Source organism: Rhodococcus tibetensis (assembly GCF_024438035.1).
GTDB classification, from domain to species: Bacteria; Actinomycetota; Actinomycetes; order Mycobacteriales; family Mycobacteriaceae; genus Rhodococcus_F; species Rhodococcus_F tibetensis.
Window position 1 is genome coordinate 57672 of sequence record NZ_JANFQF010000003.1, and the last position, 57671, is coordinate 115342.

A 57671-nucleotide genomic window follows, 5' to 3' on the forward strand; every position below is an offset into this window, starting at 1 on the left:
GCCGGGATCTGAGCGACGCCGCTCACGCCGCCGCGGGCGGTGTGGCCGAAGTCGATACTCGGCCCGCGGTGGCAGCCCTCGGTCGGCCCGTGCCGCCCGGAATGCCCACCGCACCGGCTGACACGACGGATTCGCCGGGGGCCGAGGGTGTGGTCGAGAAGGACGCCGCACCGGGAGAGGGTGGTCGGCCGCCGCGGTGGCGTCGGCGATCGGTGCTCATGGCAACGCTGCTTGCAGTGATGGTCGCGGCGGTGGCGGCAGCCGTGTACATCCTGTGGCCGACGTCCCCGAGGGGCAGTGCACAGACTGTGCTGCCGTTCAGCGATCTCGACGAACCGTACGGGGTGGCAGTCGACGGTGACGGGAACGTCTACGTCAGCGATTACGCACGCAACCAGGTGGTGATGTACGAACCGGGATCTGACACCCAGAGGACTCTGCCTTTCACCGGGCTCTCCCGTCCGATGGGCATCGCGGTGAGCGCCGAGGACACTGTTTACGTCGCGGACTCGGCGAACAACCGCATCGTCGCCCTCGCGCCAGGTACCTCAACACAATGGGACCTCCCGTTCACCGGCTTGAACGTGCCGATCGCGGTGGCGGTGCGCGGCTACGGGGACCTCTATGCGGCCGATGTCCTCAACAACCGTGTGGTGGTGCTGCCGCACGCCTCGACCACCCCGACGGTGGTTCCGTTTCCTGTCGTGATCGGCCCGTACGCGGTGGCGGTCAACGATCGGGGCGATGTGTATGTGACCACGGCGAACAGCGCCGTCAGTGTGCTGAGCGCCGCCACGAACACCGTGTCGATTCTGCCGTTCGACGACGTCGAGGGGGCAGACGGCATCGCGCTCGGCCCCGAGGGCGAGGTGTATGTCGCCGATAACGGGCACAACCAGGTCCTGATGCTGCCGACCGGGTCCGAAGAACAGACCGTCCTGCCGTTCACCGGGCTCAGCTCGCCGGTGGGCATCGCGCTCGGGCCACACCGTGAGGTGTATGTCGTCGACGTCGAGAACAAGCGCGTCGTCATGCTGCCCTCGCAGAAATGATCCTTCCTTGCCCATTTCTGTTTCTGGGCAAGGAAATTTGTCTTTCTGCTGCGGTCCCCGCGCGGATCCAAACGGGTCGAAACCGGGCCGTAGGTCTTCCTGGGAGTCAGCACGCTGCTCGGTGGGGTCGGCCGCCGCGATCCCGGTTCCGCCGGCGTTTTCCCCGCAATGGACAGGGAGCTCCGTATTGTCGACGGTGGCGGTCGACGCGGATCGCTGTTGGTTCACGGCAAGGAGTCGACGATGTTGCTGCGCATCCCCGGGGTGTATCCGCCGCAGGAAGATACTTGGCTTCTCGCAGACGTTCTCGACCGTCACGATGTCGGGCCTGGAATGAAAGTTCTCGACTTGTGTACCGGCACGGGCGTACTCGCGCTGCGAGCAGCGCAGGCCGGCGCCGATTCCGTGACGGCGGTCGATGTCTCGCGCAGGGCACTGCTCACCGCGTGGACCAACGCGAGGCTCCGCGGCCACCGCATTCGGGTGGTGCGCAGCGACCTCGTGGCAGAGGTGCGCGACGAACGGTTCGACCTCGTGGTGACGAACCCGCCGTATGTGCCGGCCGTCGACGACACACTGCCCGACACCGGCATCGCCCGGGCCTGGGACGCGGGCAAGGACGGGCGCGCCCTTCTCGATCGGATCTGCGTCGAGGGCCCCGATGTACTCGGCGACCGCGGCACACTGCTTCTCGCGCAATCCGCGCTGAGCGGCGTGGAGAAGACGCAGACGATGCTCGAGGAACAGGGCCTGTCGGTCGATGTCGTGGCCCGCACCGAAATCCCGTTCGGGCGGGTCCTCGCCGCGCGGCGTGCCCTGTTCGAGTCCAGGGGTCTCATCGCGGCCGGGCAGCGCAACGAGGAACTGGTGGTCATCCGGGCCGTGCGGTAACCGCGGACCGAGTCCGCGGCGGTGCTCGGTCACCTCGTCGAGGCCGTTGTGGTAGCCGGGTGTGCTCGCCTCACCGTTCCTGTGGGTGCACCCCTGTGCGGGAATGGTGACACGACAATCCTTCAGGTCCTGAACAGGGGAGGGCCCGTGCGGCGAGGAAAGTCTTGACACCGAAGTACCCTTCCTCCTGCCGGAGTACGCAGGCCCCGGGCGCCGGAATTCCTACCGGTCGGTACCGTGTTGGGGGCCACCTCGCGCCGTCGGTCGGTTGAATATTGCACTCCCTGGGTACGCTGCCGGAAGTCGAAGAAACCGACGACAGACGTGGAGTGCAGATGGCCGAGGTCGGCGAGGTTAGGCAAATGAAAACGAGATCGGGTGTGCCCGTGGTTCTCCGTGTAGCGGCGGAGTTCGAACAGTTGCCCGTGGTGCGTGCGGTTGCAGAAACCCTCGCCGTCCTCGGGGACTTCACCCTCGACGACGTGGCCGATGTCAAACTCGCAGTCGACGAGGTGTGCTCGGAATTGATCGCCGCGGCGCAGCCGAGTTCCGAGTTGACGTGTTCGTTCGCGGTGGCGGAGAACGCTTTGCACGTCACTATCGGTGGGTTCCTCACCCGGGCGGGTGTGCCCAACCGGGAGAGCTTCGGCTGGCACGTACTGGAAACGTTGATGGACACGGTGTCGGTGGCCGAGGGGACAGGTGATGCGGCGACCGGTGTGCGCAATGTCACCGTCGACCTCGTCAAACACCGGGGCACCCTCTAGTGTCGCCCGTCTCGGAACGCAGCGAGCGGCGCCGTCCCGGCAGAGACGATTACAAGGACGTGGCGCCGACGCTTGCGCGTCTCGGGGCGCTCGAGGGGTCGTCCGTCGAGGCGTCCAGATTGCGCGACGAGGTCATCACGCGGTGCCTGCCGCTTGCCGATCACATCGCCCGCCGGTTCGGTGGCCGCGGTGAGGCACACGAGGACCTGTTGCAGGTCGCCCGCCTCGGTTTGGTGAAGGCGGTCGACCGTTTCGACCCGGACCGCGGTTACGACTTCGTCTCGTACGCCGTGCCCACGATCATGGGGGAGGTGCGGCGCTACTTCCGCGACGTCGGGTGGTCCATGCGTGTGCCCCGCCGGATGCAGGAGATGCACGCCCTGATCACCAAAGCGGTCGACGAATTGTCCCAGGATCTGGGTCGCGCCCCGTCCGCCAGTGAAATCGCGGCCGAGCTGGACCTGGACGTACGTGAGGTGTCGGAGGGGCTACTCGCGAAGAACGCGTATCAAACCTTGTCGATGGATGCGACCATGGGTGACGATCCTGATGATCTTCCGCTCGCCGAGACGCTCGGCGAGGAGGACCCCGAGCTGGCCAATGTGGAAAGTCATGCGGCCGTGCGGCCGGCGCTCGAGAAGTTGCCCCCGCTCGAGCGCCGCGTGCTGATGTTGCGGTTCTTCGGGTCGATGACACAGACCGAGATCGCACAGCGGGTGGGCGTCTCGCAGATGCAGGTGTCCCGGATCCTCGCCCGGACGCTGGCCGGTCTACGGGAGCAGTTGGGGGAGGGCTGAAGCTCGACCCTAACCCCCGAGGGACGCCACCGTCGATTCGAGTTCGGCGGCGTGAAATTCGAGGTCACTCTCGCTGTACTCCCGGTCCTTCGGAAGCTGATCCCGCAGTTCGTCCCGCGTGACGATGACGAACGGCTGGGCCTCGCCCTCGAGTTCCATGGAGCCGACGACCCTGGGAGTGCCGCCGACGAGAATCAGGGCGGCGTCGGGCAGTGACGAGTCGAGCAGGTCGGTCAAAAGTTTCACCGTCACGTGGGTGTTCATAGTCGCCTTCCTCCGTTTGGACAATCGTTCCCACCCCCTGCATACCCGGCGGCTCCGGCGACGAATCTCCCGTTTCCGGACAGGTAGATGAGGGAACGCTCCGGCGTATGGGCAAGAACATTTTCATTCTCGGCCTGACTGACCTTCAACGCGAAGAACTCAGCACCGTCCGCAATGCGGAATCATTCCGATTTCACGGTGTGCTCGACTACCAGACCCTAGTTGCCGCGGACGAGTACGTGTTCGACGATCTGCTCACCACGTGTCGAACAGAACTCGACGCGTTTCCGGGAACGGTGGACGCGATCATCGCGCACTGGGATTTCCCCACGAGCGTCCTGGCACCCATCCTGGCCGCCGAGCGAGGAATTCCGTCACCTCCGCTGCACAGCGTGCTCGCTTGCGAGCACAAGTACTGGAGTCGGCTCGCGCAGCAGGAATCCGTCCCCGACAGCGTGCCTCGGTTCGCCTCCTTCGACCCGTTCGACGACAACGCCCTCGACTCCATCGGTCTCGACTTCCCGTTTTGGGTGAAGCCGGTGAAGTCGCATTCCTCCCAACTCGGGTTCGAAATCGGTGATGCGGAGGCATTCCGGGAGGCGGTTGCGGAAATACGCGAGAGGATCGGGCTCGTCGGTGATGCGTTCGACGAAGCGCTCCGGCGAGTGGACCTCCCGCGGGCGGTGCAGGGGGTGTCGGGCACGACGTGCCTCGCCGAACAGGTCGTCACCGGAACCCAGGCAGCCCCGGAGGGCACGATGTTCCACGGTGAGTTCTCCGTGCACGGTGTCTTCGACATGCACAAGGATGCCGCCGGACACAGTTTCGACCGGCTGGACTATCCGGCGAGCACGGTGCCACCCGTGGTGCAGCAACGAATGATCGACACCACCGAGCGGTATATGCGGCACGTCGGATTCGACAACGGCTGCTTCAACTCCGAGTTCATGTGGGACGAAAAGGAGGACAGGCTCTGGTTGATCGAGGTGAACACCCGAATCTCCCAGTCGCACAGTGACTTGTTCGCCAAGGTGGACGGTATTTCGAATCATGAGGTGGCCATCGACATCGCCCTCGGTACGCGACCGCGCATGCGGCGGCGGCAAGGCAGATATGGGGTCGCCGCGAAGTGCATCATCCCGCATTACGAGGACGGCATCGTGACGAAGGTACCGAGCAGCGAGGACATTGCCCGCGTGCAAAAGGCGGTGCCCGACACGAAAATCCTCATCGATGTCCGGCGTGGTGACCGGTTGGCGGACCTGCCGAATCAGAACGCCTATCGCTACGTCCTCGGGTCCATGTACATCGGCGCCGACGACACCGCCCAACTCGAGAAACACGTCGACCGGGCCCTCGCCGGTCTGCCGTTCGAGTTCGAGCCGGTCCCTGACCAGCACTGAGAGGACGGTCTTTTCATGCAGACGGTCACCGCGTTCCCCCGTGAAGTCCGCGTCATCGAGAACACGTTTGTCACCATGACGGACGGGACCCGGCTCGCCGCGCGCATGTGGTTGCCGGCCGGTGCGGACACCGACCCAGTTCCGGCCGTGCTCGAATACTTGCCGTACCGCAAACGCGACTCCACCCGTGGACGTGACGCCCTGAATCACCCTTACATCGCCGGACACGGGTACGCCTGTGTGCGCGTCGACATGCGCGGCAGCGGCGACTCCGACGGCGTCCTGCAGGACGAGTACCTCCCCGCCGAACACGACGACGCCTACGAGGTAATCGCCTGGCTGGCCGAACAACCGTGGTGCGATGGAAACGTGGGGATGATGGGTATCTCGTGGGGCGGATTCAACAGCCTGCAGGTCGCCTCGCAGCGCCCACCCGCCCTCAAGGCGATCATCAGCGCATCGGCCACCGAGGACCTCTACGTCGACAACATGCACTACATGGGCGGGTGCCTGCTCTCCGACAACCTGTCTGAGGCCACCGTGATGTTCGCCTTCAACAGCTTGCCCCCGGACCCGGCGATCGTCGGAGACACCTGGCGCGAGATGTGGCTGGAGCGACTCCGGGGCAGTGGACTGTGGATCGAGAACTGGCTCGAACATCAGCACCGCGACGACTACTGGAAACGAGCCTCCGTCAACGAGGACTACAGCGCTGTGCGTTGCCCGGTTCTCGCGGTCGGCGGCTGGGCGGACGGGTACACCAACGCGATCTTCCGCCTGATGGAAAACCTCGACGTCCCGCGTAAGGGGCTGATCGGGCCGTGGGGCCACAAATACCCCCATCTCGGCGTGCCCGGTCCGGCGATCGACTTCCTCACCGAAGTCGTCCGCTGGTGGGATCACTGGCTCAAGGGGATCGACAACGGAGTCATGGACGAGCCGATGGTGCGGGCGTGGATGCAGAACAGCGTGGAACCGAACCCCACCTACGCGCAGCGGCCGGGCCGTTGGGTCGCCGAACCGTCCTGGCCGTCCCCGAACCTCGAGCAGCGCCGGTACACCTTCGGCCGGCACATTCTCACGGAGACCCGCGCGGCCGCCCGGGAGGACGACGAACCTCGCCCCCTGTTCCTCCAGTCGCCGATGAGCGTGGGCATGTTCGCCGGTAAGTGGGCGTCGTATGCGGCCACCCCCGACCTGCCGTCGGATCAGCGCGAGGAGGACGGCGGCGCGCTCGTATTCGAAACCGAGTCGCTCGACGAGACGCTCGAAATTCTGGGTTTGCCGGAGGTCGACATCGAGGTGTCGTCGGACACCCCGGTCGCGATGCTCGCCGCCCGCCTCTCCGATGTGGCACCGAACGGTGAGGCCACCCGGGCCACTTACGGTGTTCTGAACCTCACGCATCGGGACGGCAGCGAACATCCGACCCCTCTCACGGTGGGACGGAAATACCGGATCCGGTTGCAGCTCAATGGCGCAGCCCAAGTGTTTCCGGCCGGGCACCGAGTGCGGCTGTCACTGTCCACTTCGTATTTTCCGTTGGCGTGGCCACCACCGGAACCGGTGACCCTGACCGTGTCCACCGGCGGAACACTCACCCTGCCCGTCCGCCCGCCCCGCGACGAGGACGACGCCCGGTTGCGCGATCTCGGGCAACCGCGGGCCGCCGAGAAGCTGGCGGTGACCCGGCTCCGTCAGGGCGAGCACCACTGGCGCACGATCCGCGACCTCGAGAGCAGCACCTCGACGCTCGAGATCGTCGACGACCAGGGATCGTTCCGCATCGATGAGATCGGGACCGTCGTCAGCAGGGCCACGCGGGAGTGGTTCAGCTTCCGCGGCAACGACGTCAACTCCGCGCGCGGGGAAACGCAGACCGTGCGCCGATACGAGCGCGACGATTGGCGGACCGAGGTCCGCACACGCACGATCCTGACGTCGACGGCCACGGAGTTCGTGATCACCGCGGAACTCGACGCCTACGAACTCGACGCCGCGCACGGAGACCGGCGGGTCCATTCGCAGAACTGGCACCGACGGATCCCGCGTCAGCTGGTGTGACGGTGCGGCCTCACAAGCCGCCAAGGGGGCTGAGACGCGCTGTTTCGGTGACCAGCAGCCCCGGAGGAGGGGCCGTGCGGCGGACTCTGCCTGCCGTCGCCGATCCAGTGACCGTTCTCGCCGGTAGTGACAACCGGCGGGTTCGCTGACCCGGGCGGGCGCCGCGTCCACTGTGGGTATCGGTGGGCAGGCCCGCATCCGCGGTCGAGTAAAGTCATCTCGACGGTAGAGACAGCTGCTGCGTTCGTTCAGTGGGTGTCCCGTTCGGTTACACCCGGGATTTGAGGTGTATCCGAGAATGGTCGAGACTGCAGGTGAGTTCCCCGGGTCGATGCCCCATGCCCTCGACAGCGCCGCAGTCGCGGCTCAATTAGGTTCATTGGCAACGGCTTTGGATGAGTTCAACAGGAACTCTGGGTCTGACGTGGAGATGGACCGTCTCCTGAGACGTGTCTGCGAGCGAGTGGTCGATGCGATCGGTGACGCCGATATGGCGGGAATATCACTCGAGCGGGACGCAGAGGTGGTCACCGTCGCCTCGACTGATGAAGCGGTACGCACCATCAACCCCCGGCACCTGCCGCAGCACTCGTCACCCGGTCCAATCGGCGGGGCCTCCGCCGGGCGCGTGGCAACCAGGAAGGTCGTGCGGTTCCGGCTCGTCGACGCGGCGGTGCGGTGGCCCTCCCTGGCCAAGGACCTCGAGCAGACCGGGATGCGCAGTGTCCTGTCGGCAGCCCTCACGGTCGACGAGAGCGTGGCTGGCACCCTCGATCTCTACGGCCGCGGAGACCACGGCTTCAGCGACCTCGACGCCGTCGTCCTGCTCGTATACACCACGGCCATCGAGGGGCTCCTCGAGAGCGCACGCCGCGTGACCCTGGCCAGAAACGAGGTCACCGGCCTGACGAAGGCGATGGAGTCGCGCGCCGTCATCGAGCAGGCCAAGGGAATCGTGATGGCACTACAAGGCGTCTCCGCCGATCAAGCCTTCGAGATCCTCGTGGTGCAGTCCCAGCAGGAACATCTCAAACTCGCGGAGGTGGCGCGTCGTATCGTCGAATCGGTGACCACTCCGGTCGGATGAGATCACCGCTGCACCCACCGTGACTGCGTCGCGTCGTATTCGATCAATCCGAGAGTCTCGAACGCGTCCAGCCATCCGCGCATCGGCCACCACCCCCACCTCCGGTGGAACAGGTGGGCGTTGGCCAGAATGTCGCACAAGTGTTCGACGGGCGGATCGGACACCGGATGGTGCTGGTGGAACGCGTCCGCGCCGCCCACCCACCGCAGACCGATCCCGGTCTCGGCCGCGGAACACGCGAAATCAGTGTCCTCGCCCCCGTATCCGCTGTACTCGGTGCAGAAGCCGCCGATGTGGTGCCAGGTCTCGCGGCTCACGGCAAACGACAGGGACCAGAAGAGGGTGAAGTCGGTTCCGGTCAGGACTGTTCCGTCTTCGGGTGCCGGGCGGGCGGGATGCGGGTTCCGCAGCTCGGCGAGCCGGTCGAGGTCGTAGCCACCCGGTCCGAGCGGTGGCAGGTACGTGACCGGCCCGCACAGTAGAGCGGCGTGGTTGCGCGGATGGTCGGCAGCCACTCGATACCTTCGGAGAAGCGCCGGACCGGCGAGGCAGTCGACGTCGAGGAAGACGATCAGATCCGCCCCGGCCGACAGGGCAGCGTCGGCGCCGAGATTGCGGGCCGCGGCGAGGGGGAGAGGTCCTTGGTCGTATTCGCACCACACACTGCGGGCGTCACCACATTCCGACACCACCTCGGTGGTCCTGCGGTCGCCGATCGCGACGACGACGTGATCGTCCACACGGTCCGTCATCTGCCCGACGGAACGCAGATGCTCCCGAAGGTGACGTTCGCGCTGGGCGGCGATCGTCACAACCGCCGTCTTCATCGCAGTCCCTCCGCACGCTTGGCCACACTGTCGATGACCGCGGCGGCGCGTGCTGCAGCACCGGAGGTCTGCCACCGAACCCAACGTTCGCCGCCCAGCGCGAGCGCGCGGTCGACGAGTCGCGGCCACTGCGACGTCTCCGGCCAGCGGGGTATCGACACGGCGAGCCCCGCCTTGCCGAGTGCCCGTGCGGTCCCCACCTGCTCGTCGAATGGTCGCGGTTGGCCGATGATGATCGCCGGGCGACGCGCAGCGGCGATGTCGGCCACCGCATTCTGCCCGGCGTGCGAGACGACCACGTCGCATCCGCACAACGGCGGCCACGGATCCTCCGCCCACGGCGCCCCCGGGAGACCGAGCGCCTGCCACCGGTAGTTCCGGTGCTCGTGTGCACAGTGCCGGACGTCGTCCATCGTCAGCGACGTTCCGCCCGCGCCGCTGAGTACGAGGATGCGGGTCCGTTCGGACTGTTCGGGTGGGGTGACCGAACGTTCCTCGAATCGGCTGATTCCGCCCACGAAGGTGGTCTTGTGGGCGAATTCGCGCAACCACTCCGGGTCGTACAGAGCTTGCGGCCATGCGGCGATGATGTGGTCGGCCAGTTGATAACCGAGATGGTGCGGCGCGTCGGTGCGTTCGCCGGGCATGGCGATCACCACGACCGGGACACCGAGTAACCGCACGAGGGCCGCGATCTCGACCGACACGTCCACCACCACCAGATCGGGGCGGGTCGAGTCGATCCAGGAGACGATCCTCGCCATCCGTGTCCGCAGCCCGGTGTCGTGTGTGGGCGCCCAGTGCAACGCGCCGTCTGCGGTGGGGTTGACGGGGTCGCCGCCGCGGTCGTCACGGGCCAGCGAAATGCTATCGGCGAAACGCGCCGCAGGGGGTGGGGGTGCCGAGGACAGGGTGGTGACCGGCGAGTGCAACTGCGCGGAGATACTCGATGCCCGCATCCGGTGACCATGGCCGTGATGGTGAATGTAGTAGCCGATCACGGTGCAGCCTTCCCCTGAGCCCGGGACCGGGTGTGGCCCCGGGTCAGTCGGCGGTAAAGGGCGACGTACGTGTCGACCATTCGGCGCTCGGAGCAGCGTTCCCTCGCGTGGGCGCGCGCCGCCGTACGCGACAGCCCGACGACGGCGGGAATCGCCCGGACAAGGGCATCGGCATCACCGGCTGCCACCAGCCTTCCGCAGGCGGGGGTGAGCACCTCGGGGATGCCGCCGCGTGCGAACGCCGCCACCGGCGTTCCACACGCCAACGATTCCGCGACCACCAGCCCGTACGGCTCGTCCCACAGAGGAGTCACCAGTGTCGCGGCGGCGCCGCCGATCGCCGCCGCCAGTTCCCGCTGTCCCAGATGCCCCAGGTAGGTGACCTCCGGTCCCAGTTCGGGCCGGATCATCCGCTCGAAATACTCGACATCACTGATCGGTCCCGCGAGCACGATCGGGAATCCGGCACGCCGTGCGGCGTCCACGGCGACATGCGCACCCTTTTCGGGCACGAGCCGGCCGAACCAGATGAGGTGCGGTCCACCGCGCCCTTCGGGCCAACTGCCCAGGTCGACGCCGTTCGGCACCACCTGGATGTCGTCGACGGCGTGCCGCCACGCGGCTGCAGTGTGTCTGCTCACCGCCACGAAATGCGCCCCGGCGCCCAAGCGCACCGCGATCGCCGACTCCAGCCAAGGAGTGGGCGGGGTGTGCAGTGTCGACAACACGGGTACGGGAACGGCGGAGGCCATGGCGACCGGAAGGTAGTGCAGGCTGTGGTTGTGCACCACGTCGAACGACTCGGCGAGCGGGCCGGACAGGTCGAGCATCAATTGCAGGTAGGCGTGATGCTCCTGCATGAACCACATCGACGGCATCGAAACGTCCTGCTGCGCAGCCTGGCTGATACCCAGGCTACGTACCTGCAGGTGAGCGCACCCCAGTGCGCGGTCCGAGCCCGGGCCCGCGAACAAGGTGACGTGATGACCGTCGTCGCTCAGGGTGCGGGCGAGACACCAGACGTGAGATTCGAGGCCACCGGGGAACGGCTGGCGGATAGGGTAGCGACTCGATGCGATGAGGGCGATCCGAAGCGAGGCTGCGGTCACGGCAACCCCCGCCAGGAGAGCGCCCGCTCGTAGAGGTCGTAGTGCGCCCGTGCCAGGTAACGCCGCTCCTGCTCGCGTTCACCCCAGGTGGCCCGCGTGTTCGACCGACCGCGCAGGCTCCGAATGCAGCGCTCGAGCGACGCGGCGTCGAAGAAGTCCTCGTCGAAATCGTAGGTCCCGCAGTTCTTCTGCTGGGCATAGAAACCGCACGACGGCGCGGCCACCGCGGTGCCGAGGTCATAGCAGGCCTCGAGCCAGCCGGAGTGGGTGCCGAAACGATACGGCAGCACGGACACCGACAGGGACGACAGATAATCCCACAACTCCTCGTCGGAGAAGTACGGGTGAACCCGCAGGTCGGCGCACTCGGAATCGGCATAGCCCAACAGCCGGGCTCCGGCGTCCGGGGCGTACCAATGGTTGTCCGGGTCGAAAATCTCGTCGTGGACGTCGATCTGCAGTCGCGCCCCGTCCAACGCCGACACGGTCCGGACGAGGGTGTCGAGCACCGGGAACGGATCCATGTTCGCTCGCAGGCTCTTGACGTGGACACCGACGACGAAACACCCTGGATCGGACCGGGGTTGTTGGACGAGGGCCCGCTCGACGACGTGCGGATGGGGAAGCACGGTAGGGGTCCGGGCCCAGTTCGACTCGATCACCGCGGCCGCACCGGGGGTGAGGGTGACCAGTTCGGTGGCGGCGGGCACCAGCACGTCCAAAGCTTCGAGATGGGGCTCGGGGTCCGGATGATGCGGGTTACGCAGATCGTGGACCGTGTACACCAACGGTTTCCGCCAGGACGAGAGTTCGTGCACGATGTCCTTCATCAACGCCGGGTCGATGGCGTCGAAGCCGAAATGGATGTGAAAGACGTCGAAACTCCGATGGTTCTCGCTGATCCACTCGGGGTCGAGCATCAACGGGGGCCACCACCCACCGGGTACCGTGCGTCCGTCTGCCGGCACGGGATCAGGGAGACGAACAACGCGGTCGGGGCCGTCCGGATCCGCGAGATGGCGAACGTACACGTGAGACGCCGGTACTGAGGCGACCCGAATCACTATCTACTCCTTCGTCCGTGGGCGAGCCGTCATCACGGTTCGGCGCCGTGTCGGCGCGGGGGGATCATGGTGGCGAGAGCGCACCCAGGAACGACTCGGCCCATCGATGCACATCGTGCTCGACAACCTGCTCGTGCAGTCTCGTCATGCGCCGCCGCCCCTGGTCGGGGTCCTGCTCGAGGGCTTCGATGATCGTGTTCTTCATGCCGTCCAGGTCGTGTGGGTTGACCAGGTAGGCGCCGCGCAGTTCCGCGGCGGCTCCCGCGAACTCGCTGAGCACCAGCGCACCGCCGAAGTCGGTGCGGCAAGCCGCATACTCCTTGGCCACCAAATTCATTCCGTCCCGCATCGGCGTAACGAGCATGACGTCCGCGGCCAGGTAGAGCGCGATCAGCTCGCGGCGGTCCACTGGCTGATAGAGGTAATGCACTACGGGCTTGCCGATCTGCCCGTGATCGCCGTTGATGTGGCTGACCTGTTCTTCGATAGCGCTGCGCATCTTCACGTAGTGCTCGACGCGTTCGCGGCTCGGCGTCGCCAGTTGCACCATCACGGTGTCGGACGGATCGAGACGACCCTCGTCGAGAAGTTCACCGAGGGCTTCGAGTCGCAAATCGATGCCCTTGGTGTAGTCGAGGCGGTCCACCCCGAGCAGAACCCTCCGCGGGTTCCCCAGCTCGCGGCGGATCTCGGCGGCCCGCGCGACGACGGCCGGAGCCGTCGCCTCGTCGATCAGTTGCCGGGCGTCGACGGAGATAGGGAAGGCACCCACTCGCACGACCCGGTCCTCGAGCCGCACCTCGCCGAGCGCGCTGCGGACCCCGACCCCCGCCGTCGTGGTATCCAGCCCGAGCAGCCTGCTGGCGAGAAAGAGGAAGTTGTTGGCGCCGCCGGGGAGATGGAACCCGATCAGATCCGCCCCGAGCAGGCCCTGCACGATCTCCTTGCGCCAGGGCAACTGCATGAACAATTCGACCGGCGGGAACGGGATGTGCAGGAAGAAACCGATGGTCAGGTCGGGACGCATCTCACGCAGCAGTCGCGGTACGAGCTGCAATTGGTAATCCTGCACCCACACCGTCGCACCCTCGGCCGCCGTCCGGGCCGCCTCCTCGGCGAAGTGACGGTTGACGTCCACATAGGTATGCCACCAGCCTCTGTCGAACACCGGCGCGACCAGCACGTCATGGTAGAGCGGCCAGAGGGTGGCGTTCGAGAATCCCTCGTAGTAGTGCGTCACCTCGCCCGAACTGAGCTCGACGGGATACAGATGCAATTTCCCCGACACGATAGGTTCGACCTTGGTGTCGGGGACGCCAGGCCAGCCCACCCACGAGCCGCTGTGCCGGTCGAGGATCGGCTCGAGGGCCGTGACCAGTCCTCCCGGGCTCCGCTTCCATCGGGTGGTGCCGTCGTCGAGTGTCTCGAGGTCTACGGGGAGCCGGTTCGCCACGACGACGAAATCGGATGTTCCGTGCGGCGCTTCGTCGTTCACGCAGAGATCCCGTGGGTCGGGAGCCCCTCTGCGACAAGTCTGCACGCCTCGTCGAGGGAGGTCGAATACGGCACTACCGCATCCATCTTCATTGCAGTCAGGGGCCGGCGCACCGCCGTGTTTCCGGTGACCGCCCAGGGCAGCCCGAGCCTACGCGCGCGGCCGGCGATGATCTCGAGTACCGAAAGAGCTGACGCGCAGAAGAACTGGACATGCGACAGGTCCAGGACGAACGGCCGTCGTTCGTTGACCGCCTCGTCCAGGTGACTGCCGAAGAGGGGAACGGTAGTGACGTCGATGTCACCGGAGATACGGACGACGAGGATGCCGGCGGCGGAAGGGGTGCAATCGAAAGTGAGCTTGCCGTGCTCGGGTTCGGTGTCCCAGCTGAAAAGCATGGTGTTTTCTGTGGAATCGCGGTGTCCCGAATGTGCACTGAGAACAGATTTCATAACGGACTCCTCACGGTCGTAGCGACGAGGGAGACAGGCACGGGAACGGTGTGCGAACCCAGCCCGTCCTTTGCGGCTGGGGGCTCAACCGTGCAGGACACTGACGTTACCCCATCCTGTCAACTTCGGCCTCACCTCCTCACGGACGTGGAGCAGGTTTCCGTGATCTCGGCGCGGTGCATAGGTTCCGGGCGGCCGGGTAACCGGGAGAAATGGAGCTCATTGCACTCGTGATACTTGTTGCCGTCGTATTGTTCGTCGTCGCACGTCAGCGTGCGAAGAAGCGGAACCAGGGCTGAAGATTTCTTGAACTCGCCGCACAGGCGGGACGGGCCGGTCGCTACGTTGACGTCATCAATCGAGACTGGCTGTGGTGATGTCATGCTCCGCCCCCAGCTGTGCGGACCAGTCGGTACTATTTCGATCTTCCTCGCAGATATCACGAATGTCACCCATGGTTTGCTGCTCTACTCCCGGCTCAGGTTCCTTACCGAGTTACGCTTGGATCAGTGGGCCGCAGCGAACATCGAATCGTTCGCGCACAGTGTCCAGGGTCTGCCGGAGGTGCTCGCGTCCGCGGCGGTGGGTGAGCATGAACCGCGTTGTTCCGATCATGCGGCGTGGCGGCGGGTACCAGCGATCGAGATCGAGTCCGCAATCGAGGAACACTTTGTTCGGGACGGTGTCGACGATGAGGCTGAGGTTGTGCATGGCTAGCGATGCGAGCGTGTACGGAAATGCCGCATTCGACTTCTTCCGTAGATCTGGCGCGTCGAGTTCATATAGTGGGACGTCCCTGATCTTGTCCAAGAACAGTAGGTGGGTCAAGAAGTAACCCACGTACGACGTCAGATGGAGTGTGGCAGAGCGCGGTTGCACCGAGATGACCGCACCGCTGGCGGAAACATAGGGCTCGTAGGGGTGGTCCCCGCGCAGCATGTATCCGGTGCAGTTCACTATCCAGCTGCCCGGTTGAATCGTCTTCGCTGATCCGCTGCGGAACACCAAGTCGGTCTCGCCGTTGCGGTCGACGGCATCAACGACGTGATCCATGATCACCTCGTTCAGGCCGGCGGCAATCCTGTTATTCTCTGCTTCGGACAGCAATCCCAGCAGGTAGTTGCTTGCAGTGGGGGTCAACCAGGTGCCGTACGTAGCGCGTAACCAGGTCGCGACATCGGTCTCGTTGGTCCCGTCGAAGCGCCGACCCAGTTCCATGAAGATGCCGGTCACCAGTGTGCCGCCCCACCATCGTCGGCCGCCAGCAGGGAACAAGCGGTCGCGGTTCGCAAAAAACGTGCCTGAACCTGCCACTAGGTTCACTTCCCGACCGGGGTATTCCGTGACCAGCGCGTGAGCGGTATCCATCGCGGTCTTTCCGCCACCCACGATCCACACAGGGTCGTCGCTCGCCCGCATCTCGTCCCCGCGCATGTCGCAGTAGTCCGGTGACACCGACACGACACGTGCGCTGGAGATCTCGAGTGGGCGGTTGGGCACTACATCGAATCCGCTGGCTTTGATCAGTCGCTTCGCCTCGACAACCATGAGTCGGCCGTCCGACGACCTGCAGGTGAGGCGCACGATCCCGTCGGCCTCGTCATGTGACTCGAGCGCCCAGCCGAAGTACTCGTCCACGTGCACTCGTTGCTTGACAACGTCGAGGCAGTGTTCGAAGTGGGTGAGCACCTCGTCCTTTGTTGCCAGGTAGGAGCGATCCTGGCCGAGAGTCCACTTGATGTTGCCGGCGGTGAACAGTTCATGCGGTTGGTGCAGTCGTACATATTCATAGGTGTCGACCCACATGCCGCCGGGACGATCGCGGCGATCGACCAGGACGATTTTCTGCGAGCGAGACAAGTACCGACTGGCGACGAATAGGGCATTGACTCCGGCGATGCCAGCTCCGACGATGCAGACGTCGCACCGCTCTACCCGGACGGACGTCTCGGCTGACGTATCTGTCACCGCAAACTCCTGAGGAGACTCTTTAGTTACCAGTGAGACCGGGCTGTGGTGATGTCATGCTCCGCCTCGTCTTGGTTGCGACCAGTTGGTCTATATCGATCTTCCTCGCAGCCCGCACGAATGTCACCGACGGTTTGCTGCACTAAGCGCACGTCCGGAGCGATCTGCCCTCGTCCAAAGGCGATCGGCCACTCGGACGATACGGATCTTTGCGGTATGTGCTCGATCGACGGACGACTTCCGAACTCTGACCGAGAACCCGCCAGCGAGGCCAGGATCAGGGACCGTCCGCGGATAGTGCGCAGGGTTCGTCCCATTCCCGTGTACTGCTTGTTCAATCCTCCGACGGCGCGCGTCGAGGCGCACCGGTACCGCAAGCACCTCGGACGCTGCGGCGACTGCACGCCACAGCGAGCGCCGTCGCCGCTCGTTGACGACCTACCCATCACCGCCACCGATCGTCTGTCGGTTCCAGCCTGCGAGTCAATCGACCGTACGGGGCGTCACCGCAGCAACGGGGCGCGTCGCGCGAACGGGTTTGGCCCGCGCTGTCCGGGGCATAGCTAGAACAGTGGGTCCGTAGAGGACCCACGCTTCAGCGTTGTCGAGGAGGAATCATGGGTACCGAACCAGGCGAGCAGCTTCAGGAAGAGCCGCAAGCTGCACGGGGTCCCGCGGGCTCACGCGACTCGGGTCCGGACGAAGCCGGGGCCGGTCCGTCGGACCGCAAGTCGGGATCACTGGACCAGGAGGAAGTGGCCACGACGGGAGAGGCGGGCACCGACCCCGGCCGGGAACACGTCGCCGGTCCCGCAGGCGGCTCCACACCGCCGGGGAACGCCCAGGCGGCGACACCTCCGTACGACGGCCGCACCACAAGCACCGCCGAGGGCCGTCCGGAGCACGACGAGCACGTCGACGCGAACCGGCTCCAGGACAAGGACCCCGACGACACCGCCCGCGGAGCGGTAGCCTCGCCGTCAGAGGAAAAGCCGGCGGCGGATACCGAGCAGACGGAGTCGAGCGACGAGGGAGTGGGACCTGCGCACGAAACTGGTGTCGGTAAGGGCGAAGACAAGAAGTGAGCCGGGCCGCCGCCCCTACGGACGGCGAAGCTTCTTCTTGTGGGAGCTGTCACAGAAGGGCGCAATGCCGGTTCTTCCACACCGGCACAGCGCCACCGTGGCCCGGTTCGACGGTAACGGGTTACCGTCGGTATCGAACAATTGCGCCGAACCGCGGACGAGAAGTGGCCCATCCGGACACACCGTGATGGTCACGTCGGATCCGTCGGTTCCCGTTGTGAAATTGGAGTCCATATGACCACCCTGCACTCTCGGTCGTTGTCGGAGACAGTGGCCCCGTCCGGAACCTCGATGCCTTTTCCGGCGTCGCGCGGTCCCGTGAGTGAGCTCTTGTTCTCCATTCTGCGCGGAGACGTCGTAGACAGCGAATCGTTGGTGACGGCGGCGCGTTCCCTCGCAGATTCTTCCGCGGACACGACGGAGGACGGGCGTCCGGGCATCCTGTACGACGAGGACGCCCAGATCTGCCTCACGGCCCTCTACGAACTGCATCTGCAAGGCATTGCGGGCGTCGGAGACGACTGGGAGTGGAATACCGATCTGCTGGCGGCGCGAGAAGCCCTCGAGGTTCCGTTCGAGGCGGCGATCCGCGTCGTCGCGAACCCTCCGACCGGTTCGACGGATGTGGTGGCGGAACTGTGGAAGATGACGGCACCCACCGCAGGGCCCGGACTGTCCACCTTCATGGCACGCGACGCCGACCTCGACCAGTTCCGTGAACTGCTCGTCCACCGCTCGCTGAACCAGCTACGCGAAGCTGACGTGCACACGCTCGGTATCCCGCGACTCGCCGGCGCACCGAAGGCGGCGCTGGTCGAGGTGCAATCCGACGAGTACGGCGGCGGCCGCCCCGAACGCATGCATTCTGCGTTGTTCGCCACCACCATGCGGGAACTCAGGCTCTCCGACAAATACGCCCACTACATCGACGCAGTTCCCGCGATCACACTCGCCTCCTTGAATGCGCTGTCGCTCTTCGGCCTTCACCGCCGCCGTCTGGGCGCACTGGTCGGGCATCTCTGTGCCGTCGAAACCACCTCGGCGCTGCCGAGTAAGAAATACAGCGCCGGGCTGACCCGACTCGGATTCGGCAAGGCCGCCACCTTGTTCTTCGACGAGCACGTCGAAGCCGACTCCGTGCACGAACAGATAGTCTGCCGCGACCTCGCGGGAGGCCTGGTGTCCGCGCGCCCATCGACGGGCGATGACATTCTGCTGGGCGCCGCCGCGTGCCTCGCCTTCGACGACCTCGTCGGAGAGCACGTCACCCAGTGCTGGGACCAGGGCCGCAGCTCGCTGCGACAGGCGATCGAGTAGACCCCGAATCGCCGCTCAGGTGCCGGATGCGGCGACGGCGGTCTCGAGGTCACTGAGCGAGGTCTCGAGATGGGTGATGATGCGCTGCAGATGGGGGACCGCGTGACGGTCGCCCACCACGCCGACGTCGAGTTGCCCGGCCCTGCTGGTGAGCGTGATGCTGAGCGCCTGACCGCCGAGGATCGTCGGCACCGGATACACGGCGTCCAAACGGGAACCGTTCCAGTACCGGGGCCTCGACGGTCCCGGCATGTACGAAATCATGACGTTGAACGGCGGCGGGGTGTCGTCGACGAACCTGCGTACCGGTTCGAGCAGTATCGGACTGATCGCGAGCGCGCTCATCAGCTGAAACTGATTGTGGCTGAGAGCACCGAACACTCGGTGCGTGTGCTCGACGGAGTCACTGATGCGCGCGAGACGCGCCGCTGGATTGCGTTCATCGGTGGCCAGCCCCACGACCATCGCACCCACGCCGTGGTCCCGGCCGCGCGGCCCGATAGCCGGACCACCGAGGTCGAGCGGCACCGGCAGCATCGCCGTCAGGGGTGCATCCGGTAACGCGTAGTTCTCGAGCAGATAGCTGCGGAGCGCGCCCGAACACATCGCCAGAACCACCGTGTCGATGTTGGTGCGGGCGGCCGCTGCGACAGCCAACAGTCGCCGGATCGGCCACGAGCGTGCTGCCAGCCTCCGGGCCCGACCGACCGGCACGTTGAGCATGGTGGGGGGCGACTGCAGGGGGAGTGTCAGGTGGTGCTCGCGGAGGCCGTCGACGGTCGCTTTCGCGGCCGCGGGCACCACCCCCACCAGGCTGCTGGCGGCCCGCCAGCCCGCACGTACGGCCGCCACCGGGAAGAGCGACGTGCGCTGCGACGCCCCCACGACACCTGGTGTCCACGGCGCCGAACAGTTCCGGTCGTCGGGCTCACTCGACAAAGCATGGTGGAGCAACCGCAAACCTGCCGGACCGTCCATCAGCGACAGATGAATTTTCGAGTACACGGCGGTTCGCCCGTCGGCGAGCCCTTCGATGACATGTATTTCCCACATCGGATGCTGCGGATCGAGCGGTATCCCGTGCATCTGGGACACCAGGGACAGCAAATCGTCCATCCGCCCGCGTCCCGGCACCGCGGTGTGCCGCACGTGATAGCCCAGATCCAATCGATCATCGACCGACCACCACGGGTAACCGACTCCTCGCAGCGGACGAACTGCCCGCTTGCGAAATAACTCGGACGCCTCCTCCTGGGCCGTCAACGCCTCGAACATCGTCCGGGCGTAGTCGGCGCCGCGCTCGGCGGGCGGCTCGAACAGTTCGAGCGCCCCCACGTGCAGCGGATGGGACGGGGTCTCGAACAGGACGAACAGCGCCTCCATGGGGCTCATCACCAACATCCGCACCCCCGTTCGGGCGACCACGAGCTGCACTTGCGCGTCGACTTCACCATCGAGTGCGATCCGGGCTCGTCCGAATCGGCCGGCAGAGCCCCACACCACGGAAGTAAGGAGACCACGAAAACCGCTTCGGCACGCCCTTTTCGGCGTCGCTGACCCGAGAGTCGGACCCACCGCACGCTGCGTCCCGCCTGCGATCACCCGCATACGAGTCCAAAGCCAACGATGATTCGACTTTCACCGCGACGGGTATGCAGTCAAGACGCCGCAGTAATACCCGGGTACGACTTCGGCCAGGTCTTGTCGGTTGAGCCTACAGCCGACGAGGCCGTGCTTCGGCACGACACCGATTCTCGGTGTCGGCGATCAGGGGCGCTTCACTACCCGATCGCGGCGCCCGCGCGTCTCTGCGCCGATCCGCGGACACCGGTCGCGAACCACCAACGATTCGCCCTGTGCCGCACTGATGTCCGATGCATCACTGCCCGACTGTACGGGCGTCGACCGCCAGTAGCCGTCGATCAGCTCGAGTGCGCGGTCCGAACACACCGCCGGCGGTGGCGTGCGCCCGATGCCGAGTCCGTCGATCACGACGACGCTGGCGCGACCGACCCCCTCGACACCGAGCGACCAACCGAAATGCCGGTTCCACACCAGAACCGCGTTCCGCCCCGGCAGGTAGCGCAACCGCAACGGCAGGACGAGAACTACGTCAATGCTCTCGGAGGCCCACCAATCGATCGAGTCGGCATGAACGCACCGGGCTACCGCATGGATGTAATCCTGAACGGTTCGCTGGTCGGCAACGCCGGTTCCACTCTTCATCGTTCACCGCCTCAGCTGTAGAGAAACGGCATACCCTTGCCGGTTGCGGTTGAAACTTCACCCGCGGCCGGGAGTATTCGTCGGGTGCTCACCGGCGCAGTTGGGTAGCCTCGCGACATGCCTTACTTGGAGCGGTCGGAGGACGTGTTCGTCTTGAACCTGGGCGAGCGGGGCAGTCGCGACAGCGAAAATGCCTTCCACCCGGATTGGCTCGTTCAGGTCGCGGAGTTACTGGATGAGGTCGAAAGCCACGACGGTCCCGCCGCGCTCGTCACCACCGCTGCCGGGAAGTTCTACTCCACCGGTCTCGACACCACGTGGGTCGTCCAGAACACAGACAAGCTGAATGCCTACATCGATCGCGTGCAGGAACTGTTCGCCCGGATACTCACGTTTCCACTGCCCACGGTCGCAGCCCTATCCGGGCACACGTTCGGCGGCGGCGCCATCCTGGCCACCGCGCACGATCACCGGATCATGCGCGAAGACCGCGGCTACTTCTGCCTGCCCGGGATCAGCATCGGCGCCAGTTATGCGCCCGGCAGTATCGCGCTCCTCGCGGCACGACTCCCCGCGCCCGCAGCGCATACCGGCCTGGTCACGGGTCGCCGCTACGGCGGTACCGCAGCGCTCGCCGCAGGCCTCGTCGACGACGTCGCCGGCGAGCACGACGTCCTCGCCCGAGCAGTCGAGCACGCCGGGGGACTGGCCTCCACCCGCGGCCGCACCCTGGGCGAAATCAAGACCACCCTCTACGCCGACGTCGTCGCGTCCCTGCGCACGCCCGTGCGAAATCTCGAGACACAGGAAGCACTCAGCGCAGACTGACTCCCGGACTCTCAGGCAGGCGCAGGGTGCGCAGAGACGAAGTCGTGGATGATGTTCACAACCTCACCGGGCGCTTCCAGATGCGGATAGTGGCCGACACCGTCGAGGACTGCGAGTCGACTGCCCGGCAAGGCCTCGTGCGCCGCGTACGCATGGGCGACGGGAATGATCCCGTCCGAGTCGCCCCAGATCAACTGGGTGGGCCGGTCGGCGTTGAGATAGAGACGGCTCAGTGCACTGACAGCTTGACCCCGGTAGTCGACAACGGCGCGCAGGGTCCGCAGGAAAGCCTGCCGCGTGTCCGGATCGGACAGAGATGCGTAGGCCTGCCACATCTCGTCACCTCGCACCGACCGCAGACCCGCCGCCCCAAGCCACGAGCGCACCTTGTTCCCGGCGTCCCGCACGACTCCCGGCGCAATCAACGGTAGAAGGAACTCGGCCCCGGGCGCAGCCAGCACTCGGAGGGTCCAATTCACATCTGGTCCCAATCCACCGCTACCGATGAGCACCAATCGATTACACAGTTCCGGGTGCTGGTAGGAGAACTGCATCGCCACACCGCCACCGAGCGATTGCCCGACGACAGTCACCCGTTCGATGTCGAGTTCGTGCAGCAGGTCGCGCAACCACGCAGCGAAGGCGCCGAGGGAGTAATCACCGCGTGGCTTGGCGGAACTGCCGTGGCCCGGCAGGTCCGGCGCCAGAACCTGATACCGCCGTGAGAGCTGGGGGATTACCGCCCGCCAGGTGTCGGAGCTACCGGCCATACCGTGAATCAGGAGGAGCGTTTCACCCGCACCAATGAGGTGATAGGCAGCTTCGTCCCCGTGCAGTTCAATGCGTTGAACGGGGGACATACCGCTCGACCTTCCTTTCGAATGGCGCCGAACGTCGAATGGTACCCATCCTCGGCGAGCCCGCAAGACCTACGGCAGATACAGGTTGGTGAAGTCGTTGTCACCGAAAGGTTCACCGGCGGTCAGGCCGAGCGCCTCCGCCCAGAAGTTGGTTGCGCGCCGGACGTCACGAGCCCCGATGACCGTGGTCCCGAATATCAGCATGCGCCAAATCTATGTCGATCTTCGATGTCGTGTGCATACCTTCGCCGGGCTGGATGACCCCAGCCCCTAAACACCATTACGTCACCGTGACGAAACGAGACCGGGTGGCTGGACGCTCGATCAGCGGGGTAGCGGCGCGTCTGGCCGAATCCGGATTGCGTTCGGGTGATGCAACCCGGACTGTCCCACATGCCGAGAATTCGCCTCAACTGCATATTATCCAACGGCATGAATCAATCCGGAATGGTCGGCCACTCGGATTTGATCGGGCGACACATGTCGTCGCACATCGCGTCTCCGCCGGAACAACCGGTGCGACGTCGATCGGTGGATGTCTCCAGGGAAAAGTCGCCACGGGCATACCCGCGGACGCCATCGGGCGCCCTGTGCATTATTTTCCCAGGTGGGCAAAACGCCGATAATCGACATTATGTCAACTAGCGCGCGGGCGAGGCACCCCCGGCGTCCGTTGTCCGTAGTTCGTCCCCGTCGGCCCCCGTCCGGCTCACTGCGGGTTCACCGACGAATGGTGGTTGGCGATCAGCCACTTTCCGTCTTCGTACCGATACACCCACGTCACCCTGGCTGCCACATCTTGGCCATTGGCATTGATGACCCAGCGACCCACGTTGTACGCGAGGTTGCAATCCGAGTATTTGACGCTTTCCTCCATGCGGATCTTGGGATCGGCTTTGATCAGGTTGGCGAAATACTCCGTTATCTCCCCCGGAGTATTTGCGATGGGCACCGACAGCGTCGGTAGCAGCACCGCGTCCGACCGGTACAACTCGGCCACCTTGCTCGCGTCGCCGGTGCTCAGCGCGTCATTCCAACTTTCGAAGAGCGCATCCAGCTCGCTGTCGGTCGCGCGGACGCAATCGCCCTCGCCGCCAGCGGGATTGTCCGCCGAGCACGCCGCGATCGACATTGCCAACGCGAGTACTGCGAAGCCTGAGCCGAACGCTGTGGTCGTCATACCAGCCTCCGCGAAGAAATGCAAGGGAACTCAGCCGCCAACCGATAGAGCCTAACTCCGGGGCCACTGCCTGCAGATGCAGAACTCCCACAATGGAATGCCGCAAGCATGAGTCGCTGCGACCGATAGCCGTCAACAGATGCTGACGGTGGTGCGATGGCCTTGGTCCTGAACTGGTCGACCTCGTTCTATCGCAATGTCGCAGTGGGGTTCGGAACAGCCGGTTTCCGATGACGCCTCCGGTACCACGCGTGGGCGGATTGTTTGCTTATCCCGAGAACACGTCCGATTTCGGACCAACTGGCTCCGTCAGCCAATGCGCGCCTGACAACGTCGAATCGTGCGTTGTGCAGCTCATTTTCGAGGTGGATGCTGATCGCCAGGGCGTCGAGATGACTGGGCGCCGGCGATCGCGACTGAGCCCGTTCTGCGAGTTCCCTCCGCCGCGCAGCAGTTTCCTCGTCGCCCCGTTCGGCCGCCGCCACGGCTGCTTCGCTCATGTTGTGCACACTGCCGTAATGAACCCACAGCGCAGAGAGCCCCTCGACTCCCCTGACGCCCTGCTGATCGCCGCTTTCCACGCCGTCAGCTTAAGCTGACGGCGTCGTCGGCGGTGCGATCGACTCAGGTCAGGCCGCTCGTGGCGGGAGACGGCATTTGCGATACCGGAGGGTGGCCGACCAGCACCCTGCGGTGCCTATTTCCTGTGTCGGGGATGGCGCAAGCTTCTAGTAACGGCACACAGGTCGCCAACAATCAAGGAGCAGCATGATCCGAACCACGACAGCCCGCGCCACCGTTGCCGCCCTCGCCGCGCTCGCGATCTCACTGACCGGCGCCGCCGGATTCGCCTCCGCCAAGCCTGCCTCGCCCGGATCCGGGCCCAGCACCGTCTCCCCCAGCCAGAACGTCGAAATCCCCGGCCAGTGGGTGTGTTTCCCGGATGGCGTCTGCATCTGGGTTTCTTCGAAGTAGGGTGTCGACCGCGTCTCGAGGGGCCGGTCCCGTCGCCCGAACGACATGCAGAGAAAAAGCCGCCGACACCATGGTGTCGGCGGCTTCTCGGGTGACGGTGCCCGCCAGTGCGCCTCTCGGCAAGTGGTCGCTCGCAGCGACAATATTGATGTGGTACCCGGGGCATTGGGTCGAACACCGTCGGCTTCGTCAACCCCGCCGGTCCCCCACGTATTCCCGCACTCCTGCACACGCGAAGGTGTGAGGCCGACCACCACGCGGTCAACCCCGCCGAGCCGAGCGCTGCTGCTCACCGAGTCGGCATAGTCCTGCGCGACGGCGGTCACCGCAGGATTACAGCAACTCGGTGAGCTATGAGGATGCATGATCGAGGGGTGTTATTTCATCTCTGCGCCACGTGCGGCGTCGAACAGGACCCCACAACGCCCCTTCCCGACGAATGCGCAATCTGTGCGGACGAACGCCAGTACATCCCGCTGGGTGGTCAGGAGTGGACGACCGCCGAGGACCTCACCCGTTCCGGTCACCGCATTGTCGAGCGCGAACTCGAACCCGGGCTGCGCGGACTGTCGGTGGAACCGAAGGTCGCGATCGGCCAGCAGTCACTGGTGCTGAGCACCCCGGCCGGATCGCTGCTGTGGGATCCGATCGGCCATATCGACCCGTCCGCGGTCGAGGCTGTGGCCGCCCACGGGCCCGTACTCGCGGTCGCGGCCAGTCATCCGCACATGTTCGGCGTCCAAACCCAGTGGTCGGAGGCACTCGGGAATGTTCCGATCCTCGTGGCCGACCCAGATCGTGCATGGCTGGCGCGCACCGACGGCCCGATCGAGTTCTGGTCCGGCACCCACGATGTCGCGCCGGGGCTGACGTTGCATCAGATCGGTGGGCACTTCCCGGGTAGTGCCGTGGCGCATTGGCGCGACGGCGCGGACGGGAAGGGTGTTCTACTCACGGGGGACGGTGTCTTCCCCAATCCGGATCGCCGCACGGTGTCGTTTCTACGCTCGTATCCCAACCGACTGCCACTCTCGGCCGCCGTTGTCAGGAGGATCGTCGACCAGCTGTCCCAGCTCGAATTCGACCGCATCATCGGCAATTTCGACAATTCGATCGACACCGATGGTCGGGCGGCGCTCGAGTACTCGGCGTCCCGCCACTGTGCCTGGGTGAATGGCGAGTTCGACGACCTGACGTGACCGCTCCTCATGACGTCGGAGGTAATGGCCGCGACCACCGCGCCACCCTAGGCTGGCCTGCATGACGACCCTGAACGATCGGCATACTTCGCACGTCGGCATCCACTTGCGAACGTGGCGGGAACGCCGCCGGTTGAGTCAGCTGGAGCTGGCGAATCGGGCAGAGGTCTCGGCGCGGCACGTCAGCTTCATGGAGACCGGGCGATCCAATCCGACGCGGGCGATGCTGCTGCGGCTGAGCGAGCATCTGGACATTCCCCTGCGCGAGCGGAACGAACTGCTGCTCGCGGGCGGATTCGCCCCGGAGTTCCCCGAGCACCGCCTGTCGGATGTGTCGATGGCGTCGATTGCGGACGCGATCGAGAAGATTCTCACCGCGCATTCGCCGTATCCGGCGGTGGTGGTGGACCGGCACTGGAACATGGTCGACGCCAATGACGCGGCGGCGATCTTGACGGACGGCTGTGCGCCGTCGTTGCTGGAACCGCCGGTCAACGTGCTGCGCCTCAGTCTCCATCGGGCGGGATGGCGCCGCGCATCGTGGATCTGGCCCAGTGACGCGGGCATCTTCTGCATCGGCACGCACACCAGATCGCGGTGACCGGTGACGACCGGCTCCGGGACCTGCTCGACGAGTTGAGGGGGTACCCCGGCGGTATATCGGAAGCCGGTGACCCAGCCGGTTCCCTCGTCGTACCGCTCCGTGTACGCCACCGCGGCGCCGAGCTGACCTTCCTCAGCACAACGACGATGTTCGGCACCCCACTCGACGTGACCGTGGCGGAACTCGCCATCGAATCGTTCTTTCCCGCTGACGCCACGAGAGCGGCTACCCTGCGCAGTAGCGTGAGCAGCGACTGAGGAGGTACGTCCAATGGACTGGGCAGCAATAGGTGTGGGATTCGGTTACGCGGTGGTCGTGCTGACCATTCTCGTGGTGGTCGTGGGCGTCATCGCACTGTTCGTCTACTCGATCAAGTCGGATTACATCGTGCCGACCGACGAGAAATCGCGGTCGACGCGGCGGATCGAGCGAGCGCGGTAGTTGTGTCAATCGCATCAGGCGGGTGGTTCCCTCGGCGAGGGAACCACCCGCCTGTTTCTGTTCGCGAGCACCGGCCGGTCTCTGGATCGATTCCGTCCGAAGCAAGCCTTACTGAGACGCCCGTGGGCAAGACGACTACCGTTACACACGTCGCCTAGATTCGAGGAGCACGGAATGAGTATCCAGTCGGTTGAGTCACGCCGCCATCGCGTCGTGGTCATTGGATCCGGCTTCGGTGGTCTGTTCGGCACGCAGGCCCTCAAGAAGGCCGACGTCGACATCACCATGATTGCGCGCACCACTCACCACCTGTTCCAGCCCTTGCTGTACCAAGTGGCCACCGGCATTCTCTCCGTCGGCGACATCGCACCCGCCACCCGGCTCGTGCTGCGTAAGCAGAAGAACGCTCGGGTGTTGCTCGGCGATGTCGAGTCGATCGACCTGGAAACGAAGACCATCACGTCCCGCTTCCTGGACCGGACCACCATCACTCCGTACGACAGCCTGATCGTGGCGGCGGGGGCAGGCCAGTCCTACTTCGGCAACGACCACTTCTCCGAGTTCGCGCCCGGAATGAAAACGATCGACGACGCGCTCGAGTTGCGCGGCCGCATCCTGGGCGCCTTCGAACAGGCGGAGCTGTCCCACGATCCGGAAGAACGCGCCCGGCTGCTCACGTTCGTGGTGGTGGGTGCGGGCCCGACGGGTGTTGAGTTGGCGGGGCAGATCGCCGAATTGTCACGCCGCACTCTGTCCGGCGCTTTCCGGAACATCGACCCGCGCGAGGCCCGAGTGATTCTCCTCGACGGCGCCGGGGACGTGCTGCCGGTGTACGGCGGCAAGTTGAGCCGCAAGGCAGCCGAGCAGCTCGAGAGGCTCGGCATCGAGATTCAGCTGGGCGCAATGGTCACGGACGTCGACGTCGACGGACTCGTGGTGAAGGACAAGGACGGAACTCAGCGGCGCATCGAGTCGCAGTGCAAGGTGTGGTCTGCCGGTGTGCAGGCAAGCCCGCTGGGCAAGCAGATCGCCGACCAGTCCGAAGCCGAGGTCGACCGGGCGGGCCGGTTGCTCGTGAACCCCGACCTGTCGGTGCCGGGCCACCCCGAGGTCTTCGTCATCGGCGACATGATGTCGCTGGACAAGCTGCCGGGGCTGGCGCAGGTCGCCATGCAGGGCGGTAAGTACGCGGCCAAGCAGATCATCGCCGGCTTACACGGTCAAAAGCCCGAGGATCGCCCGCCGTTCAAGTATTTCGACAAGGGCAGCATGGCTACGATCTCCCGGTTCAGCGCCGTCGCGAAGGTGGGCAAGCTCGAAATCAGTGGCTTCATCGGCTGGGTGGCTTGGCTGGCGATCCACCTGATGTATCTGGTCGGCTTCCGCAGCCGGTTGTCCACTCTGCTGTCGTGGACGGTGACGTTCCTCGGTCGTGGACGCGCGCAGATGGCGTCCACCGAACAGTGGGTGTTCGCCCGCAATGCCATGGAACAGCTGGAACGCCACGAGCGCGAGAAGCAAGCTTCGATCGAACCGTCGACCGCTACAGGGCAGCGCAAGGCCGCGGGCTAGTTCCCGACGACAGCGAACACAGGCGGAGGGCACCGGGCAATTGGGTGCCCTCCGCCCGTTCGTGTCACTGAATGGTCCGCTGGTTCATCGCGGACCGACTGCACCCCACCGCCGCGGCGTAGCGAGGTCGGGTTGTCGGCGGTGGAGAAACCCGCAGGCGACCACGGTGATGGTCTGGCCGGGCCGCCAGCTTCGGATGTCGTCCTGACCTCGGCAGGAATCGCCTCGAGCGCCGGGTATCCGGTGATCCCGCGCGGAAGTGTCGACCCACTCCGCTGTACCGGATTAGAATCGCGGGTTGGAAGGTCATTTCTTCGGCATCCCACAGCACCCGGAGAGCGCCAGTATCGGGCTGGCGGACTAGTAGGCGCGCATGAATGACGCGAGAGTACTGGCACACCGGTACCGGTTGGACGCGGTGCTCGGCATCGGTGGAATGGGTCGCGTGTACCGCGCGTGGGACTCTGTTCTGGACCGTCCGGTGGCGGTCAAGGTGCTACGAACCGAACTACTCGAAGAGGATCCCACGGGGAATTGCCTGGAGCGATTTCGTCGGGAAGCGCGAATTGTTGCCAGCTTCGACCACCCAGCGATCGTCCATGTGTACGACTTGGGTGAAGATATGCTCGGCGGCGAACGAGCGCATTTCCTCGTCATGCAACTTGTTTCGGGGACGACCTTGCAGCAGCGTCACCGCACGGATGGCCCACTTGCGCTGCCTCTCCTCGTCCATGTCATGGGTGACGTGCTGAGTGCGCTGCAGCACGCTCACGAACGCGGAGTTGTGCACCGAGATGTGAAGCCGGCGAACGTTATGCTCACTGATTCCGGAGCGGTGAAGGTGATGGACTTCGGGATTGCGCACCTGAGGGGTTGCAGTAACCTGCTGACGGGAACCGGCAACATTATCGGCACCGTCGCCTATCTGGCACCTGAGCAGGCTCGCGACAGCCGACTCGTCGATGCGCGCTCCGACGTGTACTCCGTCGGATGTATGTTGTATCACCTCCTCACCAACCGGCTGCCCTTCCCTGGTGATACCCCGTGGCAGATCCTCGCCTCGCAGCTGGAGCGTCGTTACGTTCCGGCTTCTGAGGTGAGACCGATGCTCGGCACCGTCTTCGACGACGTACTGAAACGGGCCCTTGCCCTTGAACCAGACCATCGCTATTCCAGTGCCGCCGAGATGTGTGTGGAGCTACTCGCCCTGAAGCCCAGCCTCTCGGCCGAACCGGGCAAGTTCGCGTCCGACCGCACCTCGGCATCCGCATCCGCGACGATGTTGTCGGGACCGGACACCACCGAAACGCAGGTTGCGAACCTGCCCAGCGAATTCCACTCCAGAGCGCCGGCTTCGGGACCCGTAGGCCTGCAGACCGGATCGTCGCCGGAAGTGCGCCATCCGTCCTTCGACAGCCTGGCGCCGTCACCGCTCACACCGGCATCTCCGCCGACGGATCAACCGTTGGTCGGCAGAACCGGGCCGAGCCGCCGGGAAGTCCTGGCCGGTTTGGGTGGCGGTGCAGTGCTCGTGGCCGGTGGGGCCGCGATCTGGTTGATCACGTCCTCCTCGGACGGGCAGCCCTCTTCTCCAACGCTTTCCGGTCGACCCGGCGCGGTGCTGTGGACTGCTGCGGCTGGCACCGTGATCATCTTCTCGGCGCCGACCCTGGGTGCCGGCCTCGTCTATATAGGTGGCTACGACAAAAACGTGTACGCGTTGGACGCAGCGACCGGGGTGCAGCGCTGGACAGCTGCCACCGGGGACCGGGTCAGGCCGTCGCCGGCCTTCGCCGACGGACTGGTCTATGTCGCGAGCTGGGACGGGAACGTCTACGCACTCGAGGCGAAGACGGGAGAAGAGCGCTGGAAGACCGCACCCGGCAACCCGGGCGACACGTTCCCGGTTTCACCGGTGGTGTCCGACGGGACGGTGTACTTCGGTGCTACCGACTGGTACGTCTACGGGCTCGACTCGGCCACCGGTGCGATGCGCTGGAAGACCCGCACCAACGGTGCCGCCGCCGCGGCCCCAGCGGTCGCAGATAGTGTGGTGTACCTCGGAACCGAGGGGTACGTGTACGCGCTGGATGCCCAAACCGGCACGGCGCACTGGGCAAGCCCCGTGGGGGGCCAGGTCTGGTCGTCGCCGGCCGTTGGGGACGGACGCGTCTACCTCGGCAACGAGGACTTCGCGGTGTATGCGCTCGACGCCGGCTCCGGTGAAGTCCGCTGGAAGACCCTTACCGGCGGCGAGGTTTATTCGTCGCCGGCGGCAGCGGGGGGCCTGGTTTACGTCGGCAGCTACGACAAGAACGTGTACGCGCTCGACGCCGGCTCCGGCGAAGTCCGCTGGAAGACCCTTACCGGCGGTCAGGTTCATTCGTCACCGGCCGTGGCAGACGGCGTGGTTTACGTCGCCAGCTGGGACGGCTACCTCTATGCACTTGGCGCGCAGGACGGCACGGTACGGTGGAAAACTCCTATGGGCGGGCAGGTCTGGTCCTCGCCGACCGTCTCCGACAAGCTGGTCTACCTCGGCAATTACAACGGGAAGGTTTACGCCGTCGAGAGATGACCGCGGTTACCTCGGTACGTACTCCTCATGCCAAACGGTCTCGCGGGTGGCGTAACTGACGTTGCCGAGCAGCGGCAGGTAACGTTCGTAGCGCGTGCGATCGGCGAAGACCGCGGCGGGACTCGCATTGTCCGCTATGTAAGTGTCGACGCTGCCTGGCGAATCGAGCACGATCGGTTTTGCCACGATAACCCGCGGGATCTGCTTTCCCTCGATCCAGTCGGCGGCGAATTGTCCCAGACCGTATCCCATCAGGTGCCACGGGAAGGCAATGCTGGCGCGGTAGGGTCCGTCGTTCTTGACAAGTGCCAGCGCCTCCTTGTCGCCGTCGACACCGGAGAAGTACATGTCGTCGGCGAGCTTGCCGGACTGCTCCAATGCCCTGTAGGCGCCCACCACCAGGGTGTCACCACCGAGGATGATCCTGATGTCAGGCTGCTCCGCGATGACGGTGCTCATAATCGCGGCACCATTGGCGGTCGAGATGTCGGGCGCATCCACATCGCTGACCACACTCAAGCCACTGCCTGCACTCCGCAGGCCATCCAGTACGCCGGCGTGCCTCAGCTGCAGCTGCGGTGAGGCGGAGTCCAGGTTGAAGTAGTGCACTTTCGCGTTCCCTTGGAGGCGCGCGGTCGCGAAATCCGCTGCTGCCTTACCCTGCGTGAAACCGATGTCGTACTGGTTGGCGGCGACCTGGAGCGTGCTCGGCTGAGTGATGATGCCTTGCACGCAGACGCCTTGTCGCAAGGCGGCATCGAGGATGGGCCGTTGAATTACCGCGTTGAGCGGTTGGAATGCCAGTGCGCCGACGCCACGGGCAAGGAACGTTTCGAGCTGGCGGAGATTTTTCGTCGGGTCGTCGCCAGAGAAGGCGGTGAGGTATTGCAATCCCCGTTCCCTCGACGCGGCTTCCACCCCGGCGCCGAGGGCGAGGAAGAATTCTGCGGCCGCGGTGCTGGCCCAAGCGGCGCGCCGGGGTAGTCCAGTGGGGGGTCCGCTTGGCAACGAGGGATCGAATTGGCCGAGTTCCTCAGGCGGCGCAGGCGATGTTGGGCGGCCGGTCTCCGAATTGCCGTTCTTCGACGCACACGCCGCCGAGAGCGCGGCGCCGGCCATGCCAGACCCCGCCAGCGCCCCTAGTCTGAGCAGGTCACGGCGACTCAGTCCGGGCAGGTGCCGCTTCGCGAACGGCATGGCTCGACGATAGCAAGCGAATCAGTTCGTGGCGATCGAGATGGCGTTGCCCGGTTGGCGGATGCGCGAGTTGTCGGCGGACCCCACCCGCACCACGGCCGACTCGTCGAGCTCGGTCACTTGCCCAGCGAGGCGGTGTCCGTGATGTTCGCCAATCGGACCTGACCCTTCGAGACCAGCCGATCGCTCTCGTCGGTGATCCGGACCTCCCACAATTGCTGGGTGCGGCCGCGGTGAATCGGGCTGGCCTCGGCGGTCAGCGTGCCGTCGCGTGTGGCGCGGAGAAAGTCGGTGTTGTTGTTGACCCCGACCACGTGTCCCCGACCGCCCAGCCACATCATTCCGGCCGTGCTTGCCACCGATTCGACGACCGCGCAGTACACGCCGCCGTGCTGAATTCCGGCGGGCTGCTGCAGGTCCGGGGTGACCGTCCACTGGGCGCACACGCGATCCGGACCGAGTTCGGTGTACTCGAGACCGATCACGGCATCGAATCCCTTGCCCAATCGCTGAAGCATCACGTCGGTGCCGATCTGACCGTCGCCGTTCGCGGCCTGCCGTTCGGGGGAACCCACCATCACACACTCCATCGGATCACTGGGCGCTGTCGCAGCGCATTCGTTTCTCCTGCCTACACGACGTCGGTGCGGGAGCGGGAAGCAGGTGTGCCGAAAACAGATCGGCGGGCCCCACACCCTTCGGTGTGAGGCCCGCCATGAGTGGACCGGGAGTCGCTGCAGCCCTCAGGACTCCGGTACGGTCCGGCAGTTCGGTTCGAGATGTTCGTGCTTGCCGACGTGGCCCCTTGACTATAGGCAAGGCTGCCCTAATTTCGCAACCGCTTCAGTGGATCCTCGTCAGCCGGGTCTTCCACCGGACCGGCGCACCGGCGGCCACGAAGGCGTCCAATATGCCCTGGCCGCGGCGCTGAGCGGCGGACTCCCCCTCGCCCGCGAGGATCGGCACGTACGTCGAGGCCCCGAGCACTGCCTCACCGACGAGGCCCCAGAACCGAGACGCGTCGATGGGCGTGCACCGCGCGATCGCGTCGAAGACTGCGTGCAGCGATGTGAGGCATCGGTGGACCGTCCAGACCAGGAGCGCACGTTCACACGGCACCGTCACCGCGCCCGGGGTGCCGGCCCACGGATCGTCGGGCAGGACCCGCATCGTGTCGTCCGCGAGTCCGGCCCAATCGATGCCACCGTCGCTGTCCATGTGGATCCACAGATTTTCGAGGCCTGGATCCCAGGCGCGTCCGTCGAGGACGATGAGCGCGGTGACTCGCCCGACCACGGCGTGGATGAGTGAGGTGGCGACCTGCATCGCGGCGACGTCGGGGTCCGGAACGTCTTCGAGCGAGCGGGCCCACATGCGCGGTACGCGGTCGCCGTCCAGATCGTCTGCGAGTGACCACCACCGCCGTTTACCCTCGTCGGCCATCGATGCGACCGCATACATCCGCGGATAGTCGGGATTCAGCGAGCGGAGACGTGCGCAGGACGCATCCAGGGCGGTCGCGGGGGCGGACAGGGTAGAAATCACCGTGCACTCCAATCGGTCGGGATGGAACCATCTCAAGATAGGTGAGCCTAACCAAATTACAAGCCCTGCCTTCCTGTGATGTGGGGCACCCACCGCAGCCCGCCGGAAGTGCACATACCGCCCGGAGGGACATCAGAGATAGGGTTCCGTAACCTAAGTAGTTGAATCGGTGCAGATTCGGTTCCAGTGCACACACGTCAGGAGCTTTTCCCGCCAGTGACGACGACGCGACAGTTCGGCAGCGACCTCCCGCACCTACCGGCCGACGAGGAGTACGGAAAGCGCGGCATTCCGCGCGGTCCGGCTCCCCTGCCACTGCGGGCACTCGCGGGATGCCTCGACGTAGTTGTGGTGGCCGTTCCCCTGGTCCTCGGCTGGTACATCGTCGATGCGCTCAGCGACCACAACGGTGGCGGGCAGGCCGACCGCGTCGTCTTCGGTGGTGCAACCGTCGCGATCGCTGTCGGACTCGCGGTGTGGAACAAAGGGTTCCGGGAAGGCAACTCCGGGCAGAGCTCGGGCAAGGGGTGGGCCGGTCTCGTCACCCGGGACGCGACGACCCTGGGCGCCATCGGCCCGAGGCGGTCGTTGCGGCGCCTGGTTCAGCGGTCCGGTACCGAGGTCGTCCGCGACACCACCGCAGACGACGAAGGGTTCGTGGCCCGCGAAAAAGACGGGTCCGCCGCCGCCATCCGCCGCCGCCGGCTGGTCGGACTCGGTGTCCTCGTGGTTCTGCTCGCGCTCGTGCTGCTCGCCAGCATCGCGGTAGGCGCGCGTCCCCTCTCGTTCGCGGAAATATTCCACGCACTGTTCGACGCGGACGGGTCCCAGGCCGACATCATCGTCCGCACGCTGCGTGGCCCCCGCACGATCCTCGGCCTCGTCGTCGGAATGGCACTGGGCGTCGCCGGTGCGCTGATCCAGGGCCACACCCGGAACCCCCTCGCCGACGCCGGCCTTCTCGGCCTCAACGCCGGCGCCGCGTTCCTCGTCGTCCTCTCGATGTACCTGTTCGGGTTCAGCGCCCCGAGCGAGTATCTCTGGTTCGCCTTCGCTGGATCCTTCCTCGCGAGCGTGGTGGTGTTCGGCCTCTCGTCGATCGGCAACGGTGCCGCCAGCCCGTTGAGCCTCGCGTTGGCCGGTGCCGCCGTCGCCTTCTTCCTGCAGGCCATGACCAACGCGATCATCATCGTCGACCAGGCCAGCCTCGACTCCTACCGGTTCTGGGTGGTCGGTTCGGTGGCCGGACGCGGATTCGATGTGCTCTGGCAGGTGCTGCCATTCCTCATGATCGGTCTCGTGCTGGCCCTCGCCAGCACACCGGGCCTCAACCTGCTGAGCCTCGGCGAAGACGTGGCCCGCTCCCTCGGCACCAACATTGCCGCGAGCCGCGCCCTCGGCATCGTCGCGATCACCCTGCTGACAGGCGCCGCGACCGCCGCCTGCGGTCCGATCGCCTTCATCGGACTCGTCGTTCCGCACGTGGCGCGCGCGATCACCGGTCCCGACTATCGCTGGCTGGTGCCCTACGCCGGCCTTCTCGGCGGCGTGATGCTGGTGACCGCGGACGTCATCGGACGCGTCGTCGTGCGCCCCGGCGAACTGCAGGTCGGGATCGTCCTGGCCGTATTCGGCGCCCCGTTCTTCATCGCGTTGGTACGGCGCAGAAAGCTGGCAAGCCTGTGACCATCGACGACCAGACCCGCCCCGATGCGGTCGCGCCGGCGAAGGCCCGCGTCCCGGCACGACCACCGTTCCGGCTCGGTCCGATCTCCCTCGTTCTCCGCCCCCTCGGCATTGCTGTGAACGTCGCGCTACTCGCGGCGTTATTCCTGGTGCTGTGCCTGAACATCGGCCGCGGCGACTATCCCCTGTCCATTCCCGAAGTCACCACGGTGCTCTTCGGCGGCGGCACCAAGGCGCAAAGCTTCATCGTCATGGACCTTCGGCTGCCGCGGTCGCTGACCGGGGTGTTCATCGGCATGGCCCTCGGACTCGCCGGCGCGCTCACCCAGTCGATTGCCCGCAACGCCCTTGCCAGCCCCGACATTCTCGGGATCACGTCCGGCGCGAGTGCCGCCGCCGTCGCCCTCATCGTCCTCGGCGGGGGTGGCAGTTTCGTCGGGCTCCTCGCCACCCTCGGAATTCCGCTGGCGGCGCTGTGCGGTGCGCTACTCACCGCGCTCACCATCTATCTGCTGGCGTGGCGCGGCGGGGTCGAGGGGTATCGGCTGATCCTGATCGGAATCGGCATCAACGCCATGCTCATCGCCGTCACCGGGTGGCTTCTCATCTCCGCGGACATCAACGACGCCTCCCGCGCCCAGGTGTGGCTCAACGGGTCGCTGAACGGTGCCTCGTGGAGTCAGGTGTGGCCGGTGATGGTCGCGGTCGTACTCGTCGGCGGTTGGGCGATCGGGTCGTCGTTCACGATGGGTGCGCTGCGCCTCGGCGACGACAACGCCGTGTCGCTGGGCGTGCGACTGCAGTGGTCGCAGGCGCGGTTGCTGCTCATGGCGGTGGCCCTCGCCGGAATCGCGACGGCGGCCGCCGGCCCGGTCGGCTTCGTCGCGCTCGCCGCCCCGCAGGTGGCGCTCCGGCTGGTGCGCTCGGCGGGGCCGCCTCTCCTCGCGTCCGCGCTGACGGGTGCCGTACTCGTGGTGGGCAGTGATGTGATCGCGCGGACGATTCTGCCGGTCGAGTTGCCCGTAGGCATCGTCACGTCGGCCCTCGGTGGGCCGTTCCTGCTCTACCTGTTGGTTCGCAACAATCGGAAGGTTTCGGCATGACCGTGCAGACCGACTCTCGGCTGAGCGCCGAGGACCTGAGCCTGGGATACGGCGACCGCATCATCGTCGAGAACCTGAACCTCGAGGTGAAAACCGGGGTGATCACCACCGTGATCGGGCCCAACGGGTGCGGAAAGTCCACCTTGCTGCGGGCGCTCGGCCGGCTCCTGAAACCGCGGTCCGGCTCGGTGGTCCTCGACGGCAAGGCAATCGGGTCCCTGCGCACCAAAGACGTCGCCCGCACCCTCGGCATGCTCCCCCAGGCGCCGATCGCCCCCGAGGGACTCACGGTCGCCGACCTCGTAGCCCGCGGACGGCACCCGCACCAGTCGTGGATTCGGCAGTGGTCCTCCGACGACGAGGGTGAGGTCGCCGAGGCGCTTGCACTGACCGGAGTCTCCGAACTCGCCGACCGCCCCGTCGACCAGCTGTCGGGCGGGCAACGCCAACGCGCCTGGATCTCCATGGCGCTGGCGCAGGGCACCGACATCCTCTTGCTCGACGAGCCCACCACCTATCTGGATCTGGCGCATTCGATCGAGGTCCTCGACCTTGTGGACCGCATGCACGAGGAGATGGGCCGCACCGTCGTCATGGTGCTCCACGACCTCAACCTGGCGATCCGCTACAGCGACCAGCTGATCGTCATGCGTGACGGCAAGGTCGTCTCCGCGGGCGCACCGAAGGACATCATCTCCGCCGAACTCCTCCTCGACGTGTTCGGGCTCGAAGCCGCGGTAATCGGTGACCCGGTGTCCGACCGTCCGCTGGTGGTGCCGATCGGCACCCGCCACGTGTACGGCGCGGTGGGCGGCCCGGAACAGGCGTAGTCACCGTCCGGGCCGGCGGCCGCCGATCATCGTCCGCACCAACCGCACACCCTGCCCCAGAGACACGGTGGGCAGGTACGCCCGTCCCACCGCATTGCCGATACTCGGCAGAGCAGCCGGGTCGGCGAACGTCATGTGCATGGCCACGTAGCGGGGCTGAAACTTGGATTTGAAGGCCAGCAGCGAGCGGAACCCGTAGACCGGTTCGAGGGTGCGCCCCAGGAGATCGAGCACACTGTCCATGACGGCGGAGAGGCTGGAAGACTCCGCCTGTTCCGCGTCGTTGTCGGGCTGTTCGACCTTCGCGAGCGGGGCACCGGACAGACTGAGGAATTCCGCCCCCTCCGCCTCGAGTTTCAGCGCCGCGGACGCGATGAGGAACTCCATTGCAGGCCGAAACCCTTCGGAGCGGCGACGCATGAAGTCGAGGGTCCAGCCCACCACGGCGCCGTCCCGGTACACCGGCAGCCACGACGTGACCCCGTGCACGGTGCGGTCGGTGTCGACCGCGATCAGGCAACGCACCTCGGGGTCGTCGACCTCGTCGAGCCCGCCCAGGGTGAACCCCATCTCGGGCATGCCCTTGTCGGCGACCCATTCCTCGGAGATCGCAGTGATCTGGTCCGTGATCGACAGCGGGGCGCTGGGAAAGCTGACCCATTCGGCGGTGATGCCCGACTTCTTCGCCTTGTTCAGGGCGGTGCGGATGTCCTGGAACCGTTTTCCGGTGAAGGCGATGGTGCCGAGGTCGAGCACCGTCTCCTCCGCGACTTGGATGCCACTCCAGCCGAGGTCGTCGGTGACGGCGCGAACGGCAGCGGTCACGGAGTAGAAGCACGGGATCCACCCGTTGCCGGAGGCGAATTCGGCGAACTGGGTGACCGTGTCGCGACGCCGTTCCGGTGGGCCGACCGGATCGCCCGTGGTCAACGCGACCCCGGAGATGACGCGGTACGCGACGTAGCTGGTGCCGTCGGGGGCGAACCAATAGTTGTTTCCTCGCCACGTCGTCATCCACGACAACGGACTGCCGGTCCCCGACTTCAGCAGTGCCCGCGCGCGTTCCGTGGCCTCGGCGTCCGAACCGAGCGCCGGGCGCAGGAAGGTTGCCGCGACCAGCGCGCATCCGGTCAGCCAGAACACTACCCCGGTCCATTCGTACAACAGGGTCGCGGGAACGTTGACGGGCAGCAGGCGTGGGTCCAGCCACTGCAGATAGACAGGCGGGATCAGACGCTCCGGGAAACCGGCCAGCAGGGTGGTGGCGGAGGGCCGATGATCGAAACCGTTCCGGGCCCACATGCCCCCGAGGACGTAGAGGACGGCGAGTCCGGCTGTCACCGCCACCAGCGCGACCGCGAGGCGTAGGTACGTACCGGTCGGGGCGGTGACGTCGAAGAATCGCCGGGTGGCGAGGAGAACGATGAGGATCACCAACGGGGTCAGGAACGGCACCAGCGTCCGATACAGGTTCGGATCCGCCAGCCCGTAGAACAGCGATTCCTCCTCGAACGAGTCGATGAACCGGACCGCGAAGTTCAGCAGGGACAGCACCAACAAGATCACTTGCGCGACCACGGCCCCGACCCAGGCGAAGCGGCGTCCCCGCCGCAGTCCGTCGCTGAGGGTGAGGAGGAACAGCGACGGCATGAGACTGAGCAGCGTAGGCCCGACCCCGGACAGGCGCAGTTCCAGTAACCCGCGGCGGCACTCGGGGTCGGCGGCGGATACCTCACAGAGCTCCCGAACCTCAGTGGCGGTGTATGGAATTCCCCGGAACAGGTCTCGCAGCACGGCCAGGGGACCGACCGCGTCGGCCGAGAGCGCTGCGATCATCGGCCCGACGGCGCTGGCGGCCACGACGATGGCGACCAGCACCCGACCCTCTCGCTGCGTGCCGGCGATTCGTTCTCCACGCGCGGACCGGCCGACGATCCAGTGTCCGATCACCAGGCCCACGACAGCGGCGGCAAGCCGGACCACGTCCTGCAGAGATCCACTGAACAGCGCCAGGGTGAGGGTGAAGGCGAGCACGCCGACCCGGATCCGCCTGCGCCACAGGGTGCCCATGTTGGAACTGGCCACCATCGCCGCACCGATGATCCACGTGCTGGGCCCGACCGCCATACCCACGTGCAACCGGAAACCCCAGTCCGCGTCCACCACCTTCGCGACCGCGGCGACTGCCAGTGTGAGCAGCCCGCCGGCCACCTGCGTCACCACGGCTGCCAGGGCGAACCGCGTCGAACCCATCCGGCGTTCCAACGGCGCCGCGACCAGGAACACGAGAACGGTGGTCGACAGGTAGGCGAGGATGTCGTCGCCCCAGAACCCCGCCGAGAGCAAAGTCCACACCCATCCGTTCTCGAACGTCCGGATGCCGAGCGCCACGTGCTGGGACAACTCGTGCGACGGTCCACCGATCACGCTGGAGGTGGCGAACGCCAAAATCCAGATCACGGCCAGAAGGACGATGCTGACCGGTGCCCCGGCAACGCCGAACCGCACCCACCCCGCCACCCGGCCCGGCGGGTCCGCGACCCGTGCCGCCTCCCTGTCTCCGGTCACTGCATTGCCGTCGATACCCATGCGCCAGGTCCCCACTCTCCCGCGATGTCGACAACGACAGCCCGCCCCTGTGAAACAGCCCCCGAAGTCGACGGCCGGTGGCCGTCCACCGACCGTAATCCACCTGTTCGGACTATGACCATTACCACACGACTTCCGACGGTTTTACTACTACCAGTAGTACGTATCTGTGTCGTTGTATCCGTAGAATCGCATCATGGCTGGACTCGGCGAACTCGAACGCGCAGTGATGGATCACCTGTGGTCCACTTCGGAACCGCAGACGGTGCGGCAGGTGCACGAGGCTCTGGCAGAGCGTCGTGAACTCGCGTACACCACCGTGATGACCGTGCTCCAACGACTGGCGAAGAAGCATCTCGTCATTCAACAGCGCGACGATCGCGCCCACCGGTACCTCCCCGTGCACCAGCGCGAAGAACTCGTGGCCAGCCTCATGGTCGACGCCCTGCAGCAGGCCGACAAGTCCGGCAGTCGGGCCGCCGCCCTCGTGCACTTCGTCGGCCAGGTCGGTGCGGACGAGGCGGACGCCCTCCGCGAGGCTCTGGCTGCGCTGGAAGCCAAGGAACGGTCGGGCGACGGCAACGATACGGGATCCGTTCGCGCCGTCTGACGTTCGTCATGCATGATGAGTAGGACATGGACGCCACCACCGCGCTGGTATTCGGCATACTCGCCCTCCTTCTCGCAGGACCGGTTCCTGCGTTGCTCAGCCGTGCCCAATGGCCGTACCGGGCGCCGCGCGCAGCGCTGGTGCTGTGGCAGGCGATTGCCCTCGCCGCGGTCCTGTCCGCCTTCAGTTCCGGTCTCGCGATAGCCAGCCAGCTCCTCGTGCCCGGGCCCGACGGACGGCCCACCACAGCACCGGTCGAAGAGATCGACGCTCTCGGCCTTCCCTTGTGGCTGCTGTACGTGGTGGTATTCGCCCTGACCCTGTTGGTCGGCGCCAAGCTGATGTTCGCGGTGGTCCAGGTCGGTGTCCGTACCCGACGCCGACGCGCACGGCACCGCATGCTCGTCGACCTGCTCGACCGATGCGACTCGTCGTCGCCGCTCGCTCGCGCACCGGACCTGAGAATTCTCGATGTCACCGAGCCCATCGCGTATTGTCTGCCCGGTTTGCGCCAGCGGGTCGTGTTGAGCCAGGGCACGTTCGCCAACCTCGACGACGCCGAGATCACCGCGATCCTCACCCACGAACGTTCGCATCTGCGTGCCCGCCACGACCTCGTCCTCGAGGCGTTCACCGCGGTCAACGCCGCCTTCCCCACCGTGGTTCGCAGCAAGTCCGCCCTTGGCGCGGTGCAGTTGCTCGTCGAGATGCTCGCCGATGACTCCGCGGTGCGGGCCACCGGGCCGACAGCCCTCGCGCGTGCGCTCGTCGCCTGCTCCGGCTCCACCGCGCCGAAGGGCGCGATGGCGGCAGGCGGGCCGAGCACCTTGCTGCGGGTGCAGCGGCTCGCCTCTTCCGAAGCGGCGATGCCGGTCGCTCTCGCCGCCTACACGGGCTCCGTTGCCATACTCGTGGTACCGACCGTTGCGGTGGCCGTTCCGTGGCTCACCGAATTGAGCCGCCTGTTCTCCGCGGCGTAGTCACTCAGGTCACAGACGCTCCGGTTCGGTATCCGGGGGCCCGTCCCGTACACTGGTCCACGGTCGCCACTGCGGCCCATCAACACTGAAACGGCACACAGCCCAATTCCCCGCACTTCCGCGAATGGATTGACCAGGTGACATGTGCCCTGGCTCGTCCCTTTGTGCGTGCTGCATGACAGCCCCGCTCCGCGACGCGCCCTAATGCCCGGAGAGGTATCCGCGTGACCAACGCTGTCCAAGTGACCGCTGTCCCCACGACGTCTGCAGAAGACGTCAGCTCGATTTCCGAAGAGAACATCACCGACACGGTGACGTTCGCCGAAATCGGCCTTCCCGCACCCCTGGTGCAGGCCCTCGCCCGCAACTCCATCACCGTCCCGTCGCCGATCCAGGCGCTGGCCGTCCCCGACGCGCTGGCCGGCACCAACGTCCTCGGCCGCGCACAGACCGGATCGGGCAAGACCCTCGCATTCGGCCTGCCGATGCTCACCCGCCTGTCCCGGCACGAGGACCGGCCTGCACCCAAGCGTCCCCGCGCACTGGTGCTCGTTCCCACCCGTGAACTCGCGTTCCAGGTGGTCGAATCCCTCAACTCGTACGCCGGGGCCATGGGACTGACCGTCCGCCCCGCCGTCGGCGGCACCCCGTTCACCAAGCAGGTCGACCAGCTGCGCCGCGGCGTCGACATCCTCGTCGCCACCCCCGGCCGGCTGAACGACCACCTGCGTCAGGGCACCTGCATCCTCGACTCCATCGAGATCACCGCGCTCGACGAGGCCGATCAGATGGCCGACATGGGCTTCCTGCCCGAGGTGCGGGCCATCCTCGGGGAGACCCGGGCCGACGGCCAGCGTCTCCTGTTCTCGGCCACCCTGGACCGTGAGGTGCAGTCGCTGGTCCGCCAGTTCCTGCCCGACCACGTGCAGCACTCCACCGAGGACGGTCGCGCCAGCGTCGACACGATGGCGCACTACGTCCTCCTCGTGGACCGCGGCCAGAAGGACAACGTTCTCGCAGAGATCGGTGCACGCGACGGCCGCACGATCATGTTTGCCCGCACCAAGCTCGGCTGCGAGGGCATCACCGACCGCCTGCGTGCAGTCGGCATCGCCGCGGAGTCGCTGCACGGCGGCAAGGCGCAGAACCAGCGCACCCGCGTGCTCGAGCGCTTCAAGAACGGCCGCACCCCCGTGCTCGTCGCGACGGACGTCGCGGCGCGGGGTATCCACGTGGACGGCATCGACCTCGTCGTCCATGTCGATCCGCCGGCCGATCACAAGGATTACCTGCACCGTGCCGGCCGCACCGCCCGCGCCGGTGAGAAGGGCACGGTCGTCGCGATCGTGCTCCCGAATCAGAAGCGCACCTTCCGGAAGCTGACGGGAATGGCGGGGGTCGATGCCACGGCAGTGCCCGTCGCACCGGGCTCCGAGGTTCTCACCACCATCACCGGCGCGAAGGTTCCCACCGGGGAGCCGGTGAAGGATCCGGCATTCCGTGGCGACCGCGGCGGTGACCGTCGGTTCGGCGACCGCGGACCCCGCCGTGAGGGTGGGTTCGGCGGCCGTGAAGGCGGCTACCGCGGAAACCGCAGCACGTCCGAGGGACGTGGCGACCGCCCGACCGGCGGCCGCAGCTTCGAGGACCGCGGCCCGCGCCGGGACCAGACGGACACCCGCTCCGGTGGTTACCGGGGCGAGCGTCCCCAGCGCGACGGCGACAACCGTGGTGGTGACAACCGGAGCAGCGGCTACCGCGGTGACCGGGACAACCGCACGTTCAACGACCGGGCACCGCGCCGGGACTTCGGAGACAGCGCACCGCGCCGCGAGTACGGCGGCAGCAGCAGCGCACCGCGCCGTGACTACGGCGACCGCGGCGAGAGCCATCGCGGTACCGGCGAGCGGAGCTTCGACCGCAGTGCACCCCGCCGCGACTTCGCGGACCGGGACAACCGTGGTGGCGGATTCCGCCGGGACGATCGCCGTCCCGCGGCCGCCCCGGATCGGCGTCCGGCCTCGACCGGTGGCGGTTTCCGTAGCCGCACCGACCGTCGCTCGTACGACGGATTCGACGGACCCCGCCGCGAACAGCGCAGCTGAACCGTTCGTGATCGGCACAACTGAACATCGACATCTGTGAGACGAAGGCCGGCCCGCGCGTATGCGCGGGCCGGCCTTCGTATGTTTGTCTTAGTCGGCTCAATTGTCGTATCGCCGATTTCACTACCGCCGAGCGAGAGGGAATGCTGTATTCATGACTATCACCAATGAGGGCGCCCGCGCCCAGATCGGCGTGACGGGACTGGCCGTCATGGGCTCGAACATCGCCCGCAACCTCGCACGGCACGGGCACACCGTGGCTCTGCACAACCGCAGCATCGCCAAGACCGATGCGCTCATCGCGGAGCACGGCGGCGACGGCGACTTCGTCCGGACCGAAACGGTCGAGGAGTTCGTGGGAGCGCTGCAGAAGCCGCGCCGCGTGCTGATCATGGTCAAGGCCGGCGACCCCACCGACGCGGTCATCGAGGAACTCGCTGCGGCGATGGAGCCGGGTGACATCATCATCGACGGCGGCAACGCCCTGTACACGGACACGATTCGCCGGGAAGCGTCCTTGCGCGAGCGGGGCCTGCATTTCGTCGGCGCCGGCATTTCCGGCGGTGAGGAAGGTGCGCTGAACGGCCCGTCGATCATGCCCGGCGGCCCCAAGGAGTCGTACGAGGCTCTGGGCCCGCTGCTCGAATCGATTGCCGCACAGGTCGACGGGACCCCGTGCTGCACCCATATCGGCCCCGACGGTTCCGGGCACTTCGTGAAGATGGTCCACAACGGCATCGAGTACGCCGACATGCAGCTCATCGGTGAGGCCTACAACCTTTTCCGTGACGCGCTCGGGTACGACGCCGACAAGATCGCCGAAGTGTTCACCGAGTGGAACGCCGGCGATCTCGAAAGCTACCTCGTCGAAATCACCGCCGAGGTGCTGAAGCAGAAGGACGCGAAGACCGGCAAAGCCCTCGTCGACGTGATCGTCGACGCCGCCGAGCAGAAGGGCACCGGCCGCTGGACCGTCAAGTCGGCGCTCGACCTCGGTGTGCCGGTGACGGGCATCGCCGAGGCCGTGTTCGCGCGCGCGTTGTCCGGCTCCCGGGAGCAGCGCAGGGCCGCCGTCGGTCTGGCGTCCGGTCAGCTCGCCGACAAGCCCGCAGATGCCGCCCAGTTCACCGAGGACATCCGCCAGGCGCTGTACGCGTCGAAGGTGGTGGCGTACGCACAGGGTTTCGACCAGATCGCCGCGGGCAGCGCCGAATACGACTGGGACCTGCATCCCGCCGATCTCGCCACCATCTGGCGCGGCGGCTGCATCATCCGGGCGCGTTTCCTCAACCGCATCAAGGAGGCGTACGACGAGAACCCGCAGCTGCCGAGCCTCATCCTCGCACCGTATTTCCGGGACGCCATCGAGACGGCGATCGACAGCTGGCGTCGGGTGGTGTCCACTGCGACCCTCCTCGGAATTCCGGTCCCGGCGTTCGCGTCGTCATTGTCCTACTACGACGCGCTGCGCGCGGAGCGGTTGCCTGCGGCCCTGACTCAGGGCCAACGCGACTTCTTCGGTGCCCACACCTACGAGCGGACCGACGCCGAAGGCAAGTTCCACACGCTGTGGAGCGGTGACCGCAGCGAAGTGCAGGCCTGACGAGCTCCGACGTTTCCCTCGGCCGTGACGCAGTCTGCTGACGTCACGGCCGAGGCGTCGGGTGGGCCCCCTTTCAGGCGGTAGCCTTCTGGATATGCCCGAACACGAGAACATTCCCCCCGCACCGGTGGGTGAGACGTTCCTCGAGCTCGGTCTGCCCGCGGTCCTGACCCATGCCCTCGACCGCAGCGGCATTCGCGCCCCGTTCCCCATCCAGGCCGCCACCATTCCCGACGCCCTTGCCGGCAGGGACGTGCTGGGCCGCGCGCCCACCGGGTCCGGCAAAACTCTCGCGTTCGGGTTACCCATGCTGGTGCGCCTGAAGGGTGCGGCGAGTCGCCGCGGATTTCCCCGGGCAATCGTGCTGGCGCCCACCCGGGAACTGGCGCTGCAGATCGAACGGGCACTCGACGAACCGGCGCTGTCGATGGGACTGCGCGTCGCCACGGTGGTCGGCGGTATCCCGATCAAGCGACAGGTGGAGGTGTTGTCGCGGGGTGTGGATCTCCTGGTCGCGACACCCGGACGGCTCGCCGACCACCTCGGTCAGGGATCGGTTTCGCTCGACGACGTTGCCGTCGTGACGATCGACGAGGCCGACCACATGGCCGAAATGGGGTTCCTCCCCCAGGTTGTCCGGATCCTCGACGACACTCCTTCCGGTGGGCAGCGGCTGCTGTTCTCGGCCACCCTCGACGAGGAGGTAGACAGCCTCGTCCAACGCTACCTACGCGACCCCGTCACGCATTCGACCGCGCCCGCCGCGGACGCGGTGCCCACGATGCGCCATCACCTCCTGTACGTCGACCGGGACGACAAGTATTCGGTTGTCGCACATATCGCTTCGCGATCGGGGCGGACCCTGATGTTCGTGCGCACCAAATACGGCGTGGACCGGGTGGCGGGAGAGCTGCACGCCGCCGGCGTCTCGGCGGGTGCCCTGCACGGCGGCAAGACGCAGAACAACCGCACCCGCACACTCGCCTCGTTCGCGGACGGGACGACCCCGGTGCTGATCGCCACCGATGTCGCGGCGCGCGGCATCCACGTCGACGACATTTCGCTGGTCGTGCACGTCGACCCGCCCACCGAACCCAAGGCCTACCTGCACCGCGCCGGGCGGACCGCACGGGCCGGTGAGGCCGGGGTGGTCGTGACCCTCGTGACGGAGGACGAACGCGCCGCGGTCGAACAGATGACGCGCACAGCGGGGATCGACGTGGCAACGGTGAAGGTGCGCCCCGGCGACCGGCTCCTGGCCGACCTCACCGGCGCACGCCGCCCCACCGGGAAGCCCGTGCCCGCACCGGACACGCAGGCACCCGCCCAGGACACGCCGAAGAAGGGCCGCCGGGCCGCCGACACCGGTGATCGCCCCTCCCGGCGCGGGCGAGCCGGTGAGGTGGCGGTCCGAGCCGGGAGTCGACAAGGACGCAATCGCGGACTCGACTCAACTCCACACGGACGCCGCAGCCGCGGAGCACACTGAGAGGCATGTCCCTGCCCCTCGCGTCGATCCTGTGCGCCTTGGTGGCGGCCCTGCTCTTCGCGTGTGCCTCGGTCGCGCAGCAGAGCGCCGCGTCCGCGGTCCCCGAGGATGCGGGCCTGATGACGTCGCTGGTGCGCAGCCCCCGGTGGTGGGCCGGTGTCGCCGGTGACGGTGGCGGCTACATCATGCAGGCCGTCGCCTTGGCGCTCGGGTCGGTGCTCGTCGTGCAACCTCTCCTCGTCACCGCCCTGCTGTTCGCGCTCCCCCTGTCGGCGAAATTCTCGGGCTACCGGCTCAACCGGACCACCTGGGGTCTGGCCGTCGCCCTGGCCGCCGCTCTCGCACTGTTTCTCGTCGTCGGTAATCCCACCGAGGGAAACATCGACGCCCCGTTCCGGGAATGGGTGATTCCCCTGGCGATCGTCGTGTCGGTGGTGGCGGCCGCCGCGCTCGCCGGAATGACGAAAATCGGTCCGGGATGGCGGGCGCTCCTCCTCGGCGCCGCCAGCGGCATCCTCTATGGTGTCGCGGTCGCCTTTACCAAGTACGTGGTCGAACTCGTTCCCCGCGGACTGTGGTCGGTCCTGAGCAGCTGGCAGACGTGGTCACTGGTCGCCGCCGGACTCGTAGGGGTGTACCTGCAGCAACGCGCGTTCCAGGTGGGCCCGCTGTCGGCGTCCCTGCCGGCGCTGACCATCGCCGAACCCCTCGCCGCCGTCTTCCTCGGCATGACCGTCCTCGACGAACGCCTGCGCGTCGACGGGCCCGGACTGATCCTCGTCGGATGCGCGGTCGCGGTGATGCTGATCGCCACCATCGGGTTGTCCCGGTCGCAGGCACAGCGGACGTCGGGCACCGCCGCAACTTCCCCGGTATCGTCGTGAGACGTGCAGTTTCTCGACGGGCAACGCCCTCCTTATGACCTGACGTACGACGACGTGTTCCTGGTGCCGGGCCGCACCGAGGTCACCTCCCGGTTCGACGTCGACCTGTCCACCTCGGACGGCACCGGTACCACCATTCCGATCGTCGTGGCCAACATGACCGCCGTCTCCGGACGCCGCATGGCCGAAACGGTCGCGCGCCGCGGTGGCCTCGTCGTTCTTCCGCAGGACCTGCCGGTCCCGGCCGTCGCGGAAACCGTGTCGTTCGTGAAGAGCCGGCATCTGGTGGCGGACACCCCGGTCACGCTCGGTCCGGACGCCGCCGTGTCCGATGCCCTCGCGCTGCTTCCGAAACGGGCCCACGGGGCGGTCGTCGTGGTCGACGACGACCGCCCCGTGGGCGTGGTCACCGAGGCCGCCTGCGCGGACGTCGACCGATTCGCCCGACTCCGCTCGGTGGCGCTCACCGACTTCGTCACCGCCCCGGTCACCGCCACCCCACGCGAGGTGTTCGAACTACTCGAGGGCAGGCACGATTCGCTCGCCGTGATCGTCAACCCGGACGGCACCCTCGCCGGGGTTCTCACCCGCACCGGCACGATCCGGGCCGGCATCTACCGCCCCGCGGTCGACGAGGCCGGGCAGCTGCGCATCGCTGCGGCGGTCGGCGTCAACGGGGACGTCGCCGCGAAGGCCCGCGCGCTCGTCGACGCCGGGGCCGACCTGCTCGTCGTCGACACGGCGCACGGTCACCAGCAGAAAATGATCGACGTACTCGGCGCCTTGAAGAAGGCCGAACTCGGGGTGCCGCTCGTGGCGGGCAACGTCGTCTCCGCGGCCGGGACGCGCGATCTGATCGACGCGGGCGCGGACATCGTCAAGGTGGGCGTCGGGCCGGGCGCCATGTGCACCACCCGGATGATGACCGGGGTGGGACGCCCCCAGTTCTCCGCCGTTGCAGAATGCGCCGCCCAAGCCCGGGCGCTGGGCGCGCACGTCTGGGCGGACGGAGGCGTCCGTCACCCTCGCGACGTGGCTCTCGCACTTGCTGCGGGCGCGTCGAACGTCATGATCGGGTCCTGGTTCGCCGGCACCTACGAGTCCCCCGGCGACCTGCGCGTCGACCAGGCCGGCAACGCGTACAAGGAGAGCTTCGGGATGGCGTCCAAGCGTGCGGTCGCCGCCCGCACTGCCACCGACACCGCGTTCGACCGTGCCCGGAAGGGGTTGTTCGAAGAGGGTATTTCCAGTTCGCGGATGCGGTTGGACCCAGAGCGGCCCGGAGTCGAGGACCTGATCGACCACATCTGCTCCGGGGTGCGCAGCACGTGCACGTACGCCGGCGCCCGCACCCTCGAGGAACTGCACGCCCAGGCGGTGCTCGGGGTGCAGTCGGCAGCCGGATTCGCCGAGGGCCGCCCCCTTCCGGCCGGTTGGTGACCGCAGCGCCGTGAGGTACCGGTGGATGTCCTGTTCCACGGAACCGGACATCCACCGGTATCATGGGTCGCTGAACCACACCAGTTCTCGGTGCCGGACTTCTCCGGACGCCGAGGCCGAACGGAAGGACTCCGGTGCCCGCGGCACCCACACACGCAGCAAGCGCTCCACCCGTCATTGCCTCAGCAGAATCAGATTCTGATTCCGCCGGTTCGGAGGGCTCCTCTAGCGAGCCGGGTGACAAACCCGGCGGCCTCCCCTCGCTTCCCTGGTGGCGATGACAGATGGACATCGCACTCAGCATTCTCGCTCTGCTCGGCTTCCTCGCCTTGACGGCAGGCACCGCACTGTTCGTCGCAGCGGAATTCTCCCTCACCGCACTCGAGCGCAGCATCGTCGACTCGCACGCCCGGGGCGGTGACCGGCGTTCGAGGCAGGTCCAGCACGCCCACCGCACGCTGTCGTTCCAGTTGTCCGGCGCGCAGCTCGGCATCACGATCACCACACTCGTCACCGGCTACCTGTCGGAACCGGTCCTGGCCCGGTTCATCACCCCGGTGCTGTCCGCGGTCGGGTTCAGCGAATCCGCCGCCGCGGCAACGTCGTTGGTGATCGCCCTCGTCCTCGCCACCTCGTTCTCCATGGTGTTCGGGGAACTGGTCCCCAAGAACCTGGCCATCGCCCATCCCCTGCCGACGGCACGTGCGACGGCAGGCATGCAGGCGGCGTTTTCCCTGATCTTCAAGTGGGCGATCAACGGGCTCAACGGAACGGCCAACTGGCTGGTCCGGCGCCTCGGCATCGAGCCTGCAGAGGAATTGCGGTCGGCGCGGTCACCGCAGGAACTCGGTTCCCTGGTCCGCACCTCCGCCCAGCGCGGCGCCATCGACAAGGGAACGGCGTTGCTGGTCAACCGCTCCCTGCGATTCGGTGAACGCACCGCCGAAGAATTGATGACACCGCGGGTGAAAATCGAGTCGCTGGCCACCACCGACACGGTGGCCGACCTGATCGACACCGCCGCCCGCACCGGGTTCTCCCGATTTCCCGTCGTCGACGGCGACCTCGACGACTCCGTCGGAATCGTGCACATCAAGCACGCGTTCGCGGTGCCTGCCGGTCGTCGCCGCACCACCCGCCTCAATACGCTTGCGCAGAAGGTTCCGGTGGTGCCGTCCAGCCTCGACGGTGATGCCCTCATGGAACGAATTCGATCCGATGGAATGCAGGTCGCCCTGGTAGTCGACGAGTACGGCGGCACCGCGGGCATGGTCACCATGGAGGACCTGATCGAGGAAATCGTCGGTGACGTCCGCGACGAACACGACGAACCGGAGATCGACGTCCAGCGGATCGGGGACGGCTGGTCGTGCTCCGGTCTGCTGCGCATCGACGAGGTGTCCGACACCACCGGCTACACCGCACCGGAGGGTGAGTACGAAACCCTCGGCGGGCTGGTCCTCACCCACCTCGGCCGGATCCCGGAGGACGGCGACGAAGTGGAGCTGCCCGTCCCGGACACGGCGTTGCACCCCGACGGACGCTGGATCGCGACTGTCACCCACATGGACGGACGGCGTATCGACCGGGTCCTGCTCACACCGGTTCCGGTGGCGAACGACGACGAGGAGGACGACGATGAGTGATCTCTTCGGGATGCTGCTCACCTTCGTACTCCTCGCCGGCAACGCGTTCTTCGTCGGCGCCGAATTCGCGCTCATCTCGGCGCGCCGCGACCGCCTCGAGGCGCTCGAGGCGCAGGGGAAGAAACGCGCCCGGACGGTGATCCTGGCCGGTGAGAATCTGTCGCTGATGCTGGCAGCGGCCCAGCTCGGCATCACGATCTGCTCGATCCTCCTCGGCAAGGTCGCCGAACCGGCGATCGCGCACCTCCTCGAAGTGCCGCTCCACGCCGTGGGCCTGCCGGACGGACTGCTGCACCCGGTGGCATTCACCGTCGCGCTGGCATTGGTCGTCGTGCTGCACATCCTGCTGGGGGAAATGGTGCCGAAGAACATCGCCCTTGCGGGGCCCGAACGTTCGGCGATGCTGCTGGTGCCCGTGCATCTGATGTTCATCACCCTGGCCCGGCCGCTGATCTCCTTCTACAACCTGTGCGCCAATGCCACGCTGAGGTTGATGCGCGTCGAACCCAAGGACGAACTCGACGTCACCGTCTCCGCCGTGGAGTTGTCGGAGATGATCGGCGAGTCCCGCTCCGAGGGGCTCATCGACGCCGAGGAGCACCGCCGACTCACCCAGGCGCTCGAAACCACCGACCGCACGGTCAGTGAGGTGATGATTCCCCTCGACAAGGTCCGCACCGTGCCGCTGTCGGCGGGCGGCACCCGCCTCGGCGCCATTGAGGAAGCGGTCATCGAAACCGGGTACTCCCGCTACCCGGTGCGCGCCGACGACGGTTCCCTCTTCGGGTATCTGCACCTCAAGGACGTCCTCGACGACATCCTCGACGACGACGCCGGCCCGGACACCGTCATCCCCCGCTCGGATATCCGTCCGCTGCCGCGCATGGCGACCACCACACCACTCGCCGAGGCACTTGCGGGTCTGCGCCGGGCCAGTTCCCACCTCGGTGCGGCCGCGGACCCGTCGGGCCGGATCGTCGGGATCGTCGCACTCGAAGACCTCGTCGAGGAGTACGTGGGCACCGTGCGCGACGGCACTCACCGCGTGAACGGGATGAACCCGGGACAGCGAACGAGCTGACGCGTGCATCCGCGGAACGACACGGCCACCGGTCGCGGGCCTTCGGTGCTGGCGGCCGGTGACTGGACGGCCCGGCGGACGCGCCACCTCGACCGGGTGGCGAGGATCGTCGAGCCCTATCAGGAACGCAAAGCGGCCGGGACGCCCCATCCGGTGCACGACTTCCTGTTCACCTACTACAGCTTTCGCCCCAACCAGCTACGGCGGTGGCACCCGGGGTTCGGCACGGCACTCGCCGGTCCCGGGTCCGGCGACTACCTCCGCTACACCGGTTACCGGTCGGTGACCGTCGACGGTGACAGCGTCGTCACCGTCGACCCGGCCGTGCTCGAGCATCGCCGAAGCACTGTCGAATTCGTGGCCGGGCTCCTCGCGGCCACCGAAGCCCGCACTCCGCGACTGAACTGCTTCGGCCTGCACGAATGGGCGATGGTGTACCGGGGCGGCGCCGAGGCGATCCGCCACCAGCGGGTGCCGCTGCGCCTCGGGTTCGACGGCACCGACGCGGTGGTCGAGTCGATGCCGCTGCGCTGCACCCACTACGACGCCTTTCGGTTCTTCACCCCCGCTGCGGCGCCCCGCAACGAAACCGCCCTCGACCGCGACTCCCAGATCCGCCGCGAACAACCCGGTTGCCTGCACGCGGGCATGGATGTGTACAAGTGGGCGTACAAGCTCGCCCCGCTCGTCGACTCGGACCTCGTCATGGACTGTTTCGAGCACGCCCTCGCCGCACGCGAACTCGACATGCAGGCCAGCCCCTACGACCTTTCCGGTTACGGGTACGACCCCGTGCGCATCGAAACCCCTTCCGGGCGCGCAGAGTACGTACGCCGGCAGCAGCAGCTCGCCGAACGGGCCACCCCGCTGCGCACCGGCCTGCTAGAGCGGTGCCGTCAGTTGCTGTCGTAGAGTTCATCGTTCGAGGCGGAGGGGATTCGTTGAGCGGGTTCGAGCGAGTGCTGACCGAGTACGAGCGCAATGTCGGCGTGGCGTCCGGCTCCCACCTCATCGCATGCCCCGACCCCGGGGCCTTCCTCGCTGCTCGACTTCCCGTCTTCGACCTGGCGGCGGGGTCGCTCGCGGCCGTCGCCACCGCCGTCGACAGATTTACGGCGACCTGGGGTTTCGGCCCTAGGTCGTGGCGGCTGGACCCCGAGCGGATTGCGGCAGCGTTCTCCAGCGACCGGCTGGTGCGCATATCGGGGATACCGGTGTCCGGGTTCGCCGAGCTCTCCGGCTTCTTTGCAGTCTCCGACGGCTGGGTGCGAACCCACGCCAACTATCCGCACCACCGCCGGCGACTCCTCGAGGCACTGGATCTCCCCGAGGGTGCCGACCCGGAGACGGTGGCCACGCGGTTACGCGAACTCACCTCGGCCGAGGTCGAGGAACGCGCGTTCGCCGCGCAGGCCGTGGCCTCCGCTGTGCGCACAGAGCACGAGTGGGCGGCCACCCCGCAGGGTGCGGCCGCGGCTTCGGGTGTGGTCACCACCGTCGTACACGCCCCGACCGGCCACCCGCCGACATCGCGTCGGTCCGGGGAGCCGTCCGCGGTGACACCACTGACCGGAATCAAGGTTCTCGATCTGACCCGGGTGATCGCCGGACCCGTCGCCACCCGCACGCTGGCGCTACTCGGAGCCGAGGTGTTGCGCATCGACCCGCCGTTTCTCGCCGAGATCGCGGTGCAGCACCTAGACACGGGGCAGGGCAAACGATCCGCCGTCCTCGATGTGACGTCCGTGGCGGGCCGCGAGCGGTGGGAGGAACTATGTGCCGACGCGGATGTGGTGGTCACCGGGTACCGTCCGGGCGCCCTCGACACCCTCCTCGACCACGCGCCCGCACATGTGGTGCAGGGCAGGGTCAGTGCATGGGGACGCACCGGCCCCTGGGCAGACCGCCGGGGATTCGACAGCATCGTCCAAGCCGCATCGGGTATCGCGCTTGTCGAGGGCGGGGAGGTACCGGGCGCCCTGCCCGCGCAGGCCCTCGATCACGCCAGCGGATATCTCCTCGCCGCCGGCATCGTCGACGCCCTGACCGGGCGCCGGTCCGACGGCTGCGGACGGACCGTCGACGTATCCCTCGCGCGCACCGGTTCCTGGTTGCTGAGCGCACCCGGCCGGTCCGTCGACCCGCCGGCCGTTGCGGTTCCCGGCCCGGGATCCGCCGTCTCGCACGGGGATCTGGTGACCAGCCGCCCAGCACTGTCCGACTACGAGGACTACCCTTTTCCCGCCCGCCCGTGGGGTGAAGACCCAGCGGTGTGGGCGGCATCCACCTGAGGAGTTCTGCGGGTGCAGACCACGATCCGCGCGACAGTTCCTCGCCGTGCACTATGGACGCGTGAAGACACACCACTACTCACTGGCCGTCACCTGGACGGGCAATCGGGGATCGGGAACCACCGGACCGAGCAGTTACGACCGCGACCACCTGGTGTCGGCGACCGGCAAACCTGATCTGGCGGGCAGCTCGGATCCGTCGTTCCTCGGTGACGCCGGGCGTTGGAACCCGGAGGAGTTGCTGGTCGCATCCCTGGCCCAGTGCCACATGCTGTGGTACCTCGGCCTTGCAGCGGCGGCGGGCGTCGTGGTCGTCGACTACCGCGACGAACCGGCCGGATCGATGTGTGAGCATCCCGATGGCGCCGGCGAGTTCACCGAAGTGGTGTTGCACCCGGTGGTCACCGTCACCGAGGAGTCGATGACCCAGTTGGCAGGGCAGCTGCACAGCCGGGCGCATGCCCAGTGCTTCATCGCGCGGTCGGTCAACTTCCCGGTCAGCCACCGCCCCACCGTCCGCGTTGCCGGATGAGCGGCCCGACGCAGCGCCTGATCGTCGACGTCGACACAGGCATCGACGATTCGTTGGCCCTCCTGTATCTGCTGGCCAGTCCCGAAGCGGAAATCCTCGGTATCGCGAGCACTGCCGGGAACGTGCCCGTCGAGCAGGTCGCAGCCAACAATGTGAACTGGCTCGGGCTGTGCCACGCGCCTGACATCGAGGTTGCCCTCGGGGCGCGGGTGCCACTCGAATGCCCCTTGCGCACCACCGAAGACACGCACGGCCCGCAGGGCATCGGTTACGCCGTCCTCCCCGACTCCGGCCGGTCCCTGTCGCAGCGGGACGCGACCACGATGTGGGTCGAACTGGTCCGTGCGCACCCCGGTGAACTCACCGGACTCGTCACCGGACCGCTGACCAATCTGGCGCTGGCGATCCGCGCGGAACCCGAACTCCCCCGGCTGCTGCACCGGCTGGTGGTGATGGGCGGCGCCTACAACCATCCGGGCAACACCACCCCGACCACCGAGTGGAACGTCTCGGTCGATCCCGAGGCCGCGAAGGAGGTGTTCGACGCGTTCTCCGGGCTCCCCGAGGGTCGGCGACCCGTTCTCTGCGGCCTCGATATCACCGAGACCATCGAGATGACACCGGACCATGTGCGCCGACTCGCCGAAGCGGCGGGAAGCGTTCCCGCCGAGGTCATCTCGCCCGAAGATGCGCCACACATCCGGTCACGCACCAGCAACCCGGTGATCCGTCACCTGTCGGACGCCATCCGGTTCTACATGGATTTTCATCGCAGCCACAACCAGGGCTTCATCGCACACATGCATGACCCGTTCGCGGCGGCGGTGGCGCTGAACCCGGACCTCGCCCGGACACGTCCGGCCACCGTCGACGTGGAACTTCATGGAACCCTGACCAGGGGCACCACCGTCGCCGACTGGGTCGGTCACTGGAACCGGGATCCCAACGTCGACATCGCGGTGAGCACCGACCCGGCCATGTTCTTCGACGACCTCATCGACCGGGTCGGCCGCTACGCGAAATCGGTCGGCTGACCCGGTCGCTCCGCCGTCACCGGGCGGTGGACGATCTCGACCCCCGGACCCAGACGGCTGGCGGGTGCTCCGGACGGCTGATGCATCTCCCCTGAACCACCTCCGCCCGAACCGAGAACTGCGCCGTCGTTTGCCGCCGAATTGCGTCCGGCCACTGTTATGCGGTGGCGGCGGTAGTTCGGCGTCGTCGGGCGGCGGTGATTCGGCGCCCGACGATTCCCTGATGGGGCGCGAAGAGGTAGGCCAGTGCGAACGCTGCTCCCTGGGACAGCACGACCATGCCGCCGCTGGCAGTATCGATGTGATAACTCAGGTACAGCCCGATGACGGCGCATGCGGCCGAGATCGCAGGGGCGATGATCAGCATGCGGTGGAAGCTGTCGGTGAGCAGATAGGCGGTGGATCCTGGGATGATGAGCATGGCGACGACCAGGATGACGCCGACCGCCTGGAGCGCCACCACTGCGGTGAGAGCGAGTAGTCCGAGGAGGGCGGCCCCGAGTAGACGGGGGTTGAGGCCGATGGCATGGGCGTGGGTGGGGTCGAAGGCGTAGAGCGTGAAGTCGCGGCGCTTGACGATCAGTGCGACGAAGACGACCGCCCCGAGAATGGCGATCTGGACGAGGTCCGATCGGCTGACACCCAGAAGGTTGCCGAAGATGATGTGGTTGAGGTCGGTCTGGCTCGGTGTCACCGAGACCAGCACCAGGCCGAGGGCGAACAGGGTGGAGAACACGATTCCGATCGCGGCGTCTTCCTTGACCCGGCTGGTGTCGCGGACCACCCCGATCAGGGCCACCGCCAAGAACCCGAAGATCACTGCACCGAGGGCGAATGGGGCGCCGACGATGTAGGCCAGCACGACGCCGGGCAGGACGGCGTGCGAGACTGCATCACCCATCAGCGACCAACCGATCAGGACCAGCCAGCACGACAACACTGCACAGACCACCGCGGCGATCAGAGTGGTGATCAATGCGCGAACCATGAAGTCATAACGCAGCGGGTCGACGAAGAAGTCGATGACGTTCATTGATTCTCAGGTCCTTGTCATCACGTCGAGGCCGAAGGCTGACGCCAGGTTCGCTGGTTGCAGAACGGTCGCCGGGTCGCCGTGCGCGAGTACCGTGCGCATCAGCAGTATCGCTTCGTCGGCCAGTGCCGGCAGCGCATGCAGGTCATGGGTGGAGACCAGGATTGCCGCGCCCGCTCCGGCCAGTTCACGCAGCAATGTGGTGATGGTGGCTTCGGAGCGCTTGTCGACCCCGGCGAACGGTTCGTCGAGGAGGAGGATGGTGGCGCCCTGGGCGATCCCCCGGGCCACGAACGTGCGCTTTTTCTGGCCGCCGGACAATTGTCCGATCTGCCGGTCCGCCAAGTCGGTGAGTTCCACGCGTTCGAGAGCATGGTCGACGGCCTCACGATCAGCTCTGCGGGGCCGCCGGGTCAGCCCCATGCGCCCGTAGCGGCCGGTCATCACCACATCACGCACTGACAGTGGAAAGGCCCAGTCCACCTCTTCGCTCTGCGGAACATAGCCCAGCACACCGGTCTTGCGTGCGATGGCCGGCGCCGTGCCGTTGATACGAACCGTGCCGGAATCAGGTTTGACCGTGCCCATGATCGACTTGAACAGGGTGGATTTGCCCGAGCCGTTCATACCGACCAGGCCGCACACGCGTCCAGCCTGAAGGGCGAGGGACACCCGGTCGAGGGCGAGAACGTCACCGTAGTGGACGGTGACGTTCTGCACCTCGACGGCTGGTTGGGGGGTCATGATTGCTGTCCGTTCAATGCGGACGTCAGGGTCTGCGCGTCGTGCCGGATCAAATCCAGGTACGTCGGTACGGGCCCGTCCTGCTCCGACAGCGAGTCGACGTAGAGGGTTCCACCGAAAGCGGCGTTCGTGGCTTCCACCAC

General features: G+C 66.5%; 52 protein-coding genes and 1 pseudogene (2 of these 53 cut by a window edge). 32 read left to right on the top strand and 21 right to left on the bottom strand.

Annotation, left to right across the window (positions count from 1 at the left end; all coding sequences use genetic code 11):
- The 4 genes from NOF53_RS04470 to NOF53_RS04485 form a co-directional block, all read left to right on the top strand.
- Positions 1 to 1052, top strand: partial view of a serine/threonine-protein kinase PknD gene (locus NOF53_RS04470; protein ID WP_255965896.1) — the 3' portion only. Its footprint begins 793 nt before the window's first position; only the last 1052 of its 1845 coding nucleotides appear in the window; its start codon lies beyond the left edge, outside the window; its stop codon occupies positions 1050 to 1052.
- A gap of 243 nt (positions 1053 to 1295) precedes the next feature.
- Positions 1296 to 1943 carry a HemK2/MTQ2 family protein methyltransferase gene (locus tag NOF53_RS04475; protein ID WP_255965898.1) on the top strand — a complete coding sequence of 216 codons (648 nt, stop codon included), beginning with the start codon at positions 1296 to 1298 and terminating at the stop codon, positions 1941 to 1943.
- Positions 1944 to 2278: 335 nt separating this feature from the next.
- Positions 2279 to 2710, top strand: coding sequence for an ATP-binding protein (locus tag NOF53_RS04480; RefSeq protein WP_255965900.1), 432 nt, complete (start codon positions 2279 to 2281; stop codon positions 2708 to 2710).
- Positions 2710 to 3507 (top strand): SigB/SigF/SigG family RNA polymerase sigma factor, encoded by a 798-nt coding sequence (locus NOF53_RS04485; RefSeq protein WP_255965902.1) that lies wholly within the window; start codon positions 2710 to 2712, stop codon positions 3505 to 3507. Before NOF53_RS04480 ends, NOF53_RS04485 begins: the two co-directional genes overlap by 1 nt.
- A 9-nt stretch (positions 3508 to 3516) precedes the next feature.
- Here the strand turns inward: NOF53_RS04485 and NOF53_RS04490 are convergent, their stop codons facing one another.
- Positions 3517 to 3771 (bottom strand): hypothetical protein, encoded by a 255-nt coding sequence (locus tag NOF53_RS04490; protein ID WP_255965903.1) that lies wholly within the window; start codon positions 3769 to 3771, stop codon positions 3517 to 3519.
- Between the two features lie 107 nt (positions 3772 to 3878).
- Between NOF53_RS04490 and NOF53_RS04495 the strand changes: the two genes are divergently transcribed.
- From NOF53_RS04495 to NOF53_RS04505, 3 genes are all read left to right on the top strand, one after another.
- Entirely contained in the window at positions 3879 to 5174 is a 1296-nt protein-coding gene (locus tag NOF53_RS04495) for an ATP-grasp domain-containing protein (protein WP_255965905.1), read from the top strand.
- A gap of 15 nt (positions 5175 to 5189) precedes the next feature.
- The gene (locus tag NOF53_RS04500) at positions 5190 to 7238 is read left to right on the top strand and encodes a CocE/NonD family hydrolase (RefSeq protein WP_255965907.1); all 2049 of its coding nucleotides are present in this window, start codon (positions 5190 to 5192) and stop codon (positions 7236 to 7238) included.
- 298 nt (positions 7239 to 7536) lie between these two features.
- Positions 7537 to 8325 carry an ANTAR domain-containing protein gene (locus NOF53_RS04505; RefSeq protein WP_374212564.1) on the top strand — a complete coding sequence of 263 codons (789 nt, stop codon included), beginning with the start codon at positions 7537 to 7539 and terminating at the stop codon, positions 8323 to 8325.
- A 2-nt stretch (positions 8326 to 8327) separates the two neighbouring features.
- Here the strand turns inward: NOF53_RS04505 and NOF53_RS04510 are convergent, their stop codons facing one another.
- The 7 genes from NOF53_RS04510 to NOF53_RS04540 all read right to left on the bottom strand — a co-directional run bounded on the left by NOF53_RS04510 (position 8328) and on the right by NOF53_RS04540 (position 16241).
- Positions 8328 to 9152, bottom strand: coding sequence for a glycosyltransferase family 2 protein (locus NOF53_RS04510; protein ID WP_255965911.1), 825 nt, complete (start codon positions 9150 to 9152; stop codon positions 8328 to 8330).
- Positions 9149 to 10153, bottom strand: coding sequence for a glycosyltransferase (locus tag NOF53_RS04515; protein ID WP_255965912.1), 1005 nt, complete (start codon positions 10151 to 10153; stop codon positions 9149 to 9151). The genes NOF53_RS04510 and NOF53_RS04515 overlap by 4 nt, the downstream gene beginning before the upstream one ends.
- The gene (locus tag NOF53_RS04520; RefSeq protein WP_374212569.1) at positions 10150 to 11277 is read right to left on the bottom strand and encodes a glycosyltransferase; all 1128 of its coding nucleotides are present in this window, start codon (positions 11275 to 11277) and stop codon (positions 10150 to 10152) included. The genes NOF53_RS04515 and NOF53_RS04520 overlap by 4 nt, the downstream gene beginning before the upstream one ends.
- The gene (locus NOF53_RS04525; RefSeq protein ID WP_255965916.1) at positions 11259 to 12326 is read right to left on the bottom strand and encodes a glycosyltransferase family protein; all 1068 of its coding nucleotides are present in this window, start codon (positions 12324 to 12326) and stop codon (positions 11259 to 11261) included. Before NOF53_RS04525 ends, NOF53_RS04520 begins: the two co-directional genes overlap by 19 nt.
- A 64-nt stretch (positions 12327 to 12390) precedes the next feature.
- A complete protein-coding gene (locus NOF53_RS04530) occupies positions 12391 to 13821 on the bottom strand; it encodes an alpha,alpha-trehalose-phosphate synthase (UDP-forming) (protein WP_255965918.1) in 1431 nt (476 codons plus the stop codon).
- The gene (locus tag NOF53_RS04535; RefSeq protein ID WP_255965919.1) at positions 13818 to 14273 is read right to left on the bottom strand and encodes an STAS domain-containing protein; all 456 of its coding nucleotides are present in this window, start codon (positions 14271 to 14273) and stop codon (positions 13818 to 13820) included. The genes NOF53_RS04530 and NOF53_RS04535 overlap by 4 nt, the downstream gene beginning before the upstream one ends.
- A gap of 495 nt (positions 14274 to 14768) precedes the next feature.
- Positions 14769 to 16241, bottom strand: coding sequence for an FAD-dependent oxidoreductase (locus NOF53_RS04540; RefSeq protein WP_255965921.1), 1473 nt, complete (start codon positions 16239 to 16241; stop codon positions 14769 to 14771).
- Positions 16242 to 16858: 617 nt separating this feature from the next.
- Between NOF53_RS04540 and NOF53_RS04545 the strand changes: the two genes are divergently transcribed.
- A complete protein-coding gene (locus NOF53_RS04545; RefSeq protein ID WP_255965923.1) occupies positions 16859 to 17326 on the top strand; it encodes a hypothetical protein in 468 nt (155 codons plus the stop codon).
- Positions 17327 to 17341: 15 nt separating this feature from the next.
- Here the strand turns inward: NOF53_RS04545 and NOF53_RS04550 are convergent, their stop codons facing one another.
- Positions 17342 to 17560 (bottom strand): CDGSH iron-sulfur domain-containing protein, encoded by a 219-nt coding sequence (locus NOF53_RS04550; RefSeq protein ID WP_109330043.1) that lies wholly within the window; start codon positions 17558 to 17560, stop codon positions 17342 to 17344.
- Between NOF53_RS04550 and NOF53_RS04555 the strand changes: the two genes are divergently transcribed.
- A complete protein-coding gene (locus tag NOF53_RS04555; RefSeq protein WP_255965928.1) occupies positions 17561 to 18643 on the top strand; it encodes an iron-containing redox enzyme family protein in 1083 nt (360 codons plus the stop codon).
- Positions 18644 to 18658: 15 nt separating this feature from the next.
- On the opposite strand, the gene NOF53_RS04560 is transcribed toward NOF53_RS04555, so the two are convergent.
- Together NOF53_RS04560 and NOF53_RS04565 are read right to left on the bottom strand one after the other, a co-directional pair.
- Positions 18659 to 20044: a wax ester/triacylglycerol synthase family O-acyltransferase gene (locus NOF53_RS04560; protein WP_255966250.1), complete on the bottom strand. Its 1386-nt coding sequence runs from the start codon at positions 20042 to 20044 to the stop codon at positions 18659 to 18661.
- A 366-nt stretch (positions 20045 to 20410) separates the two neighbouring features.
- Positions 20411 to 20869 (bottom strand): DUF6292 family protein, encoded by a 459-nt coding sequence (locus NOF53_RS04565; RefSeq protein ID WP_255965930.1) that lies wholly within the window; start codon positions 20867 to 20869, stop codon positions 20411 to 20413.
- Between the two features lie 117 nt (positions 20870 to 20986).
- Between NOF53_RS04565 and NOF53_RS04570 the strand changes: the two genes are divergently transcribed.
- Positions 20987 to 21697: an enoyl-CoA hydratase/isomerase family protein gene (locus NOF53_RS04570; RefSeq protein WP_255965931.1), complete on the top strand. Its 711-nt coding sequence runs from the start codon at positions 20987 to 20989 to the stop codon at positions 21695 to 21697.
- Between the two features lie 11 nt (positions 21698 to 21708).
- On the opposite strand, the gene NOF53_RS04575 is transcribed toward NOF53_RS04570, so the two are convergent.
- The 3 genes from NOF53_RS04575 to NOF53_RS04585 all read right to left on the bottom strand — a co-directional run bounded on the left by NOF53_RS04575 (position 21709) and on the right by NOF53_RS04585 (position 23737).
- Positions 21709 to 22557 carry an alpha/beta fold hydrolase gene (locus NOF53_RS04575; RefSeq protein ID WP_255965933.1) on the bottom strand — a complete coding sequence of 283 codons (849 nt, stop codon included), beginning with the start codon at positions 22555 to 22557 and terminating at the stop codon, positions 21709 to 21711.
- Between the two features lie 69 nt (positions 22558 to 22626).
- Positions 22627 to 22761, bottom strand: a complete 135-nt coding sequence (locus NOF53_RS04580) for a hypothetical protein (protein ID WP_255965935.1) — start codon at positions 22759 to 22761, stop codon at positions 22627 to 22629.
- Between the two features lie 505 nt (positions 22762 to 23266).
- Positions 23267 to 23737, bottom strand: a complete 471-nt coding sequence (locus NOF53_RS04585; RefSeq protein WP_255965937.1) for an SgcJ/EcaC family oxidoreductase — start codon at positions 23735 to 23737, stop codon at positions 23267 to 23269.
- A 768-nt stretch (positions 23738 to 24505) separates the two neighbouring features.
- Between NOF53_RS04585 and NOF53_RS04590 the strand changes: the two genes are divergently transcribed.
- The 6 genes and pseudogenes from NOF53_RS04590 (at position 24506) to NOF53_RS04615 (ending at position 31106) form a co-directional block, all read left to right on the top strand.
- Positions 24506 to 24712 (top strand): hypothetical protein, encoded by a 207-nt coding sequence (locus tag NOF53_RS04590; RefSeq protein WP_250767991.1) that lies wholly within the window; start codon positions 24506 to 24508, stop codon positions 24710 to 24712.
- 374 nt (positions 24713 to 25086) lie between these two features.
- The gene (locus NOF53_RS04595) at positions 25087 to 25911 is read left to right on the top strand and encodes an MBL fold metallo-hydrolase (RefSeq protein ID WP_255965942.1); all 825 of its coding nucleotides are present in this window, start codon (positions 25087 to 25089) and stop codon (positions 25909 to 25911) included.
- A gap of 61 nt (positions 25912 to 25972) precedes the next feature.
- Positions 25973 to 26772: pseudogene (locus NOF53_RS04600) on the top strand (helix-turn-helix domain-containing protein).
- Positions 26773 to 26785: 13 nt separating this feature from the next.
- On the top strand, positions 26786 to 26956 hold the full coding sequence (locus tag NOF53_RS04605; protein ID WP_255965943.1) for an adenylate cyclase: 171 nt from the start codon (positions 26786 to 26788) through the stop codon (positions 26954 to 26956).
- A 174-nt stretch (positions 26957 to 27130) separates the two neighbouring features.
- On the top strand, positions 27131 to 28528 hold the full coding sequence (locus NOF53_RS04610; RefSeq protein WP_109330071.1) for an NAD(P)/FAD-dependent oxidoreductase: 1398 nt from the start codon (positions 27131 to 27133) through the stop codon (positions 28526 to 28528).
- Between the two features lie 436 nt (positions 28529 to 28964).
- The gene (locus NOF53_RS04615; protein ID WP_255966252.1) at positions 28965 to 31106 is read left to right on the top strand and encodes a serine/threonine-protein kinase; all 2142 of its coding nucleotides are present in this window, start codon (positions 28965 to 28967) and stop codon (positions 31104 to 31106) included.
- Between the two features lie 6 nt (positions 31107 to 31112).
- Here NOF53_RS04615 and NOF53_RS04620 read toward each other — a convergent pair whose 3' ends face one another.
- From NOF53_RS04620 to NOF53_RS04630, 3 genes are all read right to left on the bottom strand, one after another.
- Positions 31113 to 32303 (bottom strand): sugar ABC transporter substrate-binding protein, encoded by a 1191-nt coding sequence (locus NOF53_RS04620; protein WP_255965945.1) that lies wholly within the window; start codon positions 32301 to 32303, stop codon positions 31113 to 31115.
- Between the two features lie 116 nt (positions 32304 to 32419).
- The gene (locus NOF53_RS04625) at positions 32420 to 32881 is read right to left on the bottom strand and encodes a PaaI family thioesterase (protein ID WP_255965947.1); all 462 of its coding nucleotides are present in this window, start codon (positions 32879 to 32881) and stop codon (positions 32420 to 32422) included.
- A 265-nt stretch (positions 32882 to 33146) separates the two neighbouring features.
- Positions 33147 to 33848 (bottom strand): hypothetical protein, encoded by a 702-nt coding sequence (locus NOF53_RS04630; protein WP_255965949.1) that lies wholly within the window; start codon positions 33846 to 33848, stop codon positions 33147 to 33149.
- A gap of 216 nt (positions 33849 to 34064) precedes the next feature.
- On the opposite strand from NOF53_RS04630, the gene NOF53_RS04635 reads away from it, so the two are divergent.
- Genes NOF53_RS04635 through NOF53_RS04645 form a run of 3 tightly spaced genes read left to right on the top strand, consistent with a single transcriptional unit; the run spans position 34065 to position 37467 of the window.
- Positions 34065 to 35534, top strand: a complete 1470-nt coding sequence (locus tag NOF53_RS04635; RefSeq protein WP_255965951.1) for a FecCD family ABC transporter permease — start codon at positions 34065 to 34067, stop codon at positions 35532 to 35534.
- A complete protein-coding gene (locus NOF53_RS04640; protein WP_255965952.1) occupies positions 35531 to 36637 on the top strand; it encodes a FecCD family ABC transporter permease in 1107 nt (368 codons plus the stop codon). Before NOF53_RS04635 ends, NOF53_RS04640 begins: the two co-directional genes overlap by 4 nt.
- Positions 36634 to 37467: an ABC transporter ATP-binding protein gene (locus tag NOF53_RS04645; RefSeq protein ID WP_255965954.1), complete on the top strand. Its 834-nt coding sequence runs from the start codon at positions 36634 to 36636 to the stop codon at positions 37465 to 37467. Before NOF53_RS04640 ends, NOF53_RS04645 begins: the two co-directional genes overlap by 4 nt.
- Here the strand turns inward: NOF53_RS04645 and NOF53_RS04650 are convergent, their stop codons facing one another.
- Entirely contained in the window at positions 37468 to 40056 is a 2589-nt protein-coding gene (locus tag NOF53_RS04650; protein WP_255966254.1) for a DUF2156 domain-containing protein, read from the bottom strand.
- A gap of 196 nt (positions 40057 to 40252) precedes the next feature.
- On the opposite strand from NOF53_RS04650, the gene NOF53_RS04655 reads away from it, so the two are divergent.
- The 13 genes from NOF53_RS04655 (at position 40253) to NOF53_RS04715 (ending at position 55751) form a co-directional block, all read left to right on the top strand.
- On the top strand, positions 40253 to 40666 hold the full coding sequence (locus tag NOF53_RS04655; protein ID WP_255965956.1) for a BlaI/MecI/CopY family transcriptional regulator: 414 nt from the start codon (positions 40253 to 40255) through the stop codon (positions 40664 to 40666).
- Between the two features lie 26 nt (positions 40667 to 40692).
- Positions 40693 to 41646 carry a M56 family metallopeptidase gene (locus NOF53_RS04660; RefSeq protein WP_255965957.1) on the top strand — a complete coding sequence of 318 codons (954 nt, stop codon included), beginning with the start codon at positions 40693 to 40695 and terminating at the stop codon, positions 41644 to 41646.
- 224 nt (positions 41647 to 41870) lie between these two features.
- Positions 41871 to 43751 carry a DEAD/DEAH box helicase gene (locus NOF53_RS04665; RefSeq protein ID WP_255965959.1) on the top strand — a complete coding sequence of 627 codons (1881 nt, stop codon included), beginning with the start codon at positions 41871 to 41873 and terminating at the stop codon, positions 43749 to 43751.
- Positions 43752 to 43905: 154 nt separating this feature from the next.
- Complete coding sequence (gene gnd / locus NOF53_RS04670) at positions 43906 to 45354, top strand: NADP-dependent phosphogluconate dehydrogenase (protein ID WP_255965961.1); 1449 nt, start codon at positions 43906 to 43908, stop codon at positions 45352 to 45354.
- A gap of 94 nt (positions 45355 to 45448) precedes the next feature.
- Entirely contained in the window at positions 45449 to 46843 is a 1395-nt protein-coding gene (locus tag NOF53_RS04675; RefSeq protein ID WP_255965963.1) for a DEAD/DEAH box helicase, read from the top strand.
- A gap of 5 nt (positions 46844 to 46848) precedes the next feature.
- Complete coding sequence (locus NOF53_RS04680) at positions 46849 to 47727, top strand: DMT family transporter (protein WP_255965964.1); 879 nt, start codon at positions 46849 to 46851, stop codon at positions 47725 to 47727.
- 3 nt (positions 47728 to 47730) lie between these two features.
- Complete coding sequence (guaB1, locus tag NOF53_RS04685; RefSeq protein ID WP_255965966.1) at positions 47731 to 49167, top strand: GMP reductase; 1437 nt, start codon at positions 47731 to 47733, stop codon at positions 49165 to 49167.
- A gap of 284 nt (positions 49168 to 49451) precedes the next feature.
- Positions 49452 to 50813 (top strand): hemolysin family protein, encoded by a 1362-nt coding sequence (locus tag NOF53_RS04690; protein ID WP_255965967.1) that lies wholly within the window; start codon positions 49452 to 49454, stop codon positions 50811 to 50813.
- Positions 50806 to 51894 carry a hemolysin family protein gene (locus NOF53_RS04695; RefSeq protein WP_255965969.1) on the top strand — a complete coding sequence of 363 codons (1089 nt, stop codon included), beginning with the start codon at positions 50806 to 50808 and terminating at the stop codon, positions 51892 to 51894. The genes NOF53_RS04690 and NOF53_RS04695 overlap by 8 nt, the downstream gene beginning before the upstream one ends.
- A 3-nt stretch (positions 51895 to 51897) precedes the next feature.
- Positions 51898 to 52806, top strand: a complete 909-nt coding sequence (locus NOF53_RS04700) for a 3-methyladenine DNA glycosylase (RefSeq protein WP_255965971.1) — start codon at positions 51898 to 51900, stop codon at positions 52804 to 52806.
- Between the two features lie 77 nt (positions 52807 to 52883).
- Entirely contained in the window at positions 52884 to 54185 is a 1302-nt protein-coding gene (locus NOF53_RS04705; RefSeq protein ID WP_255966255.1) for a CoA transferase, read from the top strand.
- A 61-nt stretch (positions 54186 to 54246) separates the two neighbouring features.
- The gene (locus NOF53_RS04710) at positions 54247 to 54717 is read left to right on the top strand and encodes an OsmC family protein (RefSeq protein ID WP_255965973.1); all 471 of its coding nucleotides are present in this window, start codon (positions 54247 to 54249) and stop codon (positions 54715 to 54717) included.
- On the top strand, positions 54714 to 55751 hold the full coding sequence (locus NOF53_RS04715; RefSeq protein WP_255965975.1) for a nucleoside hydrolase: 1038 nt from the start codon (positions 54714 to 54716) through the stop codon (positions 55749 to 55751). Before NOF53_RS04710 ends, NOF53_RS04715 begins: the two co-directional genes overlap by 4 nt.
- A 157-nt stretch (positions 55752 to 55908) precedes the next feature.
- Here the strand turns inward: NOF53_RS04715 and NOF53_RS04720 are convergent, their stop codons facing one another.
- The 3 genes in view from NOF53_RS04720 to NOF53_RS04730 are tightly spaced (at most 6 nt apart) and all read right to left on the bottom strand, a layout consistent with a single transcriptional unit that may run on beyond the window.
- A complete protein-coding gene (locus tag NOF53_RS04720; protein ID WP_255965977.1) occupies positions 55909 to 56784 on the bottom strand; it encodes a metal ABC transporter permease in 876 nt (291 codons plus the stop codon).
- 6 nt (positions 56785 to 56790) lie between these two features.
- Complete coding sequence (locus NOF53_RS04725; protein WP_255965979.1) at positions 56791 to 57528, bottom strand: metal ABC transporter ATP-binding protein; 738 nt, start codon at positions 57526 to 57528, stop codon at positions 56791 to 56793.
- Positions 57525 to 57671: the 3' end of a metal ABC transporter substrate-binding protein gene (locus tag NOF53_RS04730; protein WP_255966256.1), read on the bottom strand. It continues 717 nt past the right edge of the window; 147 of the gene's 864 nt are visible here — the last part of the coding sequence; the start codon falls outside the window, past its right edge; its stop codon occupies positions 57525 to 57527. The genes NOF53_RS04725 and NOF53_RS04730 overlap by 4 nt, the downstream gene beginning before the upstream one ends.

What these genes read in the sequence shown, in the direction of transcription:
- NOF53_RS04505 (WP_374212564.1), top strand. Translation starts at nt 7,537, where the DNA reads ATGGTCGAGACTGCAGGTGAGTTCCCCGGGTCGATGCCCCATGCCCTC.
- NOF53_RS04680 (WP_255965964.1), top strand. Translation starts at nt 46,849, where the DNA reads ATGTCCCTGCCCCTCGCGTCGATCCTGTGCGCCTTGGTGGCGGCCCTG.
- gnd (WP_255965961.1), top strand. Translation starts at nt 43,906, where the DNA reads ATGACTATCACCAATGAGGGCGCCCGCGCCCAGATCGGCGTGACGGGA.
- NOF53_RS04650 (WP_255966254.1), bottom strand. Translation starts at nt 40,056, where the DNA reads ATGGGTATCGACGGCAATGCAGTGACCGGAGACAGGGAGGCGGCACGG.
- NOF53_RS04570 (WP_255965931.1), top strand. Translation starts at nt 20,987, where the DNA reads ATGCCTTACTTGGAGCGGTCGGAGGACGTGTTCGTCTTGAACCTGGGC.
- NOF53_RS04660 (WP_255965957.1), top strand. Translation starts at nt 40,693, where the DNA reads ATGGACGCCACCACCGCGCTGGTATTCGGCATACTCGCCCTCCTTCTC.
- NOF53_RS04725 (WP_255965979.1), bottom strand. Translation starts at nt 57,528, where the DNA reads ATGACCCCCCAACCAGCCGTCGAGGTGCAGAACGTCACCGTCCACTAC.
- NOF53_RS04495 (WP_255965905.1), top strand. Translation starts at nt 3,879, where the DNA reads ATGGGCAAGAACATTTTCATTCTCGGCCTGACTGACCTTCAACGCGAA.
- NOF53_RS04695 (WP_255965969.1), top strand. Translation starts at nt 50,806, where the DNA reads ATGAGTGATCTCTTCGGGATGCTGCTCACCTTCGTACTCCTCGCCGGC.
- NOF53_RS04575 (WP_255965933.1), bottom strand. Translation starts at nt 22,557, where the DNA reads ATGTCCCCCGTTCAACGCATTGAACTGCACGGGGACGAAGCTGCCTAT.
- NOF53_RS04490 (WP_255965903.1), bottom strand. Translation starts at nt 3,771, where the DNA reads ATGAACACCCACGTGACGGTGAAACTTTTGACCGACCTGCTCGACTCG.
- NOF53_RS04510 (WP_255965911.1), bottom strand. Translation starts at nt 9,152, where the DNA reads ATGAAGACGGCGGTTGTGACGATCGCCGCCCAGCGCGAACGTCACCTT.
- NOF53_RS04545 (WP_255965923.1), top strand. Translation starts at nt 16,859, where the DNA reads ATGGGTACCGAACCAGGCGAGCAGCTTCAGGAAGAGCCGCAAGCTGCA.
- NOF53_RS04565 (WP_255965930.1), bottom strand. Translation starts at nt 20,869, where the DNA reads ATGAAGAGTGGAACCGGCGTTGCCGACCAGCGAACCGTTCAGGATTAC.
- NOF53_RS04500 (WP_255965907.1), top strand. Translation starts at nt 5,190, where the DNA reads ATGCAGACGGTCACCGCGTTCCCCCGTGAAGTCCGCGTCATCGAGAAC.
- NOF53_RS04555 (WP_255965928.1), top strand. Translation starts at nt 17,561, where the DNA reads ATGACCACCCTGCACTCTCGGTCGTTGTCGGAGACAGTGGCCCCGTCC.
- NOF53_RS04675 (WP_255965963.1), top strand. Translation starts at nt 45,449, where the DNA reads ATGCCCGAACACGAGAACATTCCCCCCGCACCGGTGGGTGAGACGTTC.
- NOF53_RS04605 (WP_255965943.1), top strand. Translation starts at nt 26,786, where the DNA reads ATGGACTGGGCAGCAATAGGTGTGGGATTCGGTTACGCGGTGGTCGTG.
- NOF53_RS04475 (WP_255965898.1), top strand. Translation starts at nt 1,296, where the DNA reads ATGTTGCTGCGCATCCCCGGGGTGTATCCGCCGCAGGAAGATACTTGG.
- NOF53_RS04655 (WP_255965956.1), top strand. Translation starts at nt 40,253, where the DNA reads ATGGCTGGACTCGGCGAACTCGAACGCGCAGTGATGGATCACCTGTGG.
- NOF53_RS04625 (WP_255965947.1), bottom strand. Translation starts at nt 32,881, where the DNA reads ATGGTGGGTTCCCCCGAACGGCAGGCCGCGAACGGCGACGGTCAGATC.
- NOF53_RS04585 (WP_255965937.1), bottom strand. Translation starts at nt 23,737, where the DNA reads ATGACGACCACAGCGTTCGGCTCAGGCTTCGCAGTACTCGCGTTGGCA.
- NOF53_RS04560 (WP_255966250.1), bottom strand. Translation starts at nt 20,044, where the DNA reads ATGTTGGTGATGAGCCCCATGGAGGCGCTGTTCGTCCTGTTCGAGACC.
- NOF53_RS04645 (WP_255965954.1), top strand. Translation starts at nt 36,634, where the DNA reads ATGACCGTGCAGACCGACTCTCGGCTGAGCGCCGAGGACCTGAGCCTG.
- NOF53_RS04590 (WP_250767991.1), top strand. Translation starts at nt 24,506, where the DNA reads ATGATCCGAACCACGACAGCCCGCGCCACCGTTGCCGCCCTCGCCGCG.
- NOF53_RS04615 (WP_255966252.1), top strand. Translation starts at nt 28,965, where the DNA reads ATGGGTCGCGTGTACCGCGCGTGGGACTCTGTTCTGGACCGTCCGGTG.
- NOF53_RS04690 (WP_255965967.1), top strand. Translation starts at nt 49,452, where the DNA reads ATGGACATCGCACTCAGCATTCTCGCTCTGCTCGGCTTCCTCGCCTTG.
- NOF53_RS04535 (WP_255965919.1), bottom strand. Translation starts at nt 14,273, where the DNA reads ATGAAATCTGTTCTCAGTGCACATTCGGGACACCGCGATTCCACAGAA.
- NOF53_RS04480 (WP_255965900.1), top strand. Translation starts at nt 2,279, where the DNA reads ATGGCCGAGGTCGGCGAGGTTAGGCAAATGAAAACGAGATCGGGTGTG.
- NOF53_RS04620 (WP_255965945.1), bottom strand. Translation starts at nt 32,303, where the DNA reads ATGCCGTTCGCGAAGCGGCACCTGCCCGGACTGAGTCGCCGTGACCTG.
- NOF53_RS04720 (WP_255965977.1), bottom strand. Translation starts at nt 56,784, where the DNA reads ATGAACGTCATCGACTTCTTCGTCGACCCGCTGCGTTATGACTTCATG.
- NOF53_RS04610 (WP_109330071.1), top strand. Translation starts at nt 27,131, where the DNA reads ATGAGTATCCAGTCGGTTGAGTCACGCCGCCATCGCGTCGTGGTCATT.
- NOF53_RS04580 (WP_255965935.1), bottom strand. Translation starts at nt 22,761, where the DNA reads ATGCTGATATTCGGGACCACGGTCATCGGGGCTCGTGACGTCCGGCGC.
- NOF53_RS04715 (WP_255965975.1), top strand. Translation starts at nt 54,714, where the DNA reads ATGAGCGGCCCGACGCAGCGCCTGATCGTCGACGTCGACACAGGCATC.
- NOF53_RS04550 (WP_109330043.1), bottom strand. Translation starts at nt 17,560, where the DNA reads ATGGACTCCAATTTCACAACGGGAACCGACGGATCCGACGTGACCATC.